The sequence below is a fragment of the Streptomyces sp. NPDC051219 genome, assembly GCF_040682335.1.
In the GTDB taxonomy this organism is placed as follows: domain Bacteria; phylum Actinomycetota; class Actinomycetes; order Streptomycetales; family Streptomycetaceae; genus Streptomyces.
In genome coordinates this window covers 1-53,672 of the sequence record NZ_JBFBAS010000010.1, presented here as the reverse complement: position 1 = coordinate 53,672, position 53,672 = coordinate 1, and the positions used below count along the sequence as shown (strand labels likewise).

Here is a 53,672-nt window from a genome sequence, read left to right as displayed (position 1 = left end):
CACCTTCCGGCGGGCAGCGTCGAACAGTTTCCGGCCGGGTCCAGGGGTCCGGCAGGGGCCGATGCCGGGGCGGAAACCCGTCCCGCCGGAGGCCTCACTCATGGGCGATGGCGGCCAGCACATTCATCCGAGCCGCCCGCAGAGCCGGCAGCACCGCGGCGGCAAGCCCGACCACGACCGAGCCCGCCACCACCGCGACGATCGTGGGCCAGGGAACGGCCAGCGCCTTCATGCCCTCGAGCGCCAGCACCTGCTGGACGGCAAGGCCCCACACCAGCCCCAGCCCGAGACCGAGCAGCGCACCGAAGACGGCGATCACCACCGACTCCAGATGGATCATCCGCTGCATCTGTCCCCGGGAAAGCCCGATCGCCCGCAGGAGCCCGATCTCGCGGGTACGCTCCACTACGGACAGGGCGAGCGTGTTCACCACACCCAGCACCGCGATGATGATCGCGAGCGCCAGCAGCCCGTAGACCAGCATCAGCATCACGGCGATCTGATCGCGGATCAGTTCCTTGTAGTCGGCCTGATCGCGTACCTGTACCTGCGGATACGGGTCGAGGGCCCCTTCGAGTCCTTCGCGCAGCCGCTGTACGTCGGTGCCGGGCGCGGCATTCACGTACAGCGCCGCATCCTGGCCCCCCGGCAGATACTTCTCCACCGTGCCCAGGCCCAGGAACAGCCCGCCCTCCATCCCGGGACCGCTCGGCGCGTCCTGGTCGGTCAGGGCGGCGACCTTCAGACCGGCCGTGCGCTCCCCGGGAAACGTCACCGCCAGCGTGGCGCCCAGCGCGAGGCCGTGCTCCTCGGCGAACCCGCGGTCCATCGCGACGCTGTCTGCGGCGAGTGCCGCGGGCGTGTCGCCCTGCGCGTAGGTGACCCGGGCGACCTCGTCGAGTTCCCGGTCGTAGCCGGCCGCCGTGGTCGCGATGCGCCGGCCGTCGGGCAGCCGTATGTCGAGAGGGGCGAACCGCTGCCGCACCACCAGGCCCGCACCCTCGACGCCCCGCACCTTCTGCGTGACCTCCTGCGGGAAGGGCAGGAAGTTGCTGTTCTGTACGACGAAGTCGGCGCCGAGGGTCTTGTCGATCTGGTCGTCGAAGGACCGCGCCATCGAGGCGCTGGCCACCGACAGACCCCCCACCAGGGCGAGTCCCACCATCAGCGCGGCCGCCGTCGCCCCGGTGCGCCGCGGGTTGCGGAGCGCGTTGCGCTGGCTCAGCCGCCCCACCGAGCCGAACACGCGGGGGAACGCCCCGCCCAGCACCCTGATCACCGGCCGTACCAGGAGCGGCCCCGCCACCACCGTCGCGATCAGCGTGAGGACCACGCCGAGGCCCAGCAGTGAGGCCGCCGACGAGGTGTCGCTGCTGGTCGCGCAACCGGCGAGCGCCGCTGCACCGGCCATGCCGACCAGGCTGCCCGCCACCGCCCGTACCTTCAGCGGCTTGCCGACGCCCGCCACTTCGACGTCCGCGAGCGCGGCCATCGGCGAGACCCTGCCCGCCCGCCGGGCCGGCAGATACGCGGCGAGGAAGGTGACGCCGAGCCCCACGGCGTACGCCGATACAGGAGTCGCCCAGCCGACGACCATCTCGGCGGCGCTCAGGTTCATCCCGAGCAGCCCCATCAGCTCGATCAGACCGGCCGCCAGCCCGATCCCGGTCGCCAGGCCCAGCGTCGACCCGACCAGTCCGAGGAGCAGCGCCTCGGTCAGGACCGACCTGCTCACCTGGCGCCGGTCGGCGCCGAGCGCGCGCATCAGGCCCAGCTCACGAGTCCGCTGGGCGATGAGCATCGAGAACGTGTTGACGATCAGGAACACACCCACCAGCACCGCCACACCGGCGAAGCCGAGCATCACGTACTTGATGACGTCGAGGAACCCTCCGAGCTGCGCCGCTGCCGACTCGGCCTGCTCGTCGGCCGTCATCAGCTCGTACTCGTCGCCCACAGCGGCGGCGACGCGCTCCTTCAGTACGGTATCGCTCACCCCGGGCGCGGCGGTCACGGAGATCGAGGTCGCCACGCCCGGCCGGCCCAGCAGCTTCGTCTGTGCCGTCGGGGTGTCGAGGAACACGAGGGCGGCGCCTGGGTTGGTGGTCGTGAAGGTGGCGATGCCGACGATCTCGACCTTGAAGGAGCCGGGCTGGGCGAGGACGGTGAGCGTGTCCCCGATGCGCACCTTCTTGTTGTCGGCGGTGTCCTTGTCGAGCAGTGCCTCACCCGAGCCCCGCGGCTCCCGCCCACCGGTGAGCTTCACCGGACTGCGGTCGGTGACGTACCAGTTGGTCGCGACGGTGGGCGCGCCCGTCGTCGGCCCGACCGGATCGTTCTCACGGTCGACGACGGTGATGTTCTCCACCGCGGCGTCCACGTGGGTGTCGGCCACCCCCTCGACCGAGTCGATGCGCTCGGCGAGACTTTCCGGCACGGTCTCGACCACGCCCGAGGGCAGGTCGCCGCTGACGCTCTCCTTGGGGCCGACCGTTACATCCGCCGAGGTGGAGGCGAAGAGCCGGTCGAACGTCCGGGTGACCGTGTCGGAGAAGATCAGACTTCCCGCGACGAAAGCGACGGACAGGATCACGGCCAGCGCGGACAGGAGCAGACGCCCCTTGTGGGCGAAGAAGCTCCGCAGAGTCGCCTTCAGCACCCGGCCTCAGTCCTTTCCCAGCGGGTCGGAACGCAGGCCGTCGAACCGCTTCATCCGGTCGAGCACCGCCTCCGCAGTGGGGTGGGGCATCCGGTCGACGATCCGCCCGTCCGCGAGGAACAGCGCCAGATCGGAGTGGCCCGCGGCGCCGGGGTCGTGCGTCACCATCACCACCGTCTGGTCGAGTCGGTCGACGGCCTCCCGCAGGAAGGCCAGGACCTCGGCGCCCGCGCGGGAGTCGAGGTTGCCGGTGGGCTCGTCCGCGAAGATCAGCTCGGGCCGGGACGCGAGTGCCCGGGCGCAGGCGACGCGCTGCTGCTGGCCGCCCGACAGCTGGGCCGGCCGGTGCCCCAGCCGGTCACGCAGACCGAGCGTGTCGATGACGCGCTCCAGCCACTCAGGGTCGGGTTTGCGGCCCGCGATGTCCATGGGGAGTGTGATGTTCTCCGCGGCGGTGAGCGTGGGCAGGAGATTGAAGGACTGGAACATGAAGCCGATCCGGTCCCGCCGCAGCCGGGTCAGCTCCCGCTCCTTCAGCCCGGTGATCTCGGTGTCGCCCAGCCACACCTGGCCGGCGGAGACCGTGTCGAGCCCGGCCAGGCAGTGCATCAGGGTGGACTTCCCGGACCCGGAAGGGCCCATCACGGCGGTGAACCGCCCGCGCGCGATGTCCACATCGACGGAGTCCAGGGCCAGCACGGTCGTCTCGCCCGTGCCGTACGCCTTGGTCAGAGCCCTTGCTCGCGCGGCGACCGGCGCCCGGTCCGGATTGTCCTCCGTGTGCGCAGCAGCAGGTGTGGACATGGCCGCCTCCCCGGTTGTGGCCGTCCCAACTCCCGTACAGGAGCCGAGGGTAGAGGGGCGGACGGGACTGCGGTATCCCCCCTGAGGCCGGTCCGCGGCGACACGTGTAAGGGGCAGGGGTCGTGCCCTTGCCGGTGATAGCACTCCCGCGCTAGCTTGAGAATGTGGCAAAGACCCAGCTGAACGTACGAGTGGACGAAACCACCGCGGAGGCCGCGCGCAGTCGCGCCCACCAGCGCGGGATGAGCGTCAACCGTTACATCGAGGAGCTTGTCCGGCAGGACGCGGGCGAGGCCGGCCGTACCTTTGTCGAGGCGGCCGCGGACTTCATGAGGAGTTACGAATCGGTGTTCGCCGAGGAGTTCGGCACCGAGCGTGAAGGGCGCCGTTGAGCCTCAAGATCGACCTTGCCTGGCTGCTCATGATCGCCGAACACAAGACGCCCGGCGATCCCCAGGTCACCGACTGGGGCGCACTGGTCGCCGCCGTCAGCCGGCACGACGCGGAGATATTCGGCATCCCTGTCTACGGCGACCCGCAGGCCCGGGCCGCCGCGCTGCTGCAACTCCTGCTCCACGTCCCGGCCCTTGAGCGCTCCAACGCCATGTTCGCCACCGCCGTCGCATACGCCTACCTCGTCGCCAGCGGCCTCAAGGTGGCCACTTCGCCCGAACAGGTCCGCGATCTGGCCCGATTGGTCAAGGACGGCGATGCGGACGTGCGGGCGATCGCCGACGAACTGCGGCAGTGGAGTCCGTGACCTCGTCCCCACCGGGCCTGATCAGTCCACGACCGGGGGCCGCCTGGCCGTCCCCAGCACGCAGGTCGACGTCGGAAGCGTGACCCCCTTCTCGGGGACCTTCAGCCGGCGGTACTCGTCGATCTCGAAACCCGCGGCCTCGATCGCCGCCAGAGCGTCCCGGGCGGTGTGGCAGCCGCCGCAGAGCAGCGGCCACACCGTACGGTCCAGCGCCTTCTGCGTGGCGGCCATCGCCCGCCCCCGAGCCACGCCGTGTTCGAAGAACCTCAGTTCGCCGCCCGGGCGGAGGACGCGACGGATCTCCCCGAGCGCCCGCGGCACGTCCCGTACGGTGCACAGCACCAGCGACACGACGGCCGCGTCGAACGCCTCGCTCTTGACCGGCAGAGCCTCCGCCGCGCCCGGCACCACATCCACCGGAACCTCCGCGCGCATGGCCGCGCTCGCGGCCAGCCGGCGCAGCGTACGCTCCGGCTCGACCGCCACCACCTCGGAGACCGTGGCCGGATAGTGCGCGAAATTCAGTCCGTTGCCCGCGCCGATCTCGATCACGCGGCCGGAGAGCCCGGAGAGCAACTCCGCCCGGTGGGCCGCCACCCCGCCCCTGAGATCGGCAGCCACGCTGAACCGGGCGTAGAAGCGGGCGAACATCGGGTGATGCACGACGTCCCGTGGCAACTTGTTGCTGCGCAGCGGCATGACGGTCCTCCTCCGGCGAACGGACGGATACCGTCAATTCTCCCCCAGCTGCCGGAGCATCATCCGCCCACGAAACAGAACTCGTTGCCCTCGGGGTCGCGCAGCACCTGGAAGTGACCGTGATCGTCCGTCACGATGTCGCCGACCCTGACCAGTCCGCGTTGCGGTCCACCGGATCGCCGCCCAGCAGCGCTGCCCAGAAACGCACCAGGTCAGCCGGTTCGGCGCAGTCGAAGACAATCTCTTCCACTCGTGCTCGCATGCGGTCAGGCTACGTGGGCCGCGAACGCGTCCACGTCCCAGACACCGCCGAGCGCGGCACCGAGCCAACTCCCGGCCCGCGCCCGGAACTCCGCGGGGGCCAGCGTCCCCGCGCCCTCGGGGACCGCCCCGAGCAGCGGCGCGCCCGCCATCGACGGCAGGTCGGCCACATTGCACCGTGCGGCGAGATCCGGTACGGCGGGCCAGCTGCCGACCACCACCCCGAGCGGCTCCAGCTGCCGGGCCCGCAGGGCCTCGGCCGTCAGGGCGGTGGAGTTGAGCGTGCCGAGCCCGGCCGGGGCCACGACCAGGACCGGCGCGTGCAGCAGGAGGGCCACGTCGGCGAGCGTGGAGCCCGACTCGTCGAACCGTACGAGCAGCCCGCCCGCGCCCTCGACCAGGACCAGATCGTGTTCGGCGGAAAGCTTCTCCGCCGCCTCGGCCACCTCGTGTGGGCGCACCGGTGCGAGACCGGCCCGCCGCGCGGCCGTCGCCGGAGCCAGCGGCTCGGGAAAGCGGGCGAGTTCGACCGCGGTCAGCACGCCCGCCAGCCGCGCCGCCTCCGCCGCGTCGCCGGGCTCGCCGGGCCCCAGTCCCGTCTGCGCGGGTTTCAGTACGGCGACCGACCGGCCGGCCGCCAGCGCCGTCGCCGCCACAGCGGCGGTGACGACGGTCTTGCCGATTTCCGTCCCGGTTCCGGTGACGACGACCACGGCCATCGCAGTTCACCGTCCTTCCTGCGTCGTTGCTTCGGGGGACTGTGCGCGCGCTCAGCCCGCGGCTGCGGCCGCGCACACGGCACGGCAGATACGTGCCACGTCCTCGTCACCCGTGACGTACGGCGGCATCGTGTAGACGAGGTCGCGGAACGGCCGCAGCCACACGCCCTCGCGAATCGCGGCGCGGGTTGCCGGGGCCATGTCCACCTCGTGATCCAGCTGGACGACGCCGATGGCGCCCAGCACCCGTACGTCCCGTACACCGGGCAGCGCCGCGGCCTGCGCGAGCCCGTCCCGCAGGCCCGCCTCGATCCGCTTGACCTCCTGGCGCCAGTCCTGCCCCAGCAGCAGGTCGATGGAGGCCAGCGCCACGGCGGCGGCGAGGGGGTTGCCCATGAACGTCGGCCCGTGAGCGAGCACCGGTACCTCGCCGTGCGAGATCCCCTCGGCCACCGCCGAGGAACACACGGTCGCGGCCATCGTCAGATATCCGCCGGTCAGCGCCTTGCCCACACACATGACATCCGGTGAGATCCCGGCGTGCTCAGCCGCGAACAGCTCGCCCGTGCGCCCGAATCCGGTCGCGATCTCGTCCAGTACCAGCAGCACACCGTGCTCGTCGCAGAGTTCACGCAGCACGCGCAGATACCCGGAGGAGTGGAAGCGCATGCCTCCCGCGCCCTGTACCACCGGTTCCACGATCACCGCGGCCAGCTCGTCCGCGTGCCGCGCCACGAGGTCGGCCAGGTGCTGTACGTACGCCGGGTCCGGCTCCGCGTCGAAGCCGGCCGGCGGTGCGTCCGCGAACACCTGTCGGGGCAGCACGCCGGACCACAAGTCGTGCATCCCGCCCTCGGGGTCGCAGACCGACATCGGCTGCCAGGTGTCGCCGTGGTAGCCGCCGCGCCAGGTGAGCAGGCGCTGCTTGCCGGGCCGGCCAGCCGAGCGCCAGTACTGCAGGCACATCTTCACCGCGACCTCGACCGAGACCGACCCGGAGTCGGCGAGGAAGACGTGCTCCAGCCCGGCCGGGGTGATCTCCACCAGTCTGGCCGCGAGCCGCACGGCGGGCTCATGGGTGAGCCCGCCGAACATCACATGGCTCATCCGGTCCAGCTGGCTTCGTGCCGCGTCATTGAGGACGGGGTGGTTGTAGCCGTGGATCGCCGACCACCACGACGACATCCCGTCGACCAGCTCGTCACGGCCGTGCGCGGGCCGGTCCAGACGCAGCCGTACCCCGGCAGCCGACCCGACGAGCAGCGGTTCCTGCCTGCCGGGCATCGGGCCGTACGGATGCCAGACGTGCTGCCGGTCCAGGCCCAGCAGCTCGTCCGGGGAGAGCGGGTGCCGCGGTTCAGGCATTGGGGGCTAGGTCCGTCCCGGCGCCGCGGCGGCGGACCGCGACCAGGTCGGTACGTGCGACGGAAACCTCCGGGGCCGGCACGTCCCCGCCCGGGACCTGTCCGGCGGGAACCTCCGCGCCCGGACCTTGTGCGGCCTGCACCTCGGGCTCCGAGGAGCCGCACGGCGCGCAGCCGCCGCCGTGCGATCCGCAGCCGTCGCCGGAGGCCGCCGCGTCCGAGCGGTGCTCGGGCAGCGTGGTCGTGCCCGTGCCCTCGACCTCGAAGCCGGCGTCGGCGATCATCTCGAGGTCGGCCTGGCCCGCCTGGCCCTCACTGGTGAGGTAGTCCCCGAGGAAGATCGAGTTGGCCAGGTGCAGGGCGAGCGGCTGGAGCGTACGCAGATGCACTTCGCGGCCGCCCGCGAGCCGTACCTCCACGTCCGGGCAGACGAACCGGACCATGGCGAGGATGCGCAGCGCCCGCTGCGGCGTAAGGTTCCACTCCTTGGCCAGCGGGGTGCCCTCGAACGGGATCAGGAAGTTGACCGGCACCGAGTCGGGGTCGAGGTCGCGCAGCGCGAAGACGACATCGACCAGGTCCTCGTCGCTCTCGCCCATCCCGGCGATCAGCCCCGAGCAGGCGGAGAGTCCGGCGGCCTGGGCCTGCTGGACGGTTTCCACCCGATCGGCGTACGTGTGGGTGGTCGTGATGTCCCCGTAGGTTCCCTCGGACGTGTTGAGGTTGTGGTTGTACGCGTCGGCTCCCGCGGCGCGCAGCCGGTCGGCCTGGCCGTCCGAGAGCAGTCCGAGGCAGGCGCACACCTCGACGCCCTCGTTCTGCTCCTTGATCGCCTCGATGGTCTGCGACACCCGGTCGACGTCCCGGTCGGTCGGACCGCGGCCGCTCGCGACCAGGCAGACCCGCTTGGCCCCGCCGGCCACGCCCGCGGCTGCGGCCTTGGACGCTTCGTCCGGCTTCAGCCAGGTGTACTTCAGGATCCCGGCTTTCGAGCCGAGCCGCTGGGAGCAGTACGAACAGTCCTCGGGGCACAGGCCCGACTTCAGGTTGACCAGGTAGTTGAGCTTCACCCGCCGCCCGAACCACTGACGGCGCACCTTGCCGGCCGCGGCCACCACGTGGAGCAGTTCGTCGTCCGAAGTCGCCAGTACGGCGAGCGCCTCTTCGCGGGTCGGCAGTTCGCGCCGCAGCCCCTTGTCCACCAGCGTGGTCAGCAGATCCATGCTCCAGATCCTGACCTACGGCACCGCCCCGGGCCAAGGAGAGATCGCACAACAGAGCCGCTTTGCGGTGTGTGTATTGCCACACCCTGACCACAGACCGGGCCCGTTAGGGTCTGTCGACAGCCCACAAACCGCGAGGACTCATCCATGCCCCAGGACGTGTTCGACTGGATCGACGAAGCGGCGCGCGAGCGCGACCGGGCCGGACTCGTCCGCACCCTACGTCCCCGCCCCGCCGAGTCCGCGCTTCTCGACCTGGCGAGCAACGACTACCTGGGCCTCGCGCACCGCCCCGAGATCACCGAGGCGGCGGCCGGGGCGGCCCGCCGCTGGGGGGCCGGGGCAACCGGTTCGCGGCTGGTGACCGGTTCCACCGAACTGCATGCCTCGCTGGAGCGGGAGCTCGCGGAGTTCTGCGGTTTCGAGGCCGCTCTCGTGCTGTCCTCCGGATACGCGGCCAACCTCGCCGCGGTCACCGCGCTGACCGGGCGCGGCGCGCTCATCGTCTCGGACGCCGGCAACCACGCGTCCATCGTGGACGGATGCCGGCTCTCACGCGCGGAGACGGCCGTCGTCCCGCACTCCGACCCCGACGCCGTGCGTAAGACGCTCGAGGCGCACCCCGGCCGGGCCCTCACCGTGACCGACTCGGTTTTCTCCGTCGACGGTGACGCGGCGCCGCTGCGCGAGCACGCCGCGGCCTGCCGCGACCACGGTGCAGCGCTGCTGGTCGACGACGCCCACGGCCTCGGTGTTCTCGGCGAGGGCGGCAGGGGTGCCTTGGACGCCGCCGGCCTGGCGGGCGCGGACGGAGTGGTGGCGACTCTGACCCTCTCCAAGTCGCTGGGCAGCCAGGGCGGGGCGGTACTCGGCCCCGCCAAGGTCATCGACCATCTGGTCAACACCGCGCGGACCTTCATTTTCGACACCGGACTCGCCCCGGCGGCGGCCGGGGCGGCGCTGGAGAGTCTGCGACTGCTACGTCGCGAACCCCAACTGGCCTCGCGTGCACGCACGGTGGCGACCACCCTGTACGACCGGCTGACCGCCGCGGGGCTGACCGCGGCGAAGCCGGACGCCGCGGTCGTGTCGGTACGGGCCCCGTCGCCCGGGGCCGCACTGCGATGGGCGGCCGACTGCCGGGCGGCGGGCCTGTTCGTGGGCTGCTTCCGGCCGCCTTCGGTACCGGACGGGATCTCGCGGCTGCGACTGACCGCGCGCGCCGATCTGACTGAAGGGCAGATCACGCAGGCGGTCACCACCATCCTGGCAACCGCACCGACCGTTGGGTGAGTGTCTCAACTCCCCTGTCCATGCGTGTCGTTGAGCAGATAGCTGAGGAAGGCCGGCCCTGGTCACCGCCCGCGCGCAGACCTCGGCCCGCAAAATCCGGGGCATCACGGGGAGTTCCACGGCACGCGGCGTACGCGCCTCCGTCGGCGGTCTCGCCGCTGGTCAGCCCCACCCGGTCGCGCAGGGCGCGCAGCTCCTCGCCGAGCTTGCGTCGGCGCACAGCGGGCCCGTGCTGCTTCCCTGCCTCCCTCCGGTCGCGCGCCGACGGGTAGGGTGCCGCCCAAATACGGTATTCCGTAGCAGAGTTCACCGCTTCGAGCGACAGATATATGCATAACCTGGTGGATCGCCACCCGTGACGGCGGCAGGAGTGGCACGCTGGCGCGAAGCACGTAACCGAGGCCGTCTTCGAGTTTATCCGCCACGAGTCTTCAGTCCGGCCCCGGTGGGAAAGGGACAGCGTCGCCATGGCAGACCATCAGGAAACATCCGTCACTCTGCCGAGCGATCCAGCCTCGGTCTCCGCCGCCCGGAGATACGTCGCCGACGTTCTCTCCACATGGGGCCTTCCCTCCGACGGGGACACCGCCGACACGGTACGGCTGATCGTCTCCGAGCTGGCGACCAACGCGGTGCAGCACACTTTCGGCCAGTCGCCCACCTTTACCGTGGATCTCCGGCTGGAGCGCGAGGAGGAGCTGTACATCGGTGTCACCGACAGTCATCCCCGCTGGCCGAAACGATTGCCCGCCGCCGTCCAGCAGGACAACGGCCGTGGCATGGTGATCATCCGCTGGCTGGCCGCCGAGTGCGGCGGCCGGCTGTCGGTCGCCCCCACCGAGGACGGCGGCAAGACGGTCTGGATCACCCTGCCCTGGACCACCGCTGTCCCGCAGCAGGAGCCGGTGCCGACCCCGGTCGCTCCGGAAAACGGCTGAGGTCCCTGGCGTGCCGGAAAGCCCGTCGGCCCCTGAGTCGCGCAGGAAGGTCAGGGCGTTGACCCGGTCCGGCCGGAGACAGGTCCGGCCGGTACCGGGATCAGTGAGGTGCGGTCCGCCGGGCTCTCACGCAAGCCCACGTTCCACGGCGCCGCGTTCCACACAGAATTCGTTGCCCTCCGGATCCGCCATCACGACCCAGCCGAGCCCGTCCTCGGTGCGCCGGTCGCTGACGACCGACGCACCGAGTCCGACGAGCCGCTCCACCTGTTCGTCCCGCGTGCCGGAGGGTGGCTGGATGTCCAGGTGGAGGCGGTTCTTGACGGTCTTGCCCTCCGGCACCCGGATGAAGAGCAGCCCGGGCACCCGGGGGTGCCCCGCATCGATGAGCACTTCGTCATCGCCCGGCTTGTCACCGTCGATCGCGAATCCGGTGACCGCGGACCAGAACTCGGCCTGGGCGTACGGATCGTGCGCGTCGAACGTGATGTGCCGTACCGGATTGAGAAACGACATGGGGTCCCCTCGGGCATGTGTGCGGTTCGTACCGCCGGGAGCGGTCAACGTACCGCTTGTCCGGGGGAGTTGCCGCACCAGCCGTCAGCGCACCCGGCCGTACCAGACGCTCTTGGTCCAGATCTTCTCCAGTCGCACTACCGCACCGGTCTTGGGGGAGTGCCAGATTTTGCCTTTACCCGCGTAGATTCCGACGTGGTAAACGCTCCTGCCGGAGTGGAAGAAGACCAGGTCGCCCTGTTGGCGCTTGGACGCGGCGATGTGGAGGGTCTTGTTGTACTGCTGCGCGGCGGTTCGCGGCAGCGACTTTCCGGCGCGCTTGTACGAGTAGAGAGTCAGCCCCGAGCAGTCGAACCGCTTCGGTCCGGCCGCTCCGTACTTGTACGGGGAGCCCTTCTTGGAGGCTGCCACCTTCAGGGCCTCCGCCGCGTACGACGGAGCGGCCTGGGCTTCCGACGCGGCGCCCGGCGCCAGCATCGTGCCGCCGACGGCGGCGAGGGTGAGCACCGATGCGGTGCCGGCCCGGGACAGCAATGACGGGACAGTGTTCTGCGCAGACATGCGCAACCCTTCGTCAGCCGCCTGTGAAGGATGACCTGTCGGGTTCGGGCTGGCGAAGTTGCCCGGCCGCCGGTGACGGCTTCACCCCGAGGGATGACCATGTTCGGTCACCCCGTTGCACTTGGGTCCTCCACTCCTGCCGATCCACTCTTGTCGACCAGGCATCCGGGACGGCGGCAGGACTCGGCGTCCGCCCGGACCGCCCCGCCGCGGCGGCGGGGGCTTGTCGTCCCAGGGATCTTGACTCATAACTGCCCGAAAATCCGAGCGGAAGCGGCCTCATGTGGGGTTCCTCACCACTACCCCGTTCGGGTGGACGGGGGTGTTTTCTACCTCCGGCGTGAGGGCCCAAGTAGGCCTGGACCAGCAGCGGAACGATAAATTCCACCCCTGCCGTAGGCACGTTGCGCAAGTCGGATGGTCTCTCCGGCTCTTCGTCAACTAAGCCGAACGGAGTATCGATTCCCGTACTCCATACGTGTCTTTCGGCGAGTCGTTCCCCAAGTCACCTCGGCCGGACGGTCGGAGTGCGGGTGTCACCTCGCCCTCACCTCGTGCCGGGGGCCGTTGAGGAGCCCTTGCGGCTGTGCACGATCCGGTCCACGAGGCCGTACGCCCGCGCTCCTTCGGCGTCGAGGATCTTGTCGCGCTCGATGTCCGCCGAGATCCGTTCCGTGCTCCGACCGGTGTGTCGTACGAGCATCCGGGTGAGCATCTCGCGTACTCGCAGCAGTTCCTGGGCCTGGATCTCCAGGTCCGAGGGCTGCCCTCGCACCGGCTCCGGAATGGCCGGCTGGTCGATGACCACGCGGGCGCCCGGCAGGGCCAGTCGCTTGCCCGGCGTGCCGGCCGCCAGGAGCACGGCGGCGGAGGAGACGGCCTGCCCCAGGCAGATCGTCTCCACGTCGCAGGTGACGAACTGCATGGTGTCGTAGATCGCGGACATCGCCGCGTAGGAGCCGCCGGGGGAGTTGATGTAGAGCGAGATGTCCCGGTCGGGCGCCGCGTGCTCCAGGTACATGAACTGGGCGACCACGTCGGTGGCCGCTGTGTCGTCGATCGGCGTTCCGACGAAGACGATGCGCTCGCCCAGCAGCTTGGAGTAGGGGTCGAGAGTGCGGGTGCCGCTTGGGGTGCGCTCGGTGAACTCGGGCAGGACGTGGCGGGCGGTGGGCCGGCTCATGGCGTTCCTCTCGTACTGCGGCTCGTACTGCGGCTCGTACTGCGGCAACGGCTCATGCGGGTCGCACCGCGAATCGCGCTGCGGATCGCACAGGGGAGACCTGCAAAAAATGTACAGGACGTACATTCCCTTAGAATGGGGAGCATGGCCTACGAGATTCCGGTGACGCAAGCCCGAGCAGAGCTCGCCGAACTGATCAACCGCGTCGTCTACGGCGGCGAGCGTGTCGTGGTGACGCGTCACGGAAAGCCCTTGGTGGCGCTTGTTTCCGCTGCTGACCTGCAACGACTCGAATCCGCGGCCGAGTCGGCGGAGGAGTCGGTGGTCAGTTCCGTCTCCTCGATCCACTCGCTGACGTCCGCTCCGGGCGAACGGCGCCGCTTCGGTATCGCGGCTGAGCACCACGACCCCGGCGTCGGCGATCGTCCTGCGGGCCACGAGAACTGACGAGGTGAAAGAGTCGAACAGAGGGCTGTTGCGGCCAGTGCAAAAATGGCCGTGCGCCCCCGTCCGCTACTGCGGGGACGTACGGCCGTCTCGGTGCGACGGAGGAGTGGCTACCCCACGAGGGCGGGGTTCTGTGCCGCGGCCGGATCCGCCTCGGCCGTCCGGCGGCCGCGCCGTCCAGTCAGCGCCACCGCGGTCAGGCCGAGCAGAGTCCAGAGCGCGAGGACGAGGGCCGGGGCGCCGGCCGCCTCGACCTGAGTGCCGGCCGGTGCCCCAGCGGTGACAGCTTCGCGCAGCAGCCCTGCGACCACAGGGCTCGCGGCGGAGGCGGTCAGCAGCTGCGGCCCCTGCGGGGTGACGACGATCGCTCCGTATACATCTCGGTTCTCGATCGCCGCGCGAGCGGACGCCGCGTCGTCGTAGCGGTGGACGTCGAAGGCTCCCTCGTGCTGCTCGAACCGCTCCTGGAGCGGAGCCGCGGCGGTGGCGGGGCCGGCGATGCCGAGCGGCAGATCCCGCGGCGCGATGCGGGCCGCGGGCCAGGCGAAGGCCCGGAGGGCAAGGGCGACGACCACCGGGACCAGCACAATCACGTGCTGCGCGAGGTGGACCTGTCGGCCGGGGTCGTCTACCGCTACTTCGGCAGCAAGGAGGAACTGATCGCGGCCATCGCGGAGGAGGCGTTCGGCAGGATTCGAAGCGCGCGTTCGAGAGCGCGGCCCGGCAGAGTCCGCCTCCTCCGCCGGACGAACTCAGGCGCTGTTCGGCAGCGTCAGCACCGAGGCACTCCAGGACGGGCTGCGCGCCCTGATGAGCATGGCTCCCCGAAACGTGAGTTAACGCGTTGGAAAAACGGGCGGCCTAATCTGCGACGCCTGGCTGCGAGGCCGCCCACCGGCGCGCCTTCGTCGACCCTTGCCAGGATCGCAGGAGGTGGAGCCGTGCAACTGACCCCGCACGAGCAGGAGAGGCTGCTCATCCACGTGGCCGCGGACGTGGCCGAGAAGCGAAAAGCGCGTGGGCTCCGGCTGAACCACCCCGAGGCGATCGCGCTGATCAGCTCGCACATCCTGGAGGGCGCTCGCGACGGACGTACCGTCGCGGAACTCATGTCCTCCGGGCGCAAGGTCCTCGCCCGTGACGACGTCATGGACGGGATCCCCGAGATGATCCACGACGTCCAGGTCGAGGCGACCTTCCCGGACGGGACCAAACTGGTCACCGTCCACGATCCGATCGTCTGACGGGAGCGCCACGATGATCCCGGGTGAAGTCCTCTACGCAGACGGGCCCGTGTCTCTCAATGAGGGACGGCCCGTCACCCGCCTGGCCGTGCTCAACGTCGCCGACCGGCCGGTCCAGGTCGGCTCCCACTACCACTTCGCCGAGGCCAACCCCGGCCTGGAGTTCGACCGGGCGGCCGCTCGCGGACTGCGGCTGGACATCGCCGCGGGCACCGCCGTGCGCTTCGAGCCGGGCATCCCGGTCGCGGTGGAACTCGTGCCCCTGGCCGGCCTTCGTACGGTCCCGGGCCTGCGAGGGGAGACGGGCGGGGCGCTCGATGTGAGCGCCGACCATGAGGCCGCCGGGCCGCAGGAGCCGGCGACGGCCACGCATCAGCGCCGAGCGGGCGACGGTGAGACACGCCGCTCCCGCGGCAAGGTGAACGGAGACGCAGGTGCGTGAACTGGACCGGGCCGTGTACGCCGATCTGTTCGGACCCACGACGGGCGACCGTATCCGGCTGGCCGACACCGATCTGCTCATCGAGATCGAGCAGGACCGGGCCGGCGGGCCCGGACTGGCTGGCGACGAGGCGGTCTTCGGCGGCGGCAAAGTCATCCGTGAGTCGATGGGGCAGGCCCGGACGACTCGCGCCGAGGGTGCCCCGGACACCGTGATCACCGGTGTGGTCGTTCTCGACCACTGGGGCATCGTCAAGGCCGACGTGGGCATGCGCGAGGGCAGGATCACCGGCATCGGCAAGGCCGGCAACCCGGACACCATGGACGGCGTGCACCCGGACCTGGTGATCGGTCCCGAGACCGAAATCATCGCGGGCAACGGGAAGATCCTCACCGCGGGCGCCGTCGACGCCCACGTCCACTTCATCTCCCCGACGCTCGTGGACGAGGCCCTCGCCTCCGGCGTCACCACCCTCGTCGGCGGCGGAACCGGACCCGCCGAGGGCACCAAGGCAACCACAGTCACCCCCGGTCCCTGGCACCTGGCCCGGATGTTCGCCGCGCTGGAGGCCCATCCGGTCAACATAGGGCTGCTCGGCAAGGGCAACACCATGTCCCGCGACGCCATGCACTCCCAACTGCGCGGCGGAGCGCTCGGGTTCAAGATCCACGAGGACTGGGGCTCGACCCCTGCCGTCATCGACGCCTGCCTCGGCGTCTGCGAGGAGACCGGCGCCCAGCTGGCCATCCATACGGACACCCTCAACGAGGCCGGTTTCGTCGGCGACACCCTCGCCGCCATCGCCGGCCGGACCATTCACGCGTACCACACCGAGGGAGCCGGCGGCGGGCACGCGCCGGACATCATCACCGTCGTCTCGGAGCCCAACGTGCTCCCGAGCTCCACCAATCCGACCCGCCCGCACACCGTCAACACCATCGAGGAACACCTCGACATGCTGATGGTCTGCCACCACCTCAACCCGGCCGTTCCGGAGGACCTCGCCTTCGCCGAGTCCCGGATCAGGCCCAGCACCATCGCGGCCGAGGACATCCTCCACGACCTGGGGGCAATCTCGATCATCTCCTCCGACTCGCAGGCCATGGGGCGAATCGGTGAGATCGTGCTGCGGACCTGGCAGACCGCGCACGTCATGAAGAGGAGACGAGGCGCCCTGCCGGGCGACGGACGCGCCGACAACAACCGGGCTCGTCGCTATGTCGCCAAATACACCATCAACCCGGCCGTCGCGCAGGGCCTCGACCACGAGATCGGCTCCGTGGAGACCGGCAAGCTCGCCGACCTGGTGTTGTGGGACCCGGCCTTCTTCGGGGTCCGGCCGCAGCTCGTGATCAAGGGCGGGCAGATCGCGTACGCGCAGATGGGCGACGCCAATGCCTCCATCCCCACTCCGCAGCCCGTACTGCCGCGCCCCATGTTCGGCGCGCACGGAAAGGCCCCGGCGGCCAACTCGTTCAACTTCGTCGCCCAGGCAGCTCTCGACGACGGACTGCCCGAACGGCTCGGGCTGGACAAGCGGTTCGTGGCGATCCTGAACACCCGCGGCGTCACCAAGGCCGACATGCGCAACAACGACGCCCGCCCCAGGGTGGAGGTCGACTCCGACACCTTCACGGTGACGATCGACGGCGATCCGGTCGAACCGGCCCCCGCGGCCGAACTCCCCATGGCCCAGCGCTACTTCCTCTTCTGAAAGCGGGTAGCCGTGACAACGAGCGAAGGCGGGTCCCGGACCGGCAGAGCCGCCCTGCTGGTCCTGGCCGACGGCCGGTTCCCGGCCGGCGGCCACGCCCATTCCGGCGGCGCCGAAGCCGCCGTGCGGGCCGGCCGGATCAGCGACGCCACGACCCTTGGGGAATTCTGCCGTGGCCGGCTCCACACCACCGGTCTCGTCTCCGCCGCCCTGGCCGCCGCTGCGGCCGTCGGGCTCGATCCGTTCGACCTGGACGCGGCCGCCGATGCCCGCACGCCCTCACCCGCGCTGCGCACCGCCGGCCGCCGCCTCGGGCGGCAGATGATGCGGGCCGCGCGGGCCGTCTGGCCGTCGCCCGAACTCGACGCCCTCGCGGCCGCCCTGCCGCGGGGAGCCCATCAGCCGGTCGTACTCGGCCTGGCCGCCCGCTGTGCCGGGCTCGGCCCCGAAGACGCCGCGCATGTCGTCGCGTACGAAACCGTCAGCGGCCCGGCGACCGCGACCGTACGCCTCCTGGGCCTCGACCCCTTCGACGCGGCCATGGTCCTTGCCCGGCTCACCTCCGAACTCGACGACATCGCCGCACGCGCGGCTACGGCTGCCCGCCTCGCACGGTCCGAGGGCACCGACGCGCTGCCCGCGGCCTCCGCACCCCTGCTGGAGATCAGCGCGGAACACCACGCGGCCTGGCCGGTCCGCCTCTTCGCCTCCTGACTCGCCCGAACGAAACACCGGAGTCCGCCATGCATCTCGACCACGCCGTCACCTACCCCGAGCGGCACACGCACAGCGCCGAGCCCGTCCGCCCGGGCGGGGGCCGGCGCGCGCTGCGCATCGGCCTCGGCGGCCCCGTCGGTTCGGGCAAGACCGCTACGGTGGCTGCCCTCTGCCGGCTCCTGCGCGACGAGGTTTCCATCGCCGTCGTCACCAACGACATCTACACCCGCGAGGACGCCGAGTTCCTGCTGCGCAACGCCGTCCTGCCGCCCGAACGCATCACCGCCGTCGAAACCGGGGCCTGCCCTCACACCGCCATCCGGGACGACATCTCCGCCAACCTCGAAGCGGTCGAGGACTTGGAGGAGACGGTGGGCCCGCTCGACCTGATCCTGGTCGAGTCCGGGGGAGACAACCTCACCGCCACCTTTTCCAAGGGCCTGGTCGACGCACAGATCTTCGTGATCGACGTCGCCGGCGGCGACGACATCCCGCGCAAGGGCGGCCCGGGCGTGACCACGTCCGACCTCCTCGTCGTCAACAAGACCGACCTCGCGCCGTACGTCGGATCCGACCTCGGCCGGATGGCCAGGGACGCCGCCGCCCAGCGTGGTGAACTCCCCGTCGCCTTCACCTCCCTGGCCGCCGACGACGGGATCGAGCCGGTCGGTGAATGGGTACGCCGACAGCTCGCGGCCTGGACCCGCGCTCACGCATGACCGCCCTCACCACCGCCACTGACAACGCCACCGAAGCCGCCGCCACCGCCCCGGCCACGGGAATCACCGCATGCGCCCGGATCACCGCGCGCGCCGACGGCCGCGGCTCCACCGCACTGCCGGTCCTCGACGGGGACGGTCCGCTCGCGCTGCGGCGCGTCCGCTCCACCGGCCCCGGCGTCAAAGTCACCGTCATCGGTGCGATGAGCGCGCCGCTCGGCGGGGACCGGCTGGCCGTCGAGGCCGTCGCGGAGCCGGGTGCGCGGCTGCACGTCGCCTCGGCCGCCGCCACCATCGCCCTGCCCGGCCACGGCGGAGCCCCGGCCGGCTACGACGTCCGCCTCACCGTGGGCGAAGACGCCGAACTCCGCTGGCTGCCCGAGCAGTTGATCTCAGCCCACGGCAGTCACCTTCGTATGACGACCCGCGCCGAACTCGCTGCCACCGCACGGCTGATCCTGCGCGAGGAGCAGGTGCTCGGCCGCGCCGGTGAGCCGCCCGGCCGGCTGACCAGCCGCCTCACCGTGTACCGGGCCGGCCGCCCGCTCCTCGACCAGGAACTGTCCTACGGCCCCGGCGCACCGCGCGGCTGGGACGGCCCGGCCGTGCTCGGTGGCGGACGGGCCGTGGGCCAGCTCCTCGTTGTGGACCCCGCCTTCGCCGCCCGGATGCCGGAGGCGCGTGTCCTGGGGGAGCGGGCCGTCCTCACGCCGCTCGCAGGTCCCGCCGTTCTGGTGACCGCCGTCGCGGCGGACGCGCGGGAACTGCGCCAACTCCTGGATTCGGTAACGATTTTCGTCGGTTGGTAAAGAACAGCCGTACGACCTTTTGTCGGGCGCCCGCCGAACGAAAGGATCCCCCTGCAAGCGCAATGATCATTGCCGCCACGAGCGGCGGCGCACCATGCAGGGGGAGGTACCACTTGAGGCGCACAGCAGTGCTCGGCTCTGCCGGCACTCTGATAGCGGGCACGCTCATGGCGGGCGCGATAGCCGCCCCGCCGGCCAGTGCGGACGGCCGTCACCACGGCAATCCCGAGGCACGCGGCGTGAAGATCGCAGCCGACCGTGCGGCCAAGGCCGGCATCAACTGGAAGGCCTGTCCGGCCGACTGGGGGCTTGAAGCACCCATTCAGTGCGGCTGGGTCAAGGTTCCGCTCGACTACGCCAAGCCCAACGGGCGGCAGATCGAGATTGCCGTCGACCGGATCGGCAACACCGGCACGAAGAAGGAGCGCCAGGGCTCCCTGATCTACAACCCCGGCGGCCCCGGCGGTTCCGGCCTGCGCTTCCCGCGCCGGGTCACGACGAAGAGCCCGCTGTGGGTCAACACCTCGAAGGCGTACGACTTCGTGGGCTTCGACCCGCGCGGTGTCGGCCACTCCGCCCCGATCTCCTGCATTGACCCTCAGGAGTTCGTCAAGGCGCCGAAGCTCGACCCGGTGCCCGACAGCGAGGACGACAAGCGGGCACAGCGCAAGCTGGCCGCGGAGTACGCGGACGGCTGCAAGGAGCGCAGCGGCTGGATGCTGCCGCACATGACCACTCCGAACACCGCGCGCGACCTGGATGTCGTCCGGGCAGCCCTGGGCGAGCGGAAGCTCAACTTCCTGGGCGTTTCATACGGTACGTACATCGGCGGCGTCTACGCGACCCTGTTCCCGACGCATGTGCGCCGCATGATCGTCGACAGCGTGGTCAACCCCTCGAAGGAGAAGATCTGGTACGAGGCCAACCTCGACCAGGACGTCGCCTTCCAGATGCGGTGGAACGACTGGAAGGCCTGGGTCGCCAAGAACGACACCGCCTTCCACCTCGGGAACACCCCCGAACAGGTCGAGCAGCAGTGGCTGAAGCTGCGCGCCGCCGCGAAGAAGGACCCGATCGGCGGGGTCGTCGGTCCGGCCGAGCTCATCGGCTTCTTCCAGAGCGCGCCGTACTACGACTCCGCCTGGGTGCCCGTCGCCCAGACCTGGAGCGACTACGTGGCCGGGGACACGCAGGCGCTCGTGGACGCGGCGGGTCCCGACCTGACCGACAGCGCGGGCAACGCCGCCTCGGAGAACGGCAACGCCGTCTACACGGCGGTGGAGTGCGCGGACGCCAAGTGGCCCACCAGCTGGAAGAAGTGGGACCGGGACAACACCCGGCTCCACAAGGACCACCCGTTCATGACATGGGCCAACGCATGGCTGAACCTGCCGTGCGCCACCTGGCCCTCCCGGCAGCAGACCCCCCTCGACGTGAAGTCGGGCAAGAGCCTGCCGCCGGTGCTCATCGTGCAGGCCACCCGTGACGCCGCGACTCCGTACGAGGGCGCCGTCGAGCTGCACAAGCGCCTGAAGGGCTCGCGTCTGATCACGGAGAAGGACGCCGGCTCGCACGGTGTCACCAGCCTGCTCAACCCGTGCATCAACGAGCGGGTGGACGCCTATCTGCTCACCGGGAAGACGGACAGCCGCGACGTGACGTGCGCACCGCATGCCACGCCGAAGCCGGCCGCCGTGGCGGCCGCCACGGCGGCGGTCGACCTTCCGGCCGTCCCGTAGGGCGGTGAGGAGGGGGCGGCCGGGCACACCGGCCGTCCCCTCCTCCCTCCCGCGCCTACGAAATGGCGGCCGTCCGCGGTTCCGCGATCGCGGTGTAGTCGGCGGTGCGCAAGGCCAAGGAGCGGTCCAGGCGCGCAGCGTTGAAGAAGATCTCCTCGTGCTCCAGCAGTGCCGGGTCCACGACCAGTTCCAGCTCGGGGTCGAAGGAGAACGGCAGAATGGTCCCGCTCGCGCTCGCGGCCAGCCGCGGTCACCAGGTGTCTCCCAGCAGGATGTCTCGAAGGTCGTGGGCGCCGGCATGGGTGGGGCTACCGGGCCGGGTTCCGCCCCGCCAGCCACGCATCCTCCTCCGCGTAGTCGAAAAGATCCCCGTGCGGGTCGTACGCCTTCGCCATCGCGGGGAACGCCTCCCGCCAGTCCCGCCCTCGCATTTGCGCCGACAGCCAGTCGACGGTGGCCGGCAGCGATTCGGCGTATCCGGTGACCGGGGCGTAGCCCAACTCACGTTGCGCGGCGGACATGTCGTAGACGACGGAATGCTCCATGGTCCACGGTGTCGACCCGACCGTGCCCACCGGGGGAGCCCCGGCCACCAGTACCGTCTCACACTCCCAGCCCATCACGTCGTCGATCGCGGAACCGATCTCCGCCACCGAAGGCGCCTGCGGATCGGCCGCGTTGAGTACCCGGGACGCCGGCTTCAGTGCGGCGAGGCGTATCAACTCCGCGACATTGGAGGCGTGGACGGGGTGGAAGCGGCTGTTCCCGCCCCACGCCAGCACGCGTGTGCGCCGCCCGTCCAGCACCCGCTTGACGAAGAACAGCTCGCGCGGCGTGCGGCAGTGCGGTCCGTGAATCGCCCCCGCGCGCAGCAACGTCACCGGCAGCTGTTCACCGACCGCCAGCAAGTCCCGTTCCAGCCGCACTTTTCGCGTGCTGTAGGTCGCCTCTCCGGGCGCCACGGTTCGCTGTGTCTCCGCGATCGGCACCGGGTACCGGGGGGAGCCGTCCGGCTCCGCCTGTGTGTCGAAGCCGCGGCCCTGATCATCCTCGTACACGGCGCCGCTGGAGATGACGGCGGCCGAGCCGATCCGGTCCGCGAGGCCGGCCAGCTGAGCCGCATGGTCCCGTCCGTACGCGACCATGTCCACCAGCACGTCGGCGCCCTCGCCGAGTGCCGCGGCCAGCGCGCCGTCCTCATCCCGGTCCAGGCGTACGGTGCGTACCTCCGCGGGCCACGAGGCGTCCCGCACGCCGCCACGCGAGGCCGCTCGTACGTCCCATCCGTCCGCTGCCAGGGCGCGCACCGCAGCGCGCCCGACCTGCCCTGTGGCGCCCAGTACGAACGCGGTTCCCCTGCTCATGCCCGGGACACTACGCCGCCGGGCGAGCACCGCCGGGTGGGGTTCGCCCTGCGCGGATTCGCCTTCAGCGCAGCAGCCTGGGGAACCTTTTCGCCTGTTGCTCGGCCTTGACCTCAGCCTTGACGTCGGCCGCGTACCGGTCGACGTACTCCTGCCCGGAGAGTTCGAGGATGGCGTACATGATTTCGTCGGTGACGGCCCGGAGCACGGCCTTCTCGTTGTCCATACCCTCGTACCGGGAGAAGTCCAGGGGCTCTCCGAAGCGGATCGTCACGCGCTTGACACGCGGCACGACCTGCCCGGGCGGCTGGATCTCGAACGTGCCGACCATGGCGCACGGCACCACCGGGACCTGCGCCTTGAGCGCCATCGCGGCGACGCCGACCTTGCCCTTGTACAGGCGTCCATCGTGCGAGCGCGTGCCCTCGGGGTAGATGCCCAGAAGTTCGCCCTTGGCGAGGACACCGAGCCCCTCGCGGATCGCGGCCTGGCCGGCCTCCTTACCCGACCGGTCCACCGGGATCTGCCCGGCGCTGCGGAAGAAGGCCGCGGTGAGCCGGCCCTTCACGCCGGGGCCGGTGAAGTACTCGGCCTTCGCGAGGAAGGTGATGCGCCGCTTGATGATCGCCGGCATCAGGAAGTGGTCGGAGAACGACAGATGGTTACCCGCCACGATGGCGGCGCCGTCGGCCGGAATGTGCTCAAGTCCCTCGATACGCGGCCGGAACAGCACTCGGAGCAGCGGTCCCAGCAGCACGTACTTGAGCACGTAATAGAACATGGGGCGGCTCCTCGCTCTGCCGGATCAGTTCCAGGGCTGCGTTCTGCCAGGTCAGTGGACATCTCGGGGGAGCACAGCCTATGTGCAGTTGTCCTCCCGCGTAACCGTGCCTGATGGGGTCAATGCCGACCGGTGCAGACTTTACTGACTCGGCATCAGGTTGGGGACCGGGCGGTCGTCTGGTGCGCAGCCGGGGCGGTCCGCCGACCCGAGAGGCGCATCAGCACAGGGTGAGCGGACTACGGGAGGCCGACCGGATACCGACGGGTCGCGGGGCCGAAGCCGGATTCGGTTCGTACGCACGCAAGGCGGCGGTCCCTTCCGAGTCGGACGGGACCGCCGCCGTTGTGGCAGAAGGGCGGATCAGCCCTCGAGAACGCCCGAGGCAGCGACCTCGATCTTGGCGCTGGTCGCGCCCGAGCGGGAGCCCAGCTTCTCGATCTGCTGGACCAGGTCAGAACCCTCGACGACCTCGCCGAAGACGACGTGCTTGCCGTCGAGCCACGGGGTGGCGACAGTGGTGATGAAGAACTGCGAGCCGTTGGTGTTGCGGCCGGCGTTCGCCATCGACAGGAGGAACGGGCGGTCGTGCTTCAGCTTGAAATTCTCGTCCGGGAACTTCTCGCCCCAGATGCTCTTGCCGCCCGTGCCGTTCTGGTTGGTGAAGTCGCCGCCCTGGAGCATGAACTCAGGGATGACGCGGTGGAACGGCGAGCCCGCGTAACCGAAGCCGTGCTGGCCGGTGGCGAGCTCGCGGAAGTTCTGCGCGGTCTTCGGGACGACGTCGTCAAAGAGGTTGAAGACGATACGGCCGGCGGCCTCGCCGTTGATGGTGATGTCGAAGTAAACGTTGCTCATGAGTCCATCCTCTCACTACCCGTGTCGCCACTCCCGCTCGACAGGACGGGGTGCCGGCCGCCACGTGGACGTGGTCCCGCATGAGCCGCGCATACCGGTCACTGCCGTGACCTGCAAGGAGTCGAGCGGAGTGTCACGCCGCAGAACGTGTGCCGGGCCCAGCAGCACTCGCCGGGGCAAGGAAAAGAGCCGGCCGCCACGCGGCCCCTCTGGCCGTCGTCAGCGCGGGCCGGCCGGTGACCGCCAGATGTCCAGGCTGTCATGGGCGGTATATGCGTGCATCTCCGCCGCGGCACCCGGGCAGCCCTCGGTATTCCACGACGACGGCAGCGTCGCCCTGAGGCCGTGCCGCCGTCCGGGTGGCGAGCGCGGCCGTGGCCATGCTCTTCCTGACGCTGTTCCCCGACGTCATGCCTTCCTCGCTCAACGACGACTGGAGCCTCACGGTCGACAACGCGTCGTCCACCGAGCTCACGCTGACGATCATGACCTGGTTCGTCGGGATCGCCCTTCCCCTCGTGGTGCTGTACCAGGGCTGGAACTGGGTGTTCCGCAAGTGGATCGGGACTCGGCACATCAGCGACGCCGCCCACTGAGCAGCCAACCGGCAGCCGACCCCACGGACGGCCTCTGTTAGAAAGATCCGAGAGACCAACAGCCGATCGCGAGGGCCCACCAACACCATGCCCATCACACGACGCGCCGCCCTGTCCGCTCTCGCGGTCCTGCCACTCGCCGGATGCACGTCCTCCTCCTCCGCCGGCGCCGCACCGGCGGAGGCGTCCACTGCGGCGGCGCCGAGGGGTCGCGTTTTCGAGAAGCTGGAGAGAGAGTTCGACGCCCGGCTCGGCCTGTACGTGATGGATACCGGTAGCGGACGGATCGTCACCCACCGGCCCGACGAACGGTTCGCCTACGCCTCCACCTTCAAGGCCCTTGCCGCCGCAGCCGTACTGAAGCAGAACTCCATCGAGGAACTCGAAGAGCTCGTGATGTACAGCCGCGACGACCTGGTCATCTACTCGCCGATCACGGAACAGCACGTCGACACCGGCATGACCCTGCTCGACCTGTGCGACGCCGCCATCCGCTACAGCGACAACACCGCGGGCAATCTCCTCTTCAACGAGCTCGGCGGTCCGACGGGTCTGCAATCCGCCCTCGCCGACCTCGGCGACAACACCACCCGGGTCGCTCGCTACGAGACCGAGCTCAACGAGGCCACCCCGGGCGACACACGCGACACGAGCACCCCCGCGCTGCGAATATGTCGGGAGCCGGCGCCCGGCGAGCAGTAAGCCGTTGGAGTTGCGTGGCTCCGTAGTCGACGGGAACCTGGTCATGTCAGCCCTCGGCGTCCGCTTCCGCTTCGGGTCGATGTGGGGTGCCTGGGCGCCGGCCGCCGGACAACGCCGCGGTGACCAAGTCCGCGCTCCCATCAGGAGATCGTCATGGACAGCGCAACTCTGGAAGAGATGCAGACCACGCTGCGCGGGCCGGTCATAGGTCCGCAGGACGCCGAATACTCCCAGGCTCGCAAGGTCTACAACGCAATGATCGACAAGCGACCCGCCGCCATCGTGCGGTGCGCGGACGCTGCGGATGTCATGGCTGCGGTCAGCTTCGTCCGCGACAACGGACTGGAACTCGCCGTCCGGGGTGGCGGACACAGCGGCCCCGGCCTCTGTCTGGTGGACGACGGCGTCACCATCGACCTCTCGCCGATGCGGGGGGTACGTGTCGACCCCGTCGGACAGACCGCCCAGGTCGGCGGCGGCAGCCAGATCAGCGACCTCGACCACGCCACCCACGCCTTCGGACTCGCCACACCCGCCGGCATCATTTCGATGACCGGCGTCGGAGGCCTGACCCTCGGCGGCGGCCACGGCTACCTCACCCGCAAGTACGGCCTGACCGTGGACAACCTACTGGCCGCGGACGTCGTGCTGGCCGACGGCAGCGTCGTCACCGCGAACGAGACCGACTACCCGGACCTGTTCTGGGCACTGCGCGGTGGCGGCGGCAACTTCGGCATCGTCACCTCCTTCACCTACCGGCTCCACCCGGTGGACACGGTCGGAGTCGCGATCACCGTGTGGCCGGTCGATCGCACCCGCGAGGTGCTGGCGTGGTACCGGGACTTCCTCCCGCAAGCGCCCGAGGACGTGTACGGCTTCTTCTCGCTCTTCGTCATCCCGCCCGGCCCGCCGTTCCCCGAAGAGCTCCACGGGCAGAGGATGTGCGGCGTCGTGTCGTGCTACACCGGTGACCCGAGTCGCCTCGAAGAGACATTCACGGCAGTGCGGGAGCCCGGACCGCCGGCCTTCCACTTCACGACGCAGATGCCTTACCCCGCGTTGCAGAGCATGCTCGACGACGTGATTCCCACCGGGTACCAGTGGTACTGGCGCGGCGACTTCTTCGACCGCATCCCGGACGCTGCCCTGGACGTGCACCTCAAGTACGGCGAGAGCATCCCCACCCCGCTTTCGCTGATGCACCTCTACCCGGTCGACGGGGTCGCCCACCGGGTGGGCCGGGACGACACCGCCTGGAGCTACCGGGACGCCGTATGGTCCGGCGTCTTCGCCGGTGTCGACCCCGACCCTGCCAACGCCGAGACCATCAGGCAATGGTGCGTCAACTACTGGGAGGAGATGCACCCGTACTCCATGGGCGGCTCGTACGTGAACTTCATGGGTTCGGGCGAGGGCCAGGACCGGGTCCGGGCCACGTACCGCGACCACTACGACCGGCTGGCACAGGTCAAGCGAGCATACGACCCGGACAACCTCTTCCACGCCAACCAGAACATCAAGCCGGCCCAGTAGCCCTGACCACGGGGTCTTGCCGTCCGTGCTCAGGATGCTGTCGATTCGCCTCTGGTGCCACGGCGCTGCGCTCGCGGAACAGCTCTTTCGGCGCAGTGGCCGTGCTTTTCCCTGCCGTTGATCTTTATCTGTCCGGGGGTGTCTGTCCGGTGCCCCTTCACCTCGGAGCAGGTTCAGTCACGAAAGGGCGAAGCGTATGCGCAAGGCGATGCTCGGCGCGTTGATGGTCTTGATGGTGTCCGGTACAGGAATGGCTATGCCCGCGCCGGCCGGCGCGCAGCCGGCCCGGAGCCCCGTTCTCCGCGCGGAGAGCGAAGTCACGCTCGCGTACGACACACCCCTCCTCACCGCGAAGGACGATCGCGTCACCTGGCACTGGGTGGTGACGAACACCGGCGACGCCCCGGTGTTCAAAGTCGCCTTGACTCAGTTTCTCCAGCCCTCGATGCGCGTGACCATGGTCAGCGATGTCTGCGCCGTGACGGCGGAGCAGGTGATCGAGTGCAAGTGGGACACCCTGGGGCCCGGCGAGAAGGCCGAGGGCGTGGTCGAGGCCGACCTGCCTCCGGGCATGAGCGGTGCCGTGCGGATCAACGGGCGAATCGTGTGGGAACGCAGCCCGAGCGCCGACAGTTTGGCTCCTGCAACGGACGGCTCGTAGAGCCGACCAGCGCGGGCGACGGACCTCCCGGTGGGAGGTCCTGGAGCGTGCCCGCTCACGATGACTCACCCGCAGCACAGTGCCGGTTACCTGCCCGCGGGCGGATGCGGGAGCTCCTGTTCGGTCCAGATCGTCTTGCCGTCGGTGCTCTGGCGTGAGCCCCAGCGCTGGGACACCTCGGCACAGATGAACAGACCGCGGCCGCCTTCGCGCTGGCCCGCGCATGGCGGAGATGGGGCGTGACGGCGCTTGCGTCGGTGACTTCGCAGGTGAGAGTGCGCCCCTTGATGAGGCGCAGCCGCAGCGGCGGGGCGCCGTAGCGGATGGCGTTGGTGGCCAGTTCGCTCACGATGAGCTCGGTGGAGAAGGAGAGGTCGTCGAGGTCCCAGAGAGCGAGTTGGCGGCGCGTACGGGCACGTGCGGTGGCCACGGTGGCGGGGTCAGGCGGCAGTTCCCAGCTGACGACCTGGGCGTCGTCGAGGGCGTGGGTGCGGACCAGGAGCAGGATCGCGTCGGCGCCGACCGGCGTGGGCGGGACCGTGCGTGCGGCCTCGTCGCGCAGTTGGTCCAAGGGGCGCTCGGTGTCGGCCAGGATCTGCCGCAGGCGGTCCTGGCCGTTCCGGGCATTGGCAACGTCGGCGTACAGGAAGGCGTCCGTTTGGAGGGCGATGATGCTTCCTGTGGCCAGCTCCAGGCGGGTGGTGGCGAACGGTGTGCTCTCGTCGCCTCCGAGTGGGGGAGCCGCGGGGATGTCGGCGATCTCGGTGGTTCCGTCGGGGTGCGCGAGGACAGGTGGCGGCAGGCCGGCGCGGGCGACGGTGAAGCTCAGGGTGAGGGGGTCGTAGATCCCGTACAGACAGCCGGCCGTCAGCTCCTGGCTCTGCACCGGGTCGGTGGTCGGGAGGGCGGCGCGTTTCGGCGGCGAGGCGTGCGACGGTGTCGTTGAGACGAGCGAGCAGTTCGTCGGGCTCGAGGTCGAGCTCGGAGAGGGTGTGGAGCGCGGTACGCACTTGGCCCATGGCCATGGTGGTGTGGATTCCGCCGCCGGCGACGAGGCCGACGGTGAGAGCCACGCGCGCGCCGGAGAGGGGAATGATGTCGAACCAGCCTCCTCCCACGCCGGCCGGCAGGTGGAAACGGGCGCTTTCCACGGCCGTCTGCGCGGGTGGCATCCGTGGGAGAAGATGCCGCTGGAGGGTCCGTACGGGCCCGGGCCCGCTCTCGGTCGCTGACGTCGACCACCGCCGTCGCGGCGCCCAGCACCTGGCCGTCGGGGTCCTGGAGGCGGAACACGGATACGGAGTAAAGGTGCTCGCGTTCGGGGGCGCTGGGCGGACGGGCGCCCACGATCCGTTCGAGTACGGGCTCGCCGGACGCGAGCACTCCCCGGACCATCGCGTCGGCCGCGACGGGGTCGGTCAGCTGGACCACCTCCTGCAGGCGGCGACCGACGAGCTGCGGGCCCGTGAGCGCGCTCATACCGGAGGCTGCGATGTTCACCCGCAGGACCCGCAGATCCGGATCCAGGACCTGCATACCGATGGTCGACTGGGTGAACAGCGCATCCAGGAGGGCATGGCCGATTTCGTCGGGGCCGCCCCGGGTGTCCGGCGGCGGGCGGAACAGGCCCCAGGCCGGGACCCCGTCCGGCCTCGTGACCGGCCGGACCAGCAGTCCGGCGTTCTCGGCCACGCCGCCCGGTCGTGCTCCCGCCACGCCGTCCGACCGCGTCCAGGCCGAGGAGAGGAGCGCCGCGACCGGACGCCCCACCGTTTCGGAGGCCGCACGGCCGAACAGCTCGTGGGCCTCTCGGCTCCACTCCACCACGCGACCCGCGCGGTCCGCGACCAGCAGCGCGTCGTCCGATGCCATGGGCAGATCGCCTCCGGGTCCCTTTTCGACGTCCCCAGCTTGCCTTCACCGGGTCCGGACCGCATGTCGGCATACGGGACGATGCGAACCGGGTCTGGCCAGCGGGAAGAACGCGGCGTAATTTGAATTACATGATTACCAATGAGGAGAAGGAGGCGCTGCGCGGCTGGATTGCCGGGCGGCTGCCGGAAGGACTGTTCCTCGAGCTTCTGGACGTGACCGTCGACCGCGAGGAGATCACGGTCGTGGGCCGGATCCCGGAACCCGAGCTGAGCGCCGAGACTTCCGCCACGGAGCGGGGCGCGGCGATCGAGGGCCGCATCGCGGAATTCCGCGAGCGGACCCGTGAGGACCGCATCCGGGTGGCACGTGACGCGGAACGCAGGTTCCGCAGGAAGGTGTCATGGGGTGTGGAGTGCGGCGGCAGGCGTGCCCTGTTCACCACGGTCGCCGCGCCGGTGATGACCCGCCTGCGGCAGCCGGAGCGCCAGGTGCTGGACACACTCATCGCGGCAGGCGTCGCGCGCAGCCGCAGCGAGGCGCTGGCGTGGTGTGTCCGCCTGGTGCAGAAACACGCGGACGACTGGCTGGAGGACTTGCGCGACTCCCTGGAGAACGTACGTAAGGTTCGCGCGCAGGGCCCGGACGGCGGCCCGGACGCGGACTGAACGGCCGGCCGCTCCCGGGATCGGAGGGCCCGGGCCTGCCGCATCGCGGAGACGCGCTGCTCCACGACCGAGATGAGGAGCCGCGGGAAAACGGACTGGCTTAGTCCCCGGGACACGGGGTAGGCGAGCACATCGGAGATCCTCTCCGACCACCCCCAGGCGCCCCGGCTGGAGATCATGAGCGAGCCCACCACCACCCGACCGGTTTCACGACGGGGAGCTGACGTGCGCGTGGAACCCCTGCTCCGCGCGGAGGTGTTCAAGGGCGAGCCTGGTTGTATCGCCGAGGCCCGCGCACTCGCCGACCGCTTCCTCGGAGAACTCGCGGCCGAGTGGCTCGCCGAGTTCGGCGAGCGCAAGCGCAGCGACCTGCTCCTGACGGTCAGTGAACTGGTGACCAACGCCGACCGCTACAGCCGCGGTCCGTACCTCCTGGAGCTGGAGGGCACCGCCGACCTCATCACCGTCACCGTGTACGACAGCAGCTCGGCCCTGCCCCTCCTCTTCGGGCAGGATCCCCAGCGGCTCGGCGGCCACGGCATGGAGATCGTGGTCGCACTGTGCGACCGGCTCAGCGCCGAGCGCGTACCGGTGGGCAAGCGCGTCCGGGCGGAGTTCGAGCTGAGCACCTGAGCCTCGGCGACGCCGCGCGGTCGTCAGACCTGGCCCCCAGAGCCTCAGCCGGTCCGGCCACCGTCAAGGCCACCGTCGGGCGGATGGTCACCGGGGCCCTCCCGCCGGGCGGCGAGCGGGGTGGGGGAGAGATTGGTCCGCTCCTCGCCCGGTTCCAGCAGGGTGTCGGCCACGCCGACGATGAGCGGATCCGGCTCCCCGACCGCCTTCTCGTCCTTGCTCGCGTAGTCGAAGCGCCACAGCAGGCTGCGCATGGCTTCGATGCGGCCGCGTTTCTTGTCGTTGTTCTTCACAACGGTCCACGGCGCGTACGGCGTGTCCGTCGCCCGGAACATCTCGATCTTCGCCTCGGTGTACGCGTCCCACCGGTCGAGCGAAGCCAGGTCGATCGGTGAGAGCTTCCACTGCCGCACCGGGTCGACCCGCCGGATGGCGAACCGGGTGCGCTGCTCGGCGCGCGACACCGAGAACCAGAACTTCACCAGCAGAATGCCGTCATCGGTGATCATCTGCTCGAAGAGCGGGGCCTGCTCCAGGAAATGCTGGTACTCCGCCGGGCTGCAGAAGCCCATGACCCGTTCCACCCCCGCGCGGTTGTACCAGGAGCGGTCGAAGAAGACGATCTCGCCGGCGGACGGCAGATGGGCCACATAGCGCTGGAAGTACCACTGGCCCGCTTCCCGCTCGGTGGGCTTCTCGAGAGCCACGACACGGGCCCCACGGGGATTGAGCCGCTCCGTGAACCGCTGGATGGTGCCGCCCTTGCCGGCCGCGTCCCGGCCCTCGCACAGGACGACAAGCCGCTGGCCGGTGTCCTTCACCCACCGCTGCAGCTTGAGCATCTCGATCTGGAGCACCCGTTTGTGCTGGTCGTACTCGCCTCGGCGCATCCTCCGGTCGTACGGATGGTTCTCCCGCCAGGTCTGCAGCGGCTGGCCGGTCCCCCCGAGCAGAATCGGCTGCTCGGGGCGCCGGTCGTCCACCGTCATTCCGTCCAGCAGGCCGTCCCGGTCACTGTCGGCGTCCATGCGCGGCTCCTCAGCTCCCCGGTGTCCGTCCCTAGTCCCGGCCCCGGGCCGTGGGAGCGGGCCACACGCCGGTCGCGCGGCGGATGCCCGCGGCGCCGGACCGGTCCACGGCGCTGCGTACGACGGCGAAGATCGCACCCTGCACCGCCGCCGCGAGGAGGATCTCGCCCCAGCCACGGTCCTCGTCCAGGGCGTCCGGGGCATTGTCCTCGTGCCTGATCAGCTTCCAGGCCTGCTGGAAGGCCATGCCGGCCAGCGCACCACCGGCCCAGCCGAGGACGAACCCCACGGGCTTGTACGCGAGCGGAAGCTTCCGCTTTTTGGCCTTGATCCTGCTGCTCATCCGAACTCCTTCGAGGTCATGGCTCTCGACGGGCGGTACGCCTCGCATGCTGGCGTTTTCCCGCTTCGGGCCGCCGCACACGCGCGGCATCCCGTGCACATCACCGCCGGAATCGAGGACACACGTACCAATATGAGCACTCAGCAAAGGGAACCGTACAAAGAGCGGACCGTGGGGACCCGGCGTCGCGCCGAGGTCGAGGCCGCACACCACGCGCTCGACGCCGAAGCCGCCGGGCCGGACCGGCAGACGCAGCTCTCCCGGGGAGCCCTGACCGGTTATCTGTGGGCACTGGGCCGTGGGGAGGACGCCCCCATCACAGGCGCCCGCGGCGAGGGACCGCCGGACATCCCCCAGCTGACCGCGGAGGTGGACGCCGCCACCGTGCAGCTGGAGGACACCACGCAGCGGATGGTCCCCCGCGACTACATACGAGGCGTACACGACGCGCTGGCCTGGGTGTGCGGCCACAGCGACGACAGGCCGTGAACACCGGCTCACGCCCGGGCAGACCCATGCGCAGCCTCAGGTGCTGCGCGACACCGCCATGCCGGCCGTGATCAGGCCGAGCACGATCCAGCCGAACCACAGCCAGCCGTTGCTGCCGAGCGCCACGGTGTAGGCGGTCACGACCACCAGGCCGCCGATCGTCACCACGGCCATCGCCTTCGTAGATCCGGGCATGGGGGTTCCCTTCTCCCGGCAGCCCGGACGGCGCGCGCCCGGACGGCGGTCAGGGACCCATCGTCGCCCCGGAGAGGCGCCCGCCGCTACCGCCCGCGCGTCTGGAGCGACGCGAGATAGGCGTTGTACGCCTCCAGCTCCTTGTCGCCGTCGCGGTCGGCGGCCCGGTCGGCGCGCTTCGCTGTCCGCTGGTCGGACTTGTACCACTGGAAGACCAGGGCGAGCAGGACGAGGACCGAGGGAATCTCGCTGAACGCCCAGGCGATGCCGCCGGCGGCGTTCTGGTCGGCCAGCGCGTCGATACCGAGGGACGCGGGCGGGTTCGCGTAGGTACTGACCATCGGCTCGGTCGCCATCATCAGCGCGATGCCGAAGAACGCGTGGAAGGGCATGCCGGCGAAGAGCTCCAGCATCCGCATCACGTAGCCGGGCCGGTGCGGACCCGGGTCCACGCCCATGATCGGCCAGAAGAAGACCAGGCCGACCATCAGGAAGTGCACCATCATCGACACGTGCCCCACCTTGCTTCCCATCAGGAAGTCGAAGAGGGGGGTGAAGTAGAGGGCGTACAGACTCGCGATGAACAGCGGGATGGTGAACACCGGATGGGTGACGACCCGCATGTATCGGCTGTGCAGCAGTGCCACCAGCATTTCCCGCGGGCCCTTGTGGCCGCGCCTGGCGGAGGGCAGCGCGCGCAATGTCAGGGTCACCGGTGCCCCGAGCAGCAGCAGGATCGGGGACAGCATGCTGATCACCATGTGCTGGACCATGTGCACGCTGAACATGACCATGCCGTAGTCGTTGAGCTTGGTGCAGGTCACGAACGCCAAGCTCAGCACACCGAGGGTGAACAGCACGGGGCGGGCGGCCGGCCAGCTGTCGCCGCGCCTGCGCAGTCGTAGTACCGCCCAGCCGTACAGCACCAGTGCGACCAGGCTGCCGGTCAGGAAGAAGGGGTCGGGGGAGAACTCCAGCCCGCGCCCCAGCGTGAACGGCGGCAGGTCCATGGTCATGCCTTCGCCGTGCCCGCTGTGATCCATCTGTTCTCTCCCGAGGGGGATGCCCCTGAATCGCGTCTGTTGTCCGCCCAAGACTAGAACCGCCCCCGGCCACTGCTGCGGCCGGGGGCGGTCAATTGTGTACGGGACGGCTCAGAGCACGCACTCCGCCTCTTCGTACCGCTCGTCCGGCACCGTCTTCAGGGTCTCGACGGCCTGCGCGAGGGGCACCATGACGATGTCCGTGCCGCGCAGGGCGGTCAGCATGCCGAACTCACCCCGGTGGGCGGCCTCGACCGCGTGCCAGCCGAAGCGGGTGGCGAGGACGCGGTCGTACGCGGTAGGCGTGCCGCCCCGCTGCACATGCCCGAGGATCACCGGCCGGGCCTCCTTGCCGAGGCGCTCCTCCAGCTCGATGGAGAGCTGCCGGGCGACACCGGCGAAGCGCTCGTGCCCGTAGATGTCCTTGCCGCCCTCGTCCCAGGACATGGAACCCGCACGGGGCTTGGCGCCCTCGGCCACCACCACGATGGCGAACCGCTTGCCGGCGGAGAAACGGCGTCCCACGACCTTGGTCAGCTCGTCGATGTCGAAGGGGCGCTCCGGTACGACGATGGCGTGGGCGCCGGCGGCCATGCCCGAGTGCAGGGCGATCCATCCGGTGTGGCGGCCCATGACCTCGACGATGAGCACGCGCTGATGCGATTCGGCGGTGGTCTTGAGCCGGTCGAGGGCTTCGGTGGCGACACCGACTGCGGTGTCGAAGCCGAAGGTGACGTCGGTCGAGGCGATGTCGTTGTCGATGGTCTTGGGGACGCCGACGATGGGCAGGCCCGCCTCGGACAGCAGGTTCGCCGCCTTGAGCGTGCCCTCGCCGCCGATCGGGATGATCGCGTCGAGACCGAGGTCCGCGACATGCCCGCGGGCACGCTCGACACCGTCGCGCAGATGCGCGGGCTGCACCCGCGAGGAGCCGAGGATGGTTCCGCCGCGGGCGAGGATGCCGCCCACCGCGTCCAGGTCGAGCTTCCGGTAATCGCACTCCAGAAGCCCCTTCCAGCCGTCGTGGAAGCCGATGACCTCGTCGCCGTGGTCGACGACGGCACGGTGCACGACCGAACGGATGACGGCGTTCAGGCCGGGGCAGTCGCCGCCGGAGGTGAGTACACCAATTCGCATTGCCCGAAATACCTTTGCAACGTGGGCCGACGACCGGACCACGTCGTCCGGCTGGATCCCCGCCACCCTACAAGCGCGGGGTGGCGGGACCGAATCGCACGTCCGGGTGCTGGACGCGTCGGTGCGGTGGGCCGGAGGGTACCCCCGGCGACAGCTGGGGGAGCGTCAGGCGGGCTGGGTGGCCGCGCTGATCCGCTCCGCGCGCAGAGCCTCGTACCACCGGTCGTCGACCGGAGGCAGCGCGTTCACGTCGAGGGCCAGTTTGAGCAGCAGGTCGGCGATCTGCGGGTTCCGCGCAAGCACGGGGCCGTGCATGTACGTACCGAAGACCGTGCCGTTGTACGCGCCCTCGGTGCCGTCGCCGGTGCCGTTGCCCTTGCCCAGGCGTGTCCGGGCAAAGGGCCTGGCCGTCGGGCCCAGGTGCGTGATGCCCTGGTGGTTCTCGAAGCCGGTGAGCTGGGGCAGGCCGAGCGGCTCGTCGATGTCGGCCAGCACGTCCCCGACGCACCGCTCGCCCTCGCCGCGGGTACTGACCACGTCGATCAGGCCGAGACCGGGCTCGCGCTCGCCGAGGTCGTTGATGAACTCGTGCCCGAGGATCTGGTAGCCGGCGCACACCGAGAAGACGATCGCGCCGTTGGAGACCGCCCGCTCCAGCCCGCCGTCGCGGCGCAGCCGCTCCGCGGCCAGACGCTGCGGCCGGTCCTCGCCGCCGCCGATCAGGTAGATGTCGCCGGAGGTCGGGATCGGCTGGTCGCTGCGCACGTCCACGCGCGCCACGTCCAGGCCGCGCTGACGCGCCCGGCGCTCCACCACCAGGGCGTTGCCCTGGTCTCCGTACGTGCTCAGCAGGTCCGGGTAGATCCACACCAGGCGCAGGCTGTTGTCGCTCATTCTCGTCATCCTCTGCGGGCTAGTTGCCGACGCGGCGGCGCAGGTCCTGGAACGCGGTGTAGTTGGCGATCGCCTCGATGCGTCCCGGCGGTGCCAGCTGCACGGCCTCGTCGACGGTCTCGCAAACCCGGAAGTCGAGGTTGGCGACCTCGAGGCGGACCGCGAGGTCCAGCTTGCGGTCGCCGATCACGAAGATCGGGTGGCCGTTGAGCCGGGTGTAGTCGACGTCCCAGAGCCAGGAGGTGTCGGTGCCGTCCGCGCCGCGGGCGTTCACCGCGAGGATCACCGGAGTGGGCGGCGGGTCGATCAGGGAAAACGTTTCGAGCCAGCCCGCCGGGTTCTTCGCCAGCAGAAGCCGCAGCTCACGGCCCTGGAAGCTCACCACGTCGTAGCGACCGGCAACGGCCTGTACCTGGTACATGCGCTCCAGCGCGACCTGCGGAGGCACACCGAACGCGGCGGCGACAGCCGCGGAGGTCGCCGCGTTCGCCTTGTTGGCGCGGCCGGGCAGCTGCAGATGGATCGGCCAGGCCGAGCCGTGCGGGTCCAGTACGTGGTCGCCGGAGAGCACCCAGCTCGGGGCGGGGCGGCGGAAACCGCACTCGCCGCAGAACCAGTCGTCACCCGGGCGCTGCATCACACCGCCGCAGGAGGGGCAGGACCAGGCGTCGTCCTTCCACTCCTGGCCGGCCGCCACCCACACCACGTTGGGCGAGGAGGACGCGGCCCACACGATCAGCGGGTCGTCGGCGTTGGCGATGACGACCGCCTTCGTGCCCGCAAGGCCCTCACGCCACTTCTCGGCGAGCATGCGGGTCTCCGCCGCCCGGTCGAGCTGGTCGCGGGAGAGGTTGAGTAGCGCGATCGCCTTCGGCGTCACATCGCGTGCCACGCCGGCGAGGTACTTCTCGTCGACCTCGATCACGCCGTAGCGGGCGTCCGAGCCGCCCGCCAGCGCCGAGGTGATGCCGGCCGGCATGTTGGCGCCGAGGGCGTTCGAGACGACCGGACCGCTGGCCCGGAGGGCCTCGGCGATCAGCCGGGTCGTGGTGGTCTTGCCGTTGGTCGCCGACACGAGGACGACGTCCAGGTGCTGCGCCAGCCGCCCCAGCAGATCGGGGTCGAGCTTCAGCGCCACCTTGCCGCCGATCACCGATCCGCTGCCGCGCCCCGCGGCGCGTGACACCGCTGCCGCGGCCTTGCCCGCCGTCACGGCCAGCTTGGCCCGCGGCGACAGCGGCTCCGTGTTGCCTGCCATCGTCCTTGATCCTCCTTGCGTCGGTCCGGGCTCAGCCTATCGAGATCCGGCCACGGCCCTGACCGCGGCACCGTGCGGAAGGTGCGGGACCCCGCCGGACGTAGGGTTGCGGCCATGCGACGGCGTCCGATTCCCGGCAGTTCCGGCTTTGTGCGCACCATGAGCCTGCTCGGCGATCCGGTGCTGCACGGCGCCTGCGAGCCGGTCACCGACTTCGGTCCGGCCCTGTCCCGGCTGATCGAGGACATGTACGCCACGATGTACGCGGCCGAAGGCGTCGGGCTGGCGGCCAACCAGATCGGTGTTCCGCTGCGGGTGTTCGTCTACGACTGCCCCGACGACGAGGACGTCCGCCATGTCGGGCACCTCGTCAACCCGCGCCTGGTGGAGGCCGACGGGATCGAGATCCGCGGTCCGGAGGGGTGTCTGTCGCTGCCGGGCATCGAGGCGGGCACGACCCGGTTCGACCGGGCTGTCGTCGAAGGCGTCGACGTGGACGACGTACCCGTCCGCGTCGAGGGAACCGGATTCTTCGCGCGCTGCCTTCAGCACGAGTGCGACCACCTGGAGGGCACCGTCTACACCGACCTGCTCACCGGGCTGCGCCGGCGCCGGGCCCTGCGGGCCGCGCGCCGGGCGCCCTGGAGCGGGTGACGCGACGTCGGGCGGTCAGCTATCAGAAACCCGGTCCGCCCACGCGGTCCCCTGCGGCAGCCAGCATGCCCCACAGCAGATCGGCCAGCGAACGCACCAACTGCGCGCGGGAACAGGGCCGTTCGCCGAGCCACCAGTCGCCGGCCGCGTACATCATGCCGACGATTCCGTGGCCCCACACGCGGGACAACTCCTTGCCGCCCGGGCCCAGATCGACCCGGTCCTCGATGACCTTGGCGAGCTCCTCGCCGAGCCTGCGCAGCAGCGGCGCCGAATGACGCCCGACGTCGAAGCCCTGCTCCGACTGCTGCGGGTCCTCCGCGGGGTGCATCAGGAAGCGGTAGACCTGCGGGCGCGCTTCGATGGCGGCCAGGTAGGTGTCCAGCGTCGCCTCGACCCGCTCCCGCCGGTCGGACGGCGCGTCCAGTGCGGCGCGCAGCGCGTCGAGCAGCGCGTCGGTGTGCCGCACCGCGAGCGCCCGGTACAGGCCGCCCTTGTCGCCGAAGTGCCGGTAGAGGATCGGCTTGGTGATGCCGGCCTCGGCGGCGATGGCGTTCATGGAGGCCTGCGGGCCGTCCCGGAGCACCACCCGGTCGGCGGCTTCGAGCAACTCCCGACGCCGGCGCTCGGCCGCCCGCTGCTGATCGGCCTGTTGCGTGGTCTCCATTGCGTGTCTCTCCCCGCCCGTGCGATTGCGTGACGCCCCGGAAAAGTAACACCCTGCCCGGCCGGCGCATCCAACGGGCAGCAGGAGTTGACATCCGCTACCGGCCGGTAACAGACTATGTTACCGCTAGTAACAACAGCTTGGAGGGGACATGGCGGAGTTCACCATGGAGCTCAACGATGACCAGAAGCAGGTCCGCGACTGGATCCACGGCTTCGCCGCCGACGTCATTCGCCCCGCAGCCGCCGAGTGGGACGAGCGCGAGGAGACTCCCTGGCCCGTCATCCAGGAAGCCGCCAAGGTCGGCATCTACTCCCTCGACTTCTATGCCCAGCAGTTCTTCGACCCCACGGGACTCGGTATCCCGGTGGCGATGGAGGAGCTGTTCTGGGGCGACGCGGGGATCGCCCTCTCCATCGTCGGTACGGGCCTGGCGGCCGTCGGCGTTCTGGCCAACGGCACCGAGGAGCAGATCGGCACCTGGATCCCGCAGATGTACGGCGACGAGAACGATGTGAAGGTCGCCGCCTTCTGCTCCTCCGAGCCCGACGCCGGCTCCGACGTGGCGGCGATGCGCACTCGCGCCGTCTACGACGAGGCCAAGGACGAGTGGGTCCTGAACGGCACCAAGACCTGGGCGACCAACGGCGGCATTGCCAACGTCCATGTCGTCGTCGCCGTCGTGGACCCGGAGCTCGGCTCCAAGGGCCACGCATCCTTCATCGTTCCGCCGCAGACCCCCGGGCTCTCCCAGGGGCAGAAGTTCAAGAAGCACGGCATCCGCGCCTCGCACACCGCCGAGGTCGTCCTCGAGGACGTGCGGGTGCCCGGGCACTGCCTGCTCGGCGGCAAGGAGAAGCTCGATGAGCGCCTCGCCCGGGCCCGCGAGCGCGCCAAGACGGGTGGCGAAAGGGTGAAGAACGCCGCGATGGCCACCTTCGAGGCGTCCCGCCCGGCGGTCGGCGCGATGGCGGTGGGCACGGCCCGGGCCGCCTACGAGGTCGCGCTCGACTACGCCAAAACCCGTACGCAGTTCGGCCGCCCCATCATCCACAACCAGGGCGTCGCCTTCCAGCTGGCCGACATGCGCACCCAGATCGACGCGGCCCGGCTGCTGGTCTGGCGCGCCTCGTGGATGGCGACGACGGGCAAGCCGTTCACCTCGGCCGAGGGCTCGATGTCCAAGCTGTACGCCAGTGAGACGGCGAAGACGGTCACCGCGCAGGCCATCCAGCTCCTCGGCGGCAACGGCTACACCCGTGAGTACCCGGTGGAGCGGATGCACCGGGACGCCGCGATCTACACGATCTTCGAGGGCACCAGCGAGGTCCAGCGCCTGGTCATCGCCCGGACACTGTCGGGCATGCCCATCCGCTGACGGCGGCACCGGCAGCAACGCTCGGCCCCCGCCGCGCAGGCGGGGGCCGAGCGTTCACTCGGCCAGTTCGAACGTGCCGTACGTCGGCCGGCCCTTCGGCCGACAGGTGAGCAGGGCCACTCCGCTCCTGGTGGTCCCGGAGTCCACGAGCTCGAACGCGGTGGGCAGCACCCCCTCCTCGAACAGCCGCTTCCCCTTGCCCAGCACCACCGGGAAGACCAGGAGGCGGTACTCGTCGATCAGGTCGTGGGCCATCAGGCTCTGCGCCAGCGTGGCGCTGCCGTGGATCTGCAGCTCCCGGTCGAACTCCTTCTTGAGGGCGGCCACCTTCTCGGGAACATTGCCGGACAGGACGGTCGAGTTGTGCCAGTCGGCCTTGTCGAGAGTTGTCGATGCCACGTACTTCGGCAACGTGTTGAGCCGGGAGGCGATCGGGTCGTTCTCGTCCGTCACCTTCGGCCAGGCGGCGGCGAAGATCTCGTACGTCCGGCGGCCCAGCAGGAAGGCGTCGACGGCGTCGAACAAGCCGGCCATGTAGTTCTCCATGTCCTCATCGGCGAAAGGAACCAGCCAGCCGCCGTGCTCGAACCCGTTGCTGCGGTCCTCGTCCGGGCCGCCGGGCGCCTGCACGACGCCGTCCATCGACAGGAACTCGGTGAGAGTGATCTTTGCCATGGCGTGAATTCCTTCTCTGGTCGGCTCTGAGGTCTCACCGGTTCAGACTCCACGCCCCGCAGGAACTCATCGGCGCGCGCCACGCCGGGTTTCTCCCAGCAGCCCGGTCAGCGCCCGTCCGAACAGCAGTCGGCCCGCCGTCACCGTCAGCGGATCGAGGAGTCGGGGCAGCCCACGGAGCCGCAGCTCCTCCAGCCACAAAATGCGGCAGCCGGCTGCTTCCGGCCGCACCTCGATCTCGGCCCATCCCAGCACCACCCGGCCACGCTTCTCCAGCCGGCAGCGGCCCGGGCGGCCGGCGACGGGGGGTTCCCACCGGACGACTTCCATCGGGTCGTCGATGCCGGCCCGGCCGAGTCCGGTACGGGCGGTGAACATCGTGCCCACGCGCGTCGGCGGTGGCGTCCGGACGACGGCCCGCGTCAGCGGCACCTGCGCGGCATGCTGCTCCCAGTCGGTCAGCCGCCGCCAGGCCTCCTCGGCGGGCAGTGGGCTGTGGCGCGCGATGCGGATGAGGGGCACACCGCGAGCCTAGAACCACCGGGACCGCGACGGCCGCATCCCCGCTCCGGTCCCCGCCGGTGTCATGGTCGCTTCTGTTCCTGCGCGGCGAGGGTGGCGGCGACGGCCGCGCTGATGTGGTCCTCCGCGGTCGCCTTGCCGATGCCGAGGCCGGTGAGCACCCCGGTGCCGTTCTCGAGTTCCAGCAGGGCGAGCAGGATGTGCTCGGTCCCGATGTAGTTGTGGCCCAGCCGCAGAGCCTGCCGGAAGGTGAGCTCGAGCGCCTTCTGCGTCCTCTGGTCGTACGGGATGAGGTCGGGCACCTGGTCGTCCGCCGGCGGCAGCGCCGCGGTGGCGGCCTGCCTGAGGGTCTCCAGCGGCACGTTCCGCTGTCAACCGGAAGTTGACAGTCGGGCGGATATGGGGACCGCGGCGTGTCAGCAGGCGCCTCGACCGGTCGAGGGTGCGGAGGCAAGGGTCCGCTTCCCGCACCCGGCCGACCGGGCGCGTCGCAGCGCCCATCCGACGAGTACCGCGGCCGCCGCGATGGCGTACGCCGTGGTCCCCACGGTGTACGAGTCGGGGAACGCGCGGCCGGTGACGTACTTGGCCGCTCCGGCAACGGCGATGCCCAGCCATTCCCAGCGGCCGTCCAGTGCGACCAGCCCCACCAGCAGCAGCGCGTACCAGGAGTAGCCCGGCGTCAGCAGCAGGAAGGCCGTCCCGGTGACCAGCAGGGCGCCGCTCCACGGCCTGCGGGGGTCGCCGCGGCGCAGGACGTGCAGAACGACGAGCAGCAGGACGACGGTCGCGGCCGCGACGGCCCACGCGTCCGGGAGCAGCAGGCGGAGCACAGCGAAGCGGTTCTTGGCGGTCGAGGTGTCGTCGTAGCCCTCCTCCACGACATAGCCCCCGAGATAGCCGAGGACCGAGCCGTCCGAGACGAGCACGTAGGGCACATACGTGACGGCGAGCACCGCGGCGGCGGGGAGCAGCACGGCTGCCGCGTCCCTGAACCGCCGCACCCCCGACAGTGTTCCCGGCAGTACCACGGCGGGCAGCAGCTTGGTGCCGATCGCCGCGCCCAGCACCGCCCCGCCGGCCACGCGGCGGGCCTTGACGACGCCCAGCCCGATCACGGCCAGCAGCACACCGAGCGCGTCGGCGTGCGCGTTGTTGACCGCCTCGACCGGCACGGCCGGGCACCAGGCCCAGTACGCGGCGTACCGCACATCCCCGCGGCGGCGCAGCACCAGGAGCAGGGCGGCGGTCGTGCCGAGGGAGAGCAGGGCACCGCCGGTCTGCAGCGGCTTGTGGCGCGCGCCGTCCGGGGAGAGCGAGTGGACCAGCAGGAAGTAACCCTCGGCGACAGGCGGATAGATGGTGTGCACGTGCGGCCGGTTCAGGCGGGTGCACTGCGCAACCACCGCGCCGACGGCCGGAATCCGGACCCGGTCGGGCCCCTCGCACGCGGCCCCGGTGGGAAAGAGCCAGCTGTCACGCAGCCGTGCCGGCTCCGGGTCGGCCGGGGCATGGTCGTACGGGGAGATCCCGGCCGCCTGCACCCGGCCGTCCCACGCGTAACGGTACGCATCGGTGCTCGTGCGCGGCGGGGCGGCGAGGCCGGTGGCGGCCACGGCGATACCGCCGGCCAGCACCAGGGCGACGGCGTGGGCCACCGGCGCCTTCCGCAGCGACCACGCCGCGGCGCCGAACAGCAGCCAGCTCGCCGCGTACCACCAGGACAGCCCCGCCGGGTCGGAGTGGTAGCCGTCCTTGCGGATGGTCAGCGTGAGGACGGCGGCCAGCGCGGCCAGCAGGACGCCGGTGCGGACGGTACGCGGGTTGATCATGTGATTCAGCGTCGCAGCCCACACGCCCGGCGGGCGGTGTCCCTCACCCGGCGTCCGTATTTCGTAAGGTGTCGGACCTCCCGGCGGCGGACCGCTCGGAGGTGTGATGGAGACATGAACCTGCGACTGGCTCCACCGTCCTTCTCCGGCCGGCTGCACGACGCCCGGACGGCCACGGTCATCGGCCGTTGGCTCGCCGTGGCCGTCGCGCTGTGCTTCCTGACGGGTGTGCTCAGCCACTATCTGCAGCGGCCGCCGGGCTGGCTCGCGGGGGAGCTGCCCAGCCGCCCGGTCTGGGGCTACCGGCTGACCCAGGGCCTCCATGTGGCGAGCGGAATCGCGGCGATCCCGCTGCTGCTGGCGAAGCTGTGGACCGTCTACCCGAGGCTGTTCGTATGGCCTCCGGTGCGCTCGGTCCGGCACGCTCTCGAGCGGCTGTCGGTGGCGGTCCTGGTCGCGGCGGCCGTCTTCCAGCTGTTCTCCGGGCTGCTGAACACCGTGCAGTGGTATCCGTGGCCGTTCTCCTTCGTGCCGGTGCACTTCGCCGTGGCCTGGATACTGGCCGGTGCGCTGCTCCTGCACATCGCCGTCAAGGCGCCGCAGATCAGGGGGCATTGGGGCAGGAAGTCGCCCGGAACGCTGGAACTGCCCAGCAAGGACGGCCCCGACCGGCGCTCGCTGCTGATCGCCGTCACTGCGGCGGTCGGGGCGGTCACTGTCACGACCGTCGGCCAGTCCCTCACCGCGCTGAAGCGGTTCGACGTGCTCGCGCCCCGGCATCCGGACCACGGCCCGCAGGGCCTGCCGGTCAACCGCACGGCGGCCGCCGCGGGAGTCACCGCAGGGTCCGTACCGGGCTGGCGGCTGACCGTCCACGGGCCGGCCCCGTACGAGCTGACGCTCGACGAACTGCGGGCGCTGCCCCAGCACGAGGTGACCCTGCCCATCGCCTGTGTGGAGGGCTGGAGCAAGTCCGCACGGTGGACCGGCGTACGCATCCGGGACCTGCTGGACCGCGCGGAGGCCCGCCCGGGCGCCGGACTGCGGGTGGTCTCGCTCGAACGGCGGGGTGCCTACCGGGTCATGGAGATGGGCCGCACCTACGCCCGCGATCCCCTCACTCTGCTGGCCCTGGAACTCAACGGCGAGGTGCTCTCGCTCGACCACGGCTTCCCCGCCCGCGTCATCGCACCGAACCGGCCGGGCGTACTGCAGACCAAATGGGTCAGCAGGCTGGAGATCCTGTGATGCGTGTCCTCGTGGGCGCCATGGGCGTCCTCCTGATGGGTATCGGTATGGCGCTGCTCGCCGGCGGCGGCCAGTTCCGCGACGTGGCGCTATGGCTGGCCGGAGCGGTCGTACTGCACGACGGCGTCATCGCGCCGCTGGTCCTTGCCGCGGGGCTACTGCTCGGAGGTATCGCGGCGCGCGGTGCGGTGCGTGCGGCGCTGATCGTCGCCGGCTGCCTGACCGTGGTCGCGCTGCCCGTCATGCTGCGGCCGGGTGCCCCCACCAACGCCTCTGCCCTGCCTCTCGACTATGTACGGAACTGGCTGCTCCTGCTCGGTGCGGTGGCCGCGGTCACTGCCATCCTGCTCCTGCTGCGCCGGCTGCGCTCACGTGTGCTCCGGCGGAAGCGACGGACGGCTCGTCGGCCGCGCGGCGCAGCGTGACGAAGCTGCGCCCGGATACGGTCCACTGCTCCGTCCTCGTCCAGCCGGCGGCCTCGGCGTGCCGCCGCAGTGCCGCAGCGCCGATGCGGGCCCAGGGAAAGACAGAACCGAGCGCGCCCCGGCCGTCGTCGACGCGGACCAGGACGCGCTCGTCGATGTCGAGCGGGGCCGTTTCGGCCAGCACGGTGCCGTCCCGTCCGACGAGGCGGGTGAGCCGGTTCAGCAGTGCCGATGGATCGCCGCCGATCCCGATGTTGCCGTCGATGAGCAGCGCGGTGCCCCAACTCCCTTCACGGGGGAGCCGGTCGAAGACAGAGCGGCGCAGCGCGCTGCCGCCCGCCCGCACCGTGCGGGCCACCGCGGCCGGACTCACATCGATCCCCAGGACCGGGCTGCCGAGCTCCGCCAGCGCTGTCACGAGCCGTCCCGGACCGCAGCCGATGTCGAGCACCGCACCCCGGCACCGCTTCAGTGCGGTCAGGTCGGCGTGGTCCGCCGCGGCGCACCACCGCTCGATCTCCAGGGGCAGCAGCCGGCCGTCGTGACGGCGCAGGAACAGTGGGCCCCGCCCGGTGCGCAGCGCGTCCGTGTACGGATCGGCGTGCCACGCCGCTGCCCCGCGGGCGGGCCCCGCTCCGTCGGCAGTCATCGGATCCCCTGCCGCGCGAGCGCGGCATGCGCCGCGGCGAACCGGCTGTGCGGCGCCTGCGCCGCCACCAGCCGCGCGTCGGCCGCGGTGTCCACGTCGCGCAGCACCCGCAGATCGCGCACGGCCAGCCCGGCATCGGTGAGCCGGCGCCGCTGTACGTCACCGGTCTCCGGCACGGACATGGGCACCCCGCGCAGCAGTTGCGGGTCCGGTTCGGCGAGGCCGAGGGCCCAGAAGCCGCCGTCGGCCGCCGGGCCGAACCACGCGTCGCAGCCCCGCCACGCGTCCGATGCCAGCGCGGGAGCAAGATCGGCCGGAGCGACCTGCGGCGTGTCCATGCCGATCAGCAGGGCCGGGCCGGAACACAGAGCGAACGCCGCGGCCAGCCGCTCGTCCAGCGTGCCGGAGCACTGAGCCACCACTTCGATGCCTGGCGGCAGCCAGCTGCCCGGCTCCCCCTCCAGGACCAGGACACGCCGCCGCACCGGAGCCGCGGCTACCGTGGCGAGGCTGTCGGCGAGCGCGGCCTCGGCCAGCCGGGCCGCCTCCAGGGGCGAGTACGGCGGGGTGAGCCGGGTCTTCACCCGGCCGGGCACAGGCTCCTTGGCAATGACGAGCAGCGTGGTCACCGGGCACCCGCCCCACCGCGCACCGTGACGGCCTCCGGCGGCTGCGCCAGTACGGCGCGCATGTCGTGCACGGCCTGCCACGTGCCCCGCCAGGTGCCGGTGACCTTCGACTTTCCCGTCCTGGGCCGGTAGGGGACATTCGCTTCGCGGACCCGCCAGCCCGCGTCGGCGGCGCGTACGACCATCTGCAGCGGATAGCCGCTGCGCCGGTCGGTGAGAGCGAGGCCCAGCAAGGGCTCCCGCCGCGCGACGCGCATCGGCCCCAGATCCCGCAGCCGCAGGCCGGTACGCCGGCGCACCATGGCGGACAGCACGAGATTCCCGGCCCGCGCGTGCAACGGCCAGGCACCGCGCCCGTGCGGCCGTCGCCGCCCCAGCATCAAGTCGGCTCGGCCGTCCCCCACTTCACGCACGAGTGCGGGCAACAGGCCGGGATCCAGCGAGGCGTCGCAGTCGCAGAAGCAGACGAACTCGCTCCGGGCCGCCATGAGTCCGGCATGGCAGGCGGCGCCGAACCCCCGGCGTGGTTCGTGAACCACGGTGGCCCCGAGCCCGCGGGCGACATCGGCGGACCCGTCGGAGGAGCCGTTGTCGACCACGATCGGGCGCCAGCCCGGAGGGATGCGCTCCAGGACCCAGGGCAGGGCCGCGGCTTCGTCCAGGCAGGGGAGTACGACGTCCACCGTCGGTTCGGCCGGCGCGGTCACCTCTTCACCGTATGAATCCGGGCCGGGCGCCGGGGGTGTGGAGTCCTTACGGAATACGGACATCGGCGCTCCCCGCCCCGCGCAGCTCGTTCCGCGCGAATTCCGCCATCCCCGCGGCGAAACCGGTCCCGGCGCGCCAGCCCAGTTCGGCCCTCAGCCGGCGCGAGGAGGCCGTGATGTGCCGTACGTCCCCGAGCCGGTATTCGCCGGTCACGACGGGATCGGGGCCGCCGTGCGCCTGGGCCAGCGCCCATGCCATCTCACCTACGGTGTGCGGCTCGCCGCTACCGGTGTTGAGCGGGGTGAGCACGCCCGGCTCCCGGCTCGCGACGGCTTCAAGAGCCACCACGTTGGCCGCCGCGACGTCCCGAACGTGTACGAAGTCCCGCCGCTGGCCGCCGTCCTCGAAGACCGGGGGGGCCTCGCCGCGCGCGAGCGCCGAACGGAAGAAGGAGGCCACGCCCGCATACGGTGTGTCACGCGGCATTCCCGGCCCGTACACATTGTGGTAGCGCAGTGACACGGCGCGCCCGCTCCTCGCCCGTGCCCACGCTGAGGTCAGGTACTCCTGGGCGATCTTGGTGGCGGCGTACACGTTGCGCGGATCGGCCGGGGCGTCCTCGTCCACCTCTCCGGGCGTCAGCTCGGCGCCGCAGTGCGGGCACAGCGGTTCGAAGCGCCCGGCGTCGAGGTCTCCGGCGGCGCGCGGGCCCGGCCTGACCCGCCCGTGCCGGGGGCAGTCGTACCGGCCCTCTCCGTACACGACCATGGACCCCGCCAGCACCAGGTCACGAACCCCCGCTTCGGTCAGGGCCGTGAGCAGCACAGCCGTCCCGAGGTCGTTGCACTCCACATACGCGGGTGCGTCGGCGAAGTCCTTGCCGAGGCCGACCATGGCCGCTTGATGGCAGACCGCGTCCACGCCGCGCAGCGCCCGCGACAGGGCGGGCCGGTCTCGTACGTCTGCCCGGATGTGCTCGGCGGGGGGCGGGGGTGGGGCTTCCGCGTGGGCGGAGGGGAGCAGGGCGTCGAGCACGACGGGCTCGTGGCCGCGGGCGGCGAGAGCCGTGACGATGTGCGAACCGATGAAGCCGGCGCCTCCGGTGACAAGTACACGCATGGCGCGGACGCTAATCGCTGCTGCGCCGCATTCCCCGCGTGCGCGCCGGGACGTCATGGGTCCGTAAGGTCCGTGCGGACCGCCGGCGGTCACCTCGTGGCCGGTCACCTATGGAGACGCTGAAGGACGACGCCTGCCCGCCTTCCGGTGGACCGACGCGGCCGCACTTCCCGGTGGCCGGCCTACGGAACGGAATGCCCCAGGTCGTACCGTTCCTTGACCAGCTCCAGGTGGACCCAGCTCTCCACGTCGAGCACTCCCTCGCAGGCCCGCATCTCCTCGAGCGTGGCGCTCACCGCAGCGAAGGACTCCGCCGACACGGTGCCCACAAGTTCCGCCCGGCCCAGGCACGAGGACAGGAACGACACCCGCTCCCAGCCCGCCAGCCGCTCGGCCACAGCCTCCCGCGGCCCTTCCAGCCGGACCGCGAAACCGCACAGGAACCCCAGCCCCAGCACTTCGGGGCGGACCAGTGCCGGCACCCTCACCACCCCGCTGTCGAGCATGCGCAGGGTGCGGGAGCGGGTGGCTCCCGCCGAGAGCCCTACGCGCTCGGCGAGTTCGGCGAAGGGCAGCCGGCCGTCCCGCTCCAGCTCGTCGAGGATCAGCCGGTCCGTGTCGTCGAGACCGACTCCGCTCACAGTCGGTACGCCCGACGGCAGATACGGGTCCTTCAGGTGCCGCATCGTGATCAGCGGATCCACCGTGCCGACCCCGGGCAGCGTGCGCACCCGCTCGATCGCCCGGTCCAGCTCCGCCAGCCCCTCCGTCCGCAGTTCGGCCATGACGGCCCGGCGGCCCGCGGTCAGCGAGACGAACGGTGCCTGTGGCATCGCCGAGATCGCCCGGGCCACCGGTCCGGCCTCACCGCGGGTTCCGACCGACAGATGGGCCGAGGCGGTCAGGCCGCGTACGGCGGGAAGGACCACGGCCGCCACCCGCACCGCACCGGAGTCCAGCAGTCTCTGGACGCGGGCCCGGGTCGCGGGGCGGGACAGGCCGACGCGCTGGGCCAGCGTCTCGTACGCCAAGCGGCCGTCCGTCTGGAGTTCACGGACGACGGCCAGGTCGATGCGGTCCAGATCCACCTGCGCTGATCCCCTCGATTCGACGGCCCGGGGTGCGGCGGCGTTCCGGGTCCGCTGTCATTCTCAGCCACCGGCCGGACGGGACGGCGCGTGGGTGACAGGCATCACCTACGTCCGACTCGGCTTGGCCTGGACAAGTTCTGCAGTCGAATCGTACGTTCATGGCTCCAGTCGCCGACGAATCATCTGTGGAGGATGGAATGGGGCAACCCGTGGCGGTGTTCACGGACACCGAGGACCTCGACGCCGGGCCGGGAGCGCGACTCCTCGCCGACGCGGGATTCGAGGTCCGCATCGCCGACAGCCGGGATCCCGGCGTCATCGCCGCCGCGGCCCATGACGCCGTCGCCCTGATCGTCGGCTACGCACGCGTCGACGCCGACCTCCTGGACCGCCTCCCGCGGGTGCGGATCCTCGCGACCATGTCCGCCGGGTACGACATGGTCGACACCGCCGAGGCGCGCCGCCGCGGTCTGTGGGTGACCAACCTGCCCGACGCCGCGACGGAGGACGTCGCCGTCCACGCACTCGCCTCCGCCCTCTCCCTCGTGCGCCGCCTGCCCCAGGCCGACGAGGTCGTGCGCTCGGGTGGGTGGAACGCGGACTTCACCGAACTTCCCCGGCGGGCCGGCGACCTGACGCTGGGGCTGCTCGGCCTCGGACGGATCGCCCGAACCCTGGCCAGGATCGCCGCGCCCGTGTTCGGCCGGATCGCGGCGTACGACCCGCACGCCTCCACCGCGGCGTGGCCCGGCGGCGTCGACCGGCTCGGCCTGGACACCCTGGCCGGCACGGCGGACATCCTGTCCCTGCACGTCCCGCTCACGCCGGACACCCACGGACTGGTGGACCGTGCCCTGCTCGAACGGATGCGCCCCGGCAGCTTCCTCGTCAACGTCGCGCGTGGTGAGCTGGTCGATCCCGCCGCCCTGCTGGCGGCACTCGACAGCGGCCGGCTCGCCGGAGCCGCCCTTGACGTCTTCCCCGTCGAACCGCCGCCCGCCGACGACCCGCTGCGCAGCCACCCGCGCATCCAATTGTCCCCGCACAGCGCGTACCTCTCGGACACCTCGCGCCGCGCGTACGTGTGCAAGCCCGCCGAGAACGTCATCGCCTGGCACCGAACCGGGCGTCCGACGACCCCGGTCGTCGACCCGGCCGCCCAAGGAGCCACCCTGTGACCGACCTGCTGCCTCCCGCCACCGACGTGCCTGACATGGCCCCGAGTGACGGGAGCACCGAGAGTGCCGCGCGCGCCGAGCACGCCGAGCATGCCGCCGAGGAAGTCAGGCTGCGCCGCGAACTCGCCGCCGTGTACCGGCTCGTCGCCCACTTCCGGATGACCGACCTGATCTTCACCCATATCTCGCTGCGGCTGCCCGGGCCCGAGCACCACTTCCTCATCAACCCGTACGGCCTGCTCTTCGAGGAGATCACCGCTTCCAACCTGGTCAAGATCGACCTGGCCGGGAACCCGGTTGAACCCACCCCGTACCCGGTCAACCCCGCCGGCTTCGTCATCCACAGCGCGATCCACGCCGCCCGCCCGGACGCCCAGTGCGTCCTGCACACCCACACCAAGGCGGGCTGCGCCGTCGCCGCGCAGCGCGACGGGCTGCTGCCGCTCAATCAGATGTCGATGGAGTTCTACAACCGCGTGGGCTACCACGACTACGAGGGCGTGGCCCTCAACCTCGAGGAACAGGAGCGCCTGGTCGAGGACATCGGCGGCCACACCGCTCTCATCCTGCGCAACCACGGCCTCCTGACGGTCGGCGAGAGTGCGGCCCAGGCGTTCCTGCGGATGCACTACCTGGAGAGGGCCTGCGAGATTCAGGTCACCGCCCAGGCGGGCGGCAGCGCGCTGACCATCCCCTCTCCGGAGGTCTGCGAATACACCGCACGGCAGCTTGCGGGCGAGGCGAGCGCGGACTTCCAGGACGACGAGGCGTACGACCTTGCCTGGGCCGCGATGCTGCGTCTGCTCGACCGGACCGCACCCGACTACAAGGACTGATCAGGCCGGCGGCACACCGGACCGGCCTCAGTCCGCCTGCAGCACGGACAGGATGTTGCCGGCAGGGTCCTTGAACCATGCGATGTCAGGACCCTCGCCGCGCCAGATGCCCTCGGAACATGGAACTTCCTTTCTGTGGGCTGAATACCGGGCCCTACCGGCAATGACCCCCCGAGCAGGGCATTCCGGCAAACGGCGGTCCGCGGCCGGCGGGTACGCCCCCGGGTGTTGCGACTCAGCGGCCGCCGTCGTCCACGACGACCGCCCGCTGAGCCGAGAAGGCCCCCCAGTTCCCGTCGGGGAGTCTCGCGCGGATCTTCACCCGGTAGGAGGCCTCCCGCCGGTCGCCGGCGTCGAAGCGGTACGTCGCCCTCCCGGCCGGAGGTGCGGCGCCCCACCGGATTGTGGTGGTCGGTCTGCTGTCGAGGAACATCTCGTACTCCTCTACGACTTCGTCCGTCCGCGGCGGCACCCACGAGAGCTCGATGTACCGCCTCCCCGCCTCCATGACGGAGACCGCCCGGAAGTCGGCGGGCGCCGTGCTCGTGCCGCTTCCCTTCGCCGGGGCAGTCGTGACGTCCACCGCCCCGGCGGACGGTGAGGAGTTGTCGCCCGCGTCACGGGCGCGGACGGTGAACGTGTAGACGGTGTCGGGGCGCAGTCCGGTGATGCGAGCGGTCGTCGCGTTCCCGCTCACGCTGTGGATGCGCACACCGCCTTGATAGATGTCGTACGAGGTCACCCCCACGTCGTCCGCGGACCCGGTCCAGGCAAGGGTGGCGGCGCGGGCACCGTCGGCACGGCCCACGAGCCGCGTTGGACGGGTGGGCGCCACGCGGTCGTCCACGGCCGGTGCGGGCATGGTGACGGGTACGGCCGCGCTGCGCGGTGAGACGTTGCCCGCCGCGTCCCGCGCCCGGACCGTGAAGGTGTAGGCGGCCGACGGAGTCAGTCCGTCGATGTCGGTCATGTGCTTCTCGCCGGGAACCGCCTTGACCTTCTTGCTGCCCAGGTAGACGTCGTAGCCGGTTACTCCTGCCCTGCCGTCCGCCTGGTCCCACATCACATGGGCCGAAGTGGCGGTGCCCGCCCGGGCCGTGACCCCGGCCGGAGCCGGCGGGCGCTGCGTGTCCCGCTCGTCCGGCCCACAGCCGGCCAGGATCAGGCAGGCGGCGCAGGCAAGGGCGGCGAGCCGGGGGATCCGTAGCACAGGCATGCCTCCGCCCGAAGGGAAGAATGGTCTAGACATATATGGCACACACCTTGTCCGGCAACAAGAGTGCGGCCCCCGCCTTCCGGCCACCCGGCGGAAGACGACGCGTCCCCGGCGGTGCGTCCATGAGCCGCGCTACTGATGAAACACGCCGGCCTCCCGCCGCGGAGCTGCGACAGGAGGCCGAAGGGGGAGCTGTGGGGGATGGCGGCCTGCCGCCGTCCCCTCAGGCGGATCAGTGGTGGTAGCCGCCGTTGTCGTCCTTGTCGTCGTGGTGGCGGGAACCGATCTCACACTCGGTCCCGAACGCCGGGTTGAGCAGTGCGATGACGTTGACGGTGTTGCCGCACAGGTTGATCGGGATGTGAAGCGGAACCTGGGCGACGTTGCCGGACACGACACCGGGGGAACCGATGGCGGCGGCGCCGGCTCCAGCATCGGCGGTGGCCACGCCGGCACCGGCGGCCAGGACGGCACCGGCGGCAGCGGTGACGGCTGCTGCCTTCGCGATACGCGACATCGAGATCTCCTTGCAGAATGAGGACCTGCCGCAGGACCTGCGGCATTTACGCCCCTTTCAACGCGGCGGACCACATCTGGTCACGCGCGTTCGGCCTACTTGATGAACGACAGGGCGTGGCGGCCCGCTTCCGGATCGGCAACGGGACGACGCTCTGAGTACACAACGTCAGAGCATCGACGGACGGAGAGAGACGAAATGGCAAGGATCCTGTTCGTGATGACCGGAGCGGACCACTGGACGCTGGCCGACGGGACCAAGCACCCCACCGGCTTCTGGGCCGAGGAGGCCGTCGCCCCCTACCGCGCCTTCACCGAGGCCGGTCTCGAGGTCGTCGCCGCCACACCCGGCGGGGTGGTCCCGACCGTGGACCGGGCGAGTCTCCCGCCCGAAGCGAACGGCGGACAGGCCGGTGCGGACGCCGTCGCCGCAGGTCTGGAGGCGTTCACCGCCCTGCGGCACCCGGTCAAGCTGGAGGAGGTCGAGCTGGACGACTACGCCGCGGTCCTCTGCCCCGGCGGCCACGGCCCGATGGAGGACCTGGCAGTCAACCCCGTCAGCGGCCGGCTGCTCACCGATGCGCTGGACTCGGGCAAGCCGCTGGGTGTTGTGTGCCACGGGCCTGCGGCCCTGCTCGCGTGCGAACGCCCGGACGGCTCATGGCCGTTCGCGGGCTACCGGCTGACCGCCTTCACCAATGCCGAGGAAGCCCAGGCCGGCCTGGGCGGTCAGGCGAAGTGGCTGCTCCAGGACCGTCTCGTCGAACTGGGCGCGGACTTCCGTGAGCGCGAGCCGTGGACACCCCATGTCGTTGCCGACCGGAATCTGTACACGGGCCAGAATCCGGCCTCGTCCGCGCCGCTGGCCGCCGAGCTGGTCAAGGTGCTGGCCTGAGCCGACGGCAGGGCCGTCCGGCCGGGACGGCTGTCAGGCGGGGAGGACGAAGTGCCGGCCGTCCGTGCCGTCGACGTGCACGACGTGCCTGCCGACCCGGACGGTCTGCGTATCCCCGACGCGCCAGAAGCCGAGGGGCCCGTCGCTGTCCGGCAGCGGCATCCAGACCTCGAGGAAGGTGCTTCCGTCGGCGTTGGTGCCTGTCTCGACGAGGTTGTCGCCATCGCTTCGCAGGGTGCCGACGTCCTGGCCGGGCGTACCGACGTCATGGTGGAAGTGGACCCGTTCACCGTCGTAGGTGGTCCTTCCGGCGAATCCGCGGCTGTCGGCGTAGTGGTCGCCGGACTGGATCCACACGACGTGCTCTGTTTCAGCCAGGGGACCGCCGTCACGGCTGATTCCGGCGCGCAGCCATGCGCCGCGGGTGGGTGCGTTCATGGAGGCCAGGGTGTCAGGGCGGCCGGCCGGGGGAGGGGTGGCGGGGCCGCGGACCGCCCCCCCCCCACCCCCCCCCCGCACCCGCCCCGGCGGCGGGCCTCGAGGGGGCGGAAGTTGACCGCCGGCGGGC

General features: G+C 70.8%; 57 protein-coding genes, 7 pseudogenes and 1 riboswitch. Of the genes and pseudogenes, 26 read left to right on the top strand and 38 right to left on the bottom strand.

Annotation, left to right across the window (positions count from 1 at the left end):
* Window positions 1–94: 94 nt before the first annotated feature.
* Window positions 95–2,659: an FtsX-like permease family protein gene (locus AB0M62_RS14330; RefSeq protein ID WP_366074469.1), complete on the bottom strand. Its 2,565-nt coding sequence runs from the start codon at window positions 2,657–2,659 to the stop codon at window positions 95–97.
* A 6-nt stretch (window positions 2,660–2,665) separates the two neighbouring features.
* Window positions 2,666–3,463 (bottom strand): ABC transporter ATP-binding protein, encoded by a 798-nt coding sequence (locus AB0M62_RS14325; RefSeq protein WP_366074468.1) that lies wholly within the window; start codon window positions 3,461–3,463, stop codon window positions 2,666–2,668.
* 164 nt (window positions 3,464–3,627) lie between these two features.
* Between AB0M62_RS14325 and AB0M62_RS14320 the strand changes: the two genes are divergently transcribed.
* Together AB0M62_RS14320 and AB0M62_RS14315 are read left to right on the top strand one after the other, a co-directional pair.
* On the top strand, window positions 3,628–3,855 hold the full coding sequence (locus tag AB0M62_RS14320) for an antitoxin (protein ID WP_366074467.1): 228 nt from the start codon (window positions 3,628–3,630) through the stop codon (window positions 3,853–3,855).
* Complete coding sequence (locus AB0M62_RS14315; RefSeq protein WP_366074466.1) at window positions 3,852–4,223, top strand: fic family toxin-antitoxin system, toxin component; 372 nt, start codon at window positions 3,852–3,854, stop codon at window positions 4,221–4,223. The genes AB0M62_RS14320 and AB0M62_RS14315 overlap by 4 nt, the downstream gene beginning before the upstream one ends.
* A 21-nt stretch (window positions 4,224–4,244) precedes the next feature.
* On the opposite strand, the gene AB0M62_RS14310 is transcribed toward AB0M62_RS14315, so the two are convergent.
* From AB0M62_RS14310 to bioB, 5 genes are all read right to left on the bottom strand, one after another.
* On the bottom strand, window positions 4,245–4,922 hold the full coding sequence (locus AB0M62_RS14310; RefSeq protein WP_366074465.1) for a class I SAM-dependent methyltransferase: 678 nt from the start codon (window positions 4,920–4,922) through the stop codon (window positions 4,245–4,247).
* Window positions 4,923–5,052: 130 nt separating this feature from the next.
* Window positions 5,053–5,184 carry a VOC family protein gene (locus tag AB0M62_RS14305; protein WP_366074464.1) on the bottom strand — a complete coding sequence of 44 codons (132 nt, stop codon included), beginning with the start codon at window positions 5,182–5,184 and terminating at the stop codon, window positions 5,053–5,055.
* Window positions 5,185–5,188: 4 nt separating this feature from the next.
* Window positions 5,189–5,902, bottom strand: a complete 714-nt coding sequence (gene bioD, locus AB0M62_RS14300; protein WP_366074463.1) for a dethiobiotin synthase — start codon at window positions 5,900–5,902, stop codon at window positions 5,189–5,191.
* Window positions 5,903–5,953: 51 nt separating this feature from the next.
* Window positions 5,954–7,267: an adenosylmethionine--8-amino-7-oxononanoate transaminase gene (locus AB0M62_RS14295; protein WP_366074462.1), complete on the bottom strand. Its 1,314-nt coding sequence runs from the start codon at window positions 7,265–7,267 to the stop codon at window positions 5,954–5,956.
* Window positions 7,260–8,489, bottom strand: a complete 1,230-nt coding sequence (gene bioB, locus AB0M62_RS14290) for a biotin synthase BioB (protein ID WP_366074461.1) — start codon at window positions 8,487–8,489, stop codon at window positions 7,260–7,262. The genes AB0M62_RS14295 and bioB overlap by 8 nt, the downstream gene beginning before the upstream one ends.
* A gap of 147 nt (window positions 8,490–8,636) precedes the next feature.
* On the opposite strand from bioB, the gene AB0M62_RS14285 reads away from it, so the two are divergent.
* Window positions 8,637–9,782 (top strand): 8-amino-7-oxononanoate synthase, encoded by a 1,146-nt coding sequence (locus tag AB0M62_RS14285; RefSeq protein WP_366074460.1) that lies wholly within the window; start codon window positions 8,637–8,639, stop codon window positions 9,780–9,782.
* 467 nt (window positions 9,783–10,249) lie between these two features.
* Window positions 10,250–10,720, top strand: coding sequence for an ATP-binding protein (locus tag AB0M62_RS14280; RefSeq protein WP_366074459.1), 471 nt, complete (start codon window positions 10,250–10,252; stop codon window positions 10,718–10,720).
* A 126-nt stretch (window positions 10,721–10,846) separates the two neighbouring features.
* On the opposite strand, the gene AB0M62_RS14275 is transcribed toward AB0M62_RS14280, so the two are convergent.
* The 3 genes from AB0M62_RS14275 to AB0M62_RS14265 form a co-directional block, all read right to left on the bottom strand.
* Complete coding sequence (locus AB0M62_RS14275; RefSeq protein ID WP_366074458.1) at window positions 10,847–11,236, bottom strand: VOC family protein; 390 nt, start codon at window positions 11,234–11,236, stop codon at window positions 10,847–10,849.
* Window positions 11,237–11,320: 84 nt separating this feature from the next.
* On the bottom strand, window positions 11,321–11,797 hold the full coding sequence (locus AB0M62_RS14270; protein ID WP_366074457.1) for a C40 family peptidase: 477 nt from the start codon (window positions 11,795–11,797) through the stop codon (window positions 11,321–11,323).
* 3 nt (window positions 11,798–11,800) lie between these two features.
* Window positions 11,801–11,983, bottom strand: a riboswitch (cyclic di-AMP (ydaO/yuaA leader).
* 361 nt (window positions 11,984–12,344) lie between these two features.
* Window positions 12,345–12,980, bottom strand: a complete 636-nt coding sequence (locus AB0M62_RS14265) for an ATP-dependent Clp protease proteolytic subunit (RefSeq protein WP_366074625.1) — start codon at window positions 12,978–12,980, stop codon at window positions 12,345–12,347.
* 144 nt (window positions 12,981–13,124) lie between these two features.
* Here AB0M62_RS14265 and AB0M62_RS14260 point away from each other — a divergent pair, with 144 nt between their 5' ends.
* Window positions 13,125–13,427, top strand: coding sequence for a type II toxin-antitoxin system Phd/YefM family antitoxin (locus AB0M62_RS14260; protein WP_366074456.1), 303 nt, complete (start codon window positions 13,125–13,127; stop codon window positions 13,425–13,427).
* A 251-nt stretch (window positions 13,428–13,678) separates the two neighbouring features.
* On the opposite strand, the pseudogene AB0M62_RS14255 reads toward AB0M62_RS14260, so the two are convergent.
* Window positions 13,679–14,020: pseudogene (locus tag AB0M62_RS14255) on the bottom strand (ABC transporter permease); the annotation flags it as partial.
* A 348-nt stretch (window positions 14,021–14,368) separates the two neighbouring features.
* Here AB0M62_RS14255 and AB0M62_RS14250 point away from each other — a divergent pair.
* From AB0M62_RS14250 to AB0M62_RS14220, 7 genes and pseudogenes are all read left to right on the top strand, one after another.
* Window positions 14,369–14,671 carry an urease subunit gamma gene (locus tag AB0M62_RS14250; protein ID WP_366074455.1) on the top strand — a complete coding sequence of 101 codons (303 nt, stop codon included), beginning with the start codon at window positions 14,369–14,371 and terminating at the stop codon, window positions 14,669–14,671.
* Between the two features lie 13 nt (window positions 14,672–14,684).
* Window positions 14,685–14,990, top strand: a pseudogene (locus AB0M62_RS14245) (urease subunit beta); the annotation flags it as partial.
* A 115-nt stretch (window positions 14,991–15,105) separates the two neighbouring features.
* Window positions 15,106–16,827, top strand: coding sequence for an urease subunit alpha (locus AB0M62_RS14240; protein ID WP_366074454.1), 1,722 nt, complete (start codon window positions 15,106–15,108; stop codon window positions 16,825–16,827).
* A 12-nt stretch (window positions 16,828–16,839) separates the two neighbouring features.
* On the top strand, window positions 16,840–17,541 hold the full coding sequence (locus AB0M62_RS14235; RefSeq protein WP_366074453.1) for an urease accessory UreF family protein: 702 nt from the start codon (window positions 16,840–16,842) through the stop codon (window positions 17,539–17,541).
* A 29-nt stretch (window positions 17,542–17,570) separates the two neighbouring features.
* A complete protein-coding gene (gene ureG / locus AB0M62_RS14230; RefSeq protein ID WP_366074452.1) occupies window positions 17,571–18,263 on the top strand; it encodes an urease accessory protein UreG in 693 nt (230 codons plus the stop codon).
* On the top strand, window positions 18,260–19,072 hold the full coding sequence (locus AB0M62_RS14225) for an urease accessory protein UreD (RefSeq protein WP_366074451.1): 813 nt from the start codon (window positions 18,260–18,262) through the stop codon (window positions 19,070–19,072). The genes ureG and AB0M62_RS14225 overlap by 4 nt, the downstream gene beginning before the upstream one ends.
* A 167-nt stretch (window positions 19,073–19,239) precedes the next feature.
* Window positions 19,240–20,811 carry an alpha/beta hydrolase gene (locus AB0M62_RS14220; RefSeq protein WP_366074624.1) on the top strand — a complete coding sequence of 524 codons (1,572 nt, stop codon included), beginning with the start codon at window positions 19,240–19,242 and terminating at the stop codon, window positions 20,809–20,811.
* Window positions 20,812–20,866: 55 nt separating this feature from the next.
* Here AB0M62_RS14220 and AB0M62_RS14215 read toward each other — a convergent pair.
* From AB0M62_RS14215 to AB0M62_RS14200, 4 genes and pseudogenes are all read right to left on the bottom strand, one after another.
* Window positions 20,867–21,058, bottom strand: a pseudogene (locus AB0M62_RS14215) (YbaK/prolyl-tRNA synthetase associated domain-containing protein); the annotation flags it as partial.
* A 61-nt stretch (window positions 21,059–21,119) separates the two neighbouring features.
* Entirely contained in the window at window positions 21,120–22,175 is a 1,056-nt protein-coding gene (locus tag AB0M62_RS14210) for an NAD-dependent epimerase/dehydratase family protein (RefSeq protein ID WP_366074450.1), read from the bottom strand.
* 64 nt (window positions 22,176–22,239) lie between these two features.
* Entirely contained in the window at window positions 22,240–22,956 is a 717-nt protein-coding gene (locus AB0M62_RS14205) for a lysophospholipid acyltransferase family protein (protein ID WP_366074449.1), read from the bottom strand.
* 363 nt (window positions 22,957–23,319) lie between these two features.
* Window positions 23,320–23,814 (bottom strand): peptidylprolyl isomerase, encoded by a 495-nt coding sequence (locus AB0M62_RS14200; RefSeq protein ID WP_366074448.1) that lies wholly within the window; start codon window positions 23,812–23,814, stop codon window positions 23,320–23,322.
* Between the two features lie 368 nt (window positions 23,815–24,182).
* Here AB0M62_RS14200 and AB0M62_RS14195 point away from each other — a divergent pair.
* The 4 genes and pseudogenes from AB0M62_RS14195 to AB0M62_RS14180 all read left to right on the top strand — a co-directional run.
* Window positions 24,183–24,410 (top strand): annotated as a pseudogene (locus AB0M62_RS14195) (cytochrome d ubiquinol oxidase subunit II); the annotation flags it as partial.
* An 87-nt stretch (window positions 24,411–24,497) separates the two neighbouring features.
* Window positions 24,498–25,112, top strand: coding sequence for a serine hydrolase (locus AB0M62_RS14190; RefSeq protein WP_366074447.1), 615 nt, complete (start codon window positions 24,498–24,500; stop codon window positions 25,110–25,112).
* A gap of 153 nt (window positions 25,113–25,265) precedes the next feature.
* Window positions 25,266–26,645, top strand: coding sequence for an FAD-binding oxidoreductase (locus tag AB0M62_RS14185; RefSeq protein WP_366074446.1), 1,380 nt, complete (start codon window positions 25,266–25,268; stop codon window positions 26,643–26,645).
* A gap of 196 nt (window positions 26,646–26,841) precedes the next feature.
* Entirely contained in the window at window positions 26,842–27,306 is a 465-nt protein-coding gene (locus AB0M62_RS14180) for a hypothetical protein (protein WP_366074445.1), read from the top strand.
* 55 nt (window positions 27,307–27,361) lie between these two features.
* Here AB0M62_RS14180 and AB0M62_RS14175 read toward each other — a convergent pair whose 3' ends face one another.
* The 3 genes and pseudogenes from AB0M62_RS14175 to AB0M62_RS14165 form a co-directional block, all read right to left on the bottom strand.
* On the bottom strand, window positions 27,362–28,192 hold the full coding sequence (locus tag AB0M62_RS14175) for a SpoIIE family protein phosphatase (protein ID WP_366074444.1): 831 nt from the start codon (window positions 28,190–28,192) through the stop codon (window positions 27,362–27,364).
* A 49-nt stretch (window positions 28,193–28,241) separates the two neighbouring features.
* A pseudogene (locus AB0M62_RS14170) lies at window positions 28,242–28,478 on the bottom strand (SpoIIE family protein phosphatase); the annotation flags it as partial.
* 46 nt (window positions 28,479–28,524) lie between these two features.
* A pseudogene (locus AB0M62_RS14165) lies at window positions 28,525–29,178 on the bottom strand (PAS domain-containing protein); the annotation flags it as partial.
* A gap of 131 nt (window positions 29,179–29,309) precedes the next feature.
* On the opposite strand from AB0M62_RS14165, the gene AB0M62_RS14160 reads away from it, so the two are divergent.
* Complete coding sequence (locus AB0M62_RS14160) at window positions 29,310–29,846, top strand: hypothetical protein (RefSeq protein ID WP_366074443.1); 537 nt, start codon at window positions 29,310–29,312, stop codon at window positions 29,844–29,846.
* Window positions 29,847–30,023: 177 nt separating this feature from the next.
* Window positions 30,024–30,479, top strand: coding sequence for an ATP-binding protein (locus AB0M62_RS14155; RefSeq protein WP_366074442.1), 456 nt, complete (start codon window positions 30,024–30,026; stop codon window positions 30,477–30,479).
* Between the two features lie 44 nt (window positions 30,480–30,523).
* Here AB0M62_RS14155 and ppk2 read toward each other — a convergent pair whose 3' ends face one another.
* Window positions 30,524–31,507, bottom strand: coding sequence for a polyphosphate kinase 2 (ppk2, locus tag AB0M62_RS14150; protein WP_366074441.1), 984 nt, complete (start codon window positions 31,505–31,507; stop codon window positions 30,524–30,526).
* Between the two features lie 31 nt (window positions 31,508–31,538).
* Entirely contained in the window at window positions 31,539–31,850 is a 312-nt protein-coding gene (locus tag AB0M62_RS14145; RefSeq protein WP_366074440.1) for a DUF4235 domain-containing protein, read from the bottom strand.
* A gap of 171 nt (window positions 31,851–32,021) precedes the next feature.
* Here AB0M62_RS14145 and AB0M62_RS14140 point away from each other — a divergent pair, with 171 nt between their 5' ends.
* Window positions 32,022–32,339, top strand: coding sequence for a hypothetical protein (locus AB0M62_RS14140; RefSeq protein WP_366074439.1), 318 nt, complete (start codon window positions 32,022–32,024; stop codon window positions 32,337–32,339).
* A gap of 36 nt (window positions 32,340–32,375) precedes the next feature.
* On the opposite strand, the gene AB0M62_RS14135 is transcribed toward AB0M62_RS14140, so the two are convergent.
* The 5 genes from AB0M62_RS14135 to AB0M62_RS14115 form a co-directional block, all read right to left on the bottom strand.
* Complete coding sequence (locus tag AB0M62_RS14135; protein ID WP_366074438.1) at window positions 32,376–32,534, bottom strand: hypothetical protein; 159 nt, start codon at window positions 32,532–32,534, stop codon at window positions 32,376–32,378.
* A gap of 86 nt (window positions 32,535–32,620) precedes the next feature.
* Entirely contained in the window at window positions 32,621–33,577 is a 957-nt protein-coding gene (locus AB0M62_RS14130; RefSeq protein ID WP_366074437.1) for a cytochrome c oxidase assembly protein, read from the bottom strand.
* 111 nt (window positions 33,578–33,688) lie between these two features.
* The gene (locus AB0M62_RS14125) at window positions 33,689–34,714 is read right to left on the bottom strand and encodes a 6-phosphofructokinase (protein ID WP_366074436.1); all 1,026 of its coding nucleotides are present in this window, start codon (window positions 34,712–34,714) and stop codon (window positions 33,689–33,691) included.
* Between the two features lie 165 nt (window positions 34,715–34,879).
* Window positions 34,880–35,608: a glutamine amidotransferase gene (locus tag AB0M62_RS14120; RefSeq protein ID WP_366074435.1), complete on the bottom strand. Its 729-nt coding sequence runs from the start codon at window positions 35,606–35,608 to the stop codon at window positions 34,880–34,882.
* A 19-nt stretch (window positions 35,609–35,627) separates the two neighbouring features.
* On the bottom strand, window positions 35,628–36,866 hold the full coding sequence (locus tag AB0M62_RS14115) for a MurT ligase domain-containing protein (protein ID WP_366074434.1): 1,239 nt from the start codon (window positions 36,864–36,866) through the stop codon (window positions 35,628–35,630).
* Window positions 36,867–36,980: 114 nt separating this feature from the next.
* On the opposite strand from AB0M62_RS14115, the gene def reads away from it, so the two are divergent.
* Entirely contained in the window at window positions 36,981–37,520 is a 540-nt protein-coding gene (def, locus tag AB0M62_RS14110; protein ID WP_366074433.1) for a peptide deformylase, read from the top strand.
* A gap of 22 nt (window positions 37,521–37,542) precedes the next feature.
* Here the strand turns inward: def and AB0M62_RS14105 are convergent, their stop codons facing one another.
* Window positions 37,543–38,187: a TetR family transcriptional regulator gene (locus AB0M62_RS14105; RefSeq protein WP_366074432.1), complete on the bottom strand. Its 645-nt coding sequence runs from the start codon at window positions 38,185–38,187 to the stop codon at window positions 37,543–37,545.
* 151 nt (window positions 38,188–38,338) lie between these two features.
* On the opposite strand from AB0M62_RS14105, the gene AB0M62_RS14100 reads away from it, so the two are divergent.
* Window positions 38,339–39,565: an acyl-CoA dehydrogenase family protein gene (locus AB0M62_RS14100; protein ID WP_366074431.1), complete on the top strand. Its 1,227-nt coding sequence runs from the start codon at window positions 38,339–38,341 to the stop codon at window positions 39,563–39,565.
* 54 nt (window positions 39,566–39,619) lie between these two features.
* Here AB0M62_RS14100 and AB0M62_RS14095 read toward each other — a convergent pair whose 3' ends face one another.
* The 4 genes and pseudogenes from AB0M62_RS14095 to AB0M62_RS14080 form a co-directional block, all read right to left on the bottom strand.
* Window positions 39,620–40,240 carry a dihydrofolate reductase family protein gene (locus AB0M62_RS14095; RefSeq protein ID WP_366074430.1) on the bottom strand — a complete coding sequence of 207 codons (621 nt, stop codon included), beginning with the start codon at window positions 40,238–40,240 and terminating at the stop codon, window positions 39,620–39,622.
* A 66-nt stretch (window positions 40,241–40,306) separates the two neighbouring features.
* The gene (locus tag AB0M62_RS14090; protein ID WP_366074429.1) at window positions 40,307–40,762 is read right to left on the bottom strand and encodes an SRPBCC family protein; all 456 of its coding nucleotides are present in this window, start codon (window positions 40,760–40,762) and stop codon (window positions 40,307–40,309) included.
* A 62-nt stretch (window positions 40,763–40,824) separates the two neighbouring features.
* Window positions 40,825–41,130 (bottom strand): annotated as a pseudogene (locus AB0M62_RS14085) (Clp protease N-terminal domain-containing protein); the annotation flags it as partial.
* A 48-nt stretch (window positions 41,131–41,178) separates the two neighbouring features.
* The gene (locus tag AB0M62_RS14080) at window positions 41,179–42,594 is read right to left on the bottom strand and encodes a glycosyltransferase 87 family protein (protein ID WP_366074428.1); all 1,416 of its coding nucleotides are present in this window, start codon (window positions 42,592–42,594) and stop codon (window positions 41,179–41,181) included.
* A gap of 114 nt (window positions 42,595–42,708) precedes the next feature.
* Here AB0M62_RS14080 and AB0M62_RS14075 point away from each other — a divergent pair, with 114 nt between their 5' ends.
* The gene (locus tag AB0M62_RS14075; RefSeq protein WP_366074426.1) at window positions 42,709–43,842 is read left to right on the top strand and encodes a molybdopterin-dependent oxidoreductase; all 1,134 of its coding nucleotides are present in this window, start codon (window positions 42,709–42,711) and stop codon (window positions 43,840–43,842) included.
* Window positions 43,842–44,267: a hypothetical protein gene (locus AB0M62_RS14070; protein WP_366074425.1), complete on the top strand. Its 426-nt coding sequence runs from the start codon at window positions 43,842–43,844 to the stop codon at window positions 44,265–44,267. The genes AB0M62_RS14075 and AB0M62_RS14070 overlap by 1 nt, the downstream gene beginning before the upstream one ends.
* Here the strand turns inward: AB0M62_RS14070 and AB0M62_RS14065 are convergent.
* The 5 genes from AB0M62_RS14065 to AB0M62_RS14045 form a co-directional block, all read right to left on the bottom strand.
* A complete protein-coding gene (locus AB0M62_RS14065; RefSeq protein ID WP_366074424.1) occupies window positions 44,176–44,916 on the bottom strand; it encodes a class I SAM-dependent methyltransferase in 741 nt (246 codons plus the stop codon). The genes AB0M62_RS14070 and AB0M62_RS14065 overlap by 92 nt on opposite strands.
* On the bottom strand, window positions 44,913–45,545 hold the full coding sequence (locus AB0M62_RS14060; RefSeq protein ID WP_366074423.1) for a DUF2064 domain-containing protein: 633 nt from the start codon (window positions 45,543–45,545) through the stop codon (window positions 44,913–44,915). The genes AB0M62_RS14065 and AB0M62_RS14060 overlap by 4 nt, the downstream gene beginning before the upstream one ends.
* Window positions 45,542–46,228, bottom strand: coding sequence for a glycosyltransferase family 2 protein (locus tag AB0M62_RS14055; protein ID WP_366074623.1), 687 nt, complete (start codon window positions 46,226–46,228; stop codon window positions 45,542–45,544). The genes AB0M62_RS14060 and AB0M62_RS14055 overlap by 4 nt, the downstream gene beginning before the upstream one ends.
* 70 nt (window positions 46,229–46,298) lie before the next feature.
* On the bottom strand, window positions 46,299–47,372 hold the full coding sequence (locus AB0M62_RS14050) for an NAD-dependent epimerase/dehydratase family protein (RefSeq protein WP_366074422.1): 1,074 nt from the start codon (window positions 47,370–47,372) through the stop codon (window positions 46,299–46,301).
* Window positions 47,373–47,554: 182 nt separating this feature from the next.
* Complete coding sequence (locus AB0M62_RS14045) at window positions 47,555–48,460, bottom strand: Lrp/AsnC family transcriptional regulator (RefSeq protein WP_366074421.1); 906 nt, start codon at window positions 48,458–48,460, stop codon at window positions 47,555–47,557.
* A 200-nt stretch (window positions 48,461–48,660) separates the two neighbouring features.
* Between AB0M62_RS14045 and AB0M62_RS14040 the strand changes: the two genes are divergently transcribed.
* Complete coding sequence (locus AB0M62_RS14040) at window positions 48,661–49,641, top strand: C-terminal binding protein (RefSeq protein WP_366074420.1); 981 nt, start codon at window positions 48,661–48,663, stop codon at window positions 49,639–49,641.
* A gap of 35 nt (window positions 49,642–49,676) precedes the next feature.
* Window positions 49,677–50,477 carry a class II aldolase/adducin family protein gene (locus AB0M62_RS14035; RefSeq protein ID WP_366074622.1) on the top strand — a complete coding sequence of 267 codons (801 nt, stop codon included), beginning with the start codon at window positions 49,677–49,679 and terminating at the stop codon, window positions 50,475–50,477.
* A 235-nt stretch (window positions 50,478–50,712) separates the two neighbouring features.
* Here AB0M62_RS14035 and AB0M62_RS14030 read toward each other — a convergent pair whose 3' ends face one another.
* Together AB0M62_RS14030 and AB0M62_RS14025 are read right to left on the bottom strand one after the other, a co-directional pair.
* Window positions 50,713–51,693, bottom strand: coding sequence for a fibronectin type III domain-containing protein (locus AB0M62_RS14030; RefSeq protein WP_366074419.1), 981 nt, complete (start codon window positions 51,691–51,693; stop codon window positions 50,713–50,715).
* A gap of 232 nt (window positions 51,694–51,925) precedes the next feature.
* Window positions 51,926–52,210: a chaplin gene (locus tag AB0M62_RS14025; RefSeq protein ID WP_366074418.1), complete on the bottom strand. Its 285-nt coding sequence runs from the start codon at window positions 52,208–52,210 to the stop codon at window positions 51,926–51,928.
* Between the two features lie 198 nt (window positions 52,211–52,408).
* Between AB0M62_RS14025 and AB0M62_RS14020 the strand changes: the two genes are divergently transcribed.
* Window positions 52,409–53,104 (top strand): type 1 glutamine amidotransferase domain-containing protein, encoded by a 696-nt coding sequence (locus tag AB0M62_RS14020; protein ID WP_366074417.1) that lies wholly within the window; start codon window positions 52,409–52,411, stop codon window positions 53,102–53,104.
* A gap of 33 nt (window positions 53,105–53,137) precedes the next feature.
* Here AB0M62_RS14020 and AB0M62_RS14015 read toward each other — a convergent pair whose 3' ends face one another.
* Window positions 53,138–53,542 carry a hypothetical protein gene (locus AB0M62_RS14015; RefSeq protein ID WP_366074416.1) on the bottom strand — a complete coding sequence of 135 codons (405 nt, stop codon included), beginning with the start codon at window positions 53,540–53,542 and terminating at the stop codon, window positions 53,138–53,140.
* Between the last annotated feature and the right edge of the window lie 130 nt (window positions 53,543–53,672).

Bases quoted from the DNA above. Each gene is read 5' to 3' on its own strand.
- AB0M62_RS14325 (WP_366074468.1), bottom strand. From the start codon at position 3,463: ATGTCCACACCTGCTGCTGCGCACACGGAGGACAATCCGGACCGGGCG.
- AB0M62_RS14310 (WP_366074465.1), bottom strand. From the start codon at position 4,922: ATGCCGCTGCGCAGCAACAAGTTGCCACGGGACGTCGTGCATCACCCG.
- AB0M62_RS14305 (WP_366074464.1), bottom strand. From the start codon at position 5,184: ATGCGAGCACGAGTGGAAGAGATTGTCTTCGACTGCGCCGAACCGGCT.
- bioD (WP_366074463.1), bottom strand. From the start codon at position 5,902: ATGGCCGTGGTCGTCGTCACCGGAACCGGGACGGAAATCGGCAAGACC.
- AB0M62_RS14295 (WP_366074462.1), bottom strand. From the start codon at position 7,267: ATGCCTGAACCGCGGCACCCGCTCTCCCCGGACGAGCTGCTGGGCCTG.
- bioB (WP_366074461.1), bottom strand. From the start codon at position 8,489: ATGGATCTGCTGACCACGCTGGTGGACAAGGGGCTGCGGCGCGAACTG.
- AB0M62_RS14285 (WP_366074460.1), top strand. From the start codon at position 8,637: ATGCCCCAGGACGTGTTCGACTGGATCGACGAAGCGGCGCGCGAGCGC.
- AB0M62_RS14280 (WP_366074459.1), top strand. From the start codon at position 10,250: ATGGCAGACCATCAGGAAACATCCGTCACTCTGCCGAGCGATCCAGCC.
- AB0M62_RS14275 (WP_366074458.1), bottom strand. From the start codon at position 11,236: ATGTCGTTTCTCAATCCGGTACGGCACATCACGTTCGACGCGCACGAT.
- AB0M62_RS14270 (WP_366074457.1), bottom strand. From the start codon at position 11,797: ATGTCTGCGCAGAACACTGTCCCGTCATTGCTGTCCCGGGCCGGCACC.
- AB0M62_RS14265 (WP_366074625.1), bottom strand. From the start codon at position 12,980: ATGAGCCGGCCCACCGCCCGCCACGTCCTGCCCGAGTTCACCGAGCGC.
- AB0M62_RS14260 (WP_366074456.1), top strand. From the start codon at position 13,125: ATGGCCTACGAGATTCCGGTGACGCAAGCCCGAGCAGAGCTCGCCGAA.
- ureG (WP_366074452.1), top strand. From the start codon at position 17,571: ATGCATCTCGACCACGCCGTCACCTACCCCGAGCGGCACACGCACAGC.
- AB0M62_RS14225 (WP_366074451.1), top strand. From the start codon at position 18,260: ATGACCGCCCTCACCACCGCCACTGACAACGCCACCGAAGCCGCCGCC.
- AB0M62_RS14220 (WP_366074624.1), top strand. From the start codon at position 19,240: ATGGCGGGCGCGATAGCCGCCCCGCCGGCCAGTGCGGACGGCCGTCAC.
- AB0M62_RS14210 (WP_366074450.1), bottom strand. From the start codon at position 22,175: ATGAGCAGGGGAACCGCGTTCGTACTGGGCGCCACAGGGCAGGTCGGG.
- AB0M62_RS14205 (WP_366074449.1), bottom strand. From the start codon at position 22,956: ATGTTCTATTACGTGCTCAAGTACGTGCTGCTGGGACCGCTGCTCCGA.
- AB0M62_RS14200 (WP_366074448.1), bottom strand. From the start codon at position 23,814: ATGAGCAACGTTTACTTCGACATCACCATCAACGGCGAGGCCGCCGGC.
- AB0M62_RS14190 (WP_366074447.1), top strand. From the start codon at position 24,498: ATGCCCATCACACGACGCGCCGCCCTGTCCGCTCTCGCGGTCCTGCCA.
- AB0M62_RS14185 (WP_366074446.1), top strand. From the start codon at position 25,266: ATGGACAGCGCAACTCTGGAAGAGATGCAGACCACGCTGCGCGGGCCG.
- AB0M62_RS14180 (WP_366074445.1), top strand. From the start codon at position 26,842: ATGCGCAAGGCGATGCTCGGCGCGTTGATGGTCTTGATGGTGTCCGGT.
- AB0M62_RS14160 (WP_366074443.1), top strand. From the start codon at position 29,310: ATGATTACCAATGAGGAGAAGGAGGCGCTGCGCGGCTGGATTGCCGGG.
- AB0M62_RS14155 (WP_366074442.1), top strand. From the start codon at position 30,024: ATGAGCGAGCCCACCACCACCCGACCGGTTTCACGACGGGGAGCTGAC.
- ppk2 (WP_366074441.1), bottom strand. From the start codon at position 31,507: ATGGACGCCGACAGTGACCGGGACGGCCTGCTGGACGGAATGACGGTG.
- AB0M62_RS14145 (WP_366074440.1), bottom strand. From the start codon at position 31,850: ATGAGCAGCAGGATCAAGGCCAAAAAGCGGAAGCTTCCGCTCGCGTAC.
- AB0M62_RS14135 (WP_366074438.1), bottom strand. From the start codon at position 32,534: ATGCCCGGATCTACGAAGGCGATGGCCGTGGTGACGATCGGCGGCCTG.
- AB0M62_RS14130 (WP_366074437.1), bottom strand. From the start codon at position 33,577: ATGGATCACAGCGGGCACGGCGAAGGCATGACCATGGACCTGCCGCCG.
- AB0M62_RS14125 (WP_366074436.1), bottom strand. From the start codon at position 34,714: ATGCGAATTGGTGTACTCACCTCCGGCGGCGACTGCCCCGGCCTGAAC.
- AB0M62_RS14120 (WP_366074435.1), bottom strand. From the start codon at position 35,608: ATGAGCGACAACAGCCTGCGCCTGGTGTGGATCTACCCGGACCTGCTG.
- AB0M62_RS14115 (WP_366074434.1), bottom strand. From the start codon at position 36,866: ATGGCAGGCAACACGGAGCCGCTGTCGCCGCGGGCCAAGCTGGCCGTG.
- def (WP_366074433.1), top strand. From the start codon at position 36,981: ATGCGACGGCGTCCGATTCCCGGCAGTTCCGGCTTTGTGCGCACCATG.
- AB0M62_RS14105 (WP_366074432.1), bottom strand. From the start codon at position 38,187: ATGGAGACCACGCAACAGGCCGATCAGCAGCGGGCGGCCGAGCGCCGG.
- AB0M62_RS14100 (WP_366074431.1), top strand. From the start codon at position 38,339: ATGGCGGAGTTCACCATGGAGCTCAACGATGACCAGAAGCAGGTCCGC.
- AB0M62_RS14095 (WP_366074430.1), bottom strand. From the start codon at position 40,240: ATGGCAAAGATCACTCTCACCGAGTTCCTGTCGATGGACGGCGTCGTG.
- AB0M62_RS14080 (WP_366074428.1), bottom strand. From the start codon at position 42,594: ATGATCAACCCGCGTACCGTCCGCACCGGCGTCCTGCTGGCCGCGCTG.
- AB0M62_RS14075 (WP_366074426.1), top strand. From the start codon at position 42,709: ATGAACCTGCGACTGGCTCCACCGTCCTTCTCCGGCCGGCTGCACGAC.
- AB0M62_RS14070 (WP_366074425.1), top strand. From the start codon at position 43,842: ATGCGTGTCCTCGTGGGCGCCATGGGCGTCCTCCTGATGGGTATCGGT.
- AB0M62_RS14065 (WP_366074424.1), bottom strand. From the start codon at position 44,916: ATGACTGCCGACGGAGCGGGGCCCGCCCGCGGGGCAGCGGCGTGGCAC.
- AB0M62_RS14050 (WP_366074422.1), bottom strand. From the start codon at position 47,372: ATGCGTGTACTTGTCACCGGAGGCGCCGGCTTCATCGGTTCGCACATC.
- AB0M62_RS14040 (WP_366074420.1), top strand. From the start codon at position 48,661: ATGGGGCAACCCGTGGCGGTGTTCACGGACACCGAGGACCTCGACGCC.
- AB0M62_RS14035 (WP_366074622.1), top strand. From the start codon at position 49,677: ATGGCCCCGAGTGACGGGAGCACCGAGAGTGCCGCGCGCGCCGAGCAC.
- AB0M62_RS14030 (WP_366074419.1), bottom strand. From the start codon at position 51,693: ATGCCTGTGCTACGGATCCCCCGGCTCGCCGCCCTTGCCTGCGCCGCC.
- AB0M62_RS14025 (WP_366074418.1), bottom strand. From the start codon at position 52,210: ATGTCGCGTATCGCGAAGGCAGCAGCCGTCACCGCTGCCGCCGGTGCC.
- AB0M62_RS14020 (WP_366074417.1), top strand. From the start codon at position 52,409: ATGGCAAGGATCCTGTTCGTGATGACCGGAGCGGACCACTGGACGCTG.
- AB0M62_RS14015 (WP_366074416.1), bottom strand. From the start codon at position 53,542: ATGAACGCACCCACCCGCGGCGCATGGCTGCGCGCCGGAATCAGCCGT.